Annotated in this window: 50 protein-coding genes and 1 tRNA gene (1 of these 51 running past the window's edge); 31 read left to right on the forward strand and 20 right to left on the reverse strand. The window is 47.7% G+C overall.

What is annotated here, in order from left to right; translation table 11 throughout:
- Positions 1-401 precede the first annotated feature (401 nt).
- Both ELAC_RS10360 and ELAC_RS10365 read left to right on the forward strand, forming a co-directional pair.
- A complete protein-coding gene (locus ELAC_RS10360) occupies positions 402-659 on the forward strand; it encodes a hypothetical protein (protein ID WP_098039220.1) in 258 nt (85 codons plus the stop codon).
- A gap of 304 nt (positions 660-963) precedes the next feature.
- On the forward strand, positions 964-1,224 hold the full coding sequence (locus ELAC_RS10365; protein WP_098039221.1) for a hypothetical protein: 261 nt from the start codon (positions 964-966) through the stop codon (positions 1,222-1,224).
- Positions 1,225-1,618: 394 nt separating this feature from the next.
- On the opposite strand, the gene ELAC_RS10370 is transcribed toward ELAC_RS10365, so the two are convergent.
- Complete coding sequence (locus tag ELAC_RS10370) at positions 1,619-2,047, reverse strand: RrF2 family transcriptional regulator (RefSeq protein ID WP_098039222.1); 429 nt, start codon at positions 2,045-2,047, stop codon at positions 1,619-1,621.
- A gap of 109 nt (positions 2,048-2,156) precedes the next feature.
- Between ELAC_RS10370 and ric the strand changes: the two genes are divergently transcribed.
- Entirely contained in the window at positions 2,157-2,837 is a 681-nt protein-coding gene (gene ric / locus ELAC_RS10375) for an iron-sulfur cluster repair di-iron protein (protein ID WP_098039223.1), read from the forward strand.
- A gap of 28 nt (positions 2,838-2,865) precedes the next feature.
- The gene (hmpA, locus tag ELAC_RS10380) at positions 2,866-4,110 is read left to right on the forward strand and encodes an NO-inducible flavohemoprotein (RefSeq protein WP_098039224.1); all 1,245 of its coding nucleotides are present in this window, start codon (positions 2,866-2,868) and stop codon (positions 4,108-4,110) included.
- A gap of 2 nt (positions 4,111-4,112) precedes the next feature.
- On the opposite strand, the gene ELAC_RS10385 is transcribed toward hmpA, so the two are convergent.
- From ELAC_RS10385 to ELAC_RS10395, 3 genes are read right to left on the reverse strand one after another with little or no spacing between them, the layout of a single operon-like run.
- The gene (locus tag ELAC_RS10385; RefSeq protein ID WP_098039225.1) at positions 4,113-4,523 is read right to left on the reverse strand and encodes an HIT domain-containing protein; all 411 of its coding nucleotides are present in this window, start codon (positions 4,521-4,523) and stop codon (positions 4,113-4,115) included.
- A complete protein-coding gene (locus ELAC_RS10390) occupies positions 4,523-5,419 on the reverse strand; it encodes a TIGR01459 family HAD-type hydrolase (protein WP_098039226.1) in 897 nt (298 codons plus the stop codon). The genes ELAC_RS10385 and ELAC_RS10390 overlap by 1 nt, the downstream gene beginning before the upstream one ends.
- Positions 5,420-5,470: 51 nt before the next feature.
- A complete protein-coding gene (locus ELAC_RS10395; RefSeq protein ID WP_098039227.1) occupies positions 5,471-6,721 on the reverse strand; it encodes an amino acid permease in 1,251 nt (416 codons plus the stop codon).
- Positions 6,722-7,030: 309 nt separating this feature from the next.
- Between ELAC_RS10395 and ELAC_RS10400 the strand changes: the two genes are divergently transcribed.
- A complete protein-coding gene (locus ELAC_RS10400) occupies positions 7,031-8,527 on the forward strand; it encodes a nicotinate phosphoribosyltransferase (RefSeq protein WP_098039228.1) in 1,497 nt (498 codons plus the stop codon).
- 88 nt (positions 8,528-8,615) lie between these two features.
- Positions 8,616-9,242: a bifunctional nicotinamidase/pyrazinamidase gene (gene pncA, locus ELAC_RS10405; RefSeq protein ID WP_098039229.1), complete on the forward strand. Its 627-nt coding sequence runs from the start codon at positions 8,616-8,618 to the stop codon at positions 9,240-9,242.
- Positions 9,243-9,245: 3 nt separating this feature from the next.
- Here the strand turns inward: pncA and ELAC_RS10410 are convergent.
- Positions 9,246-9,320: transfer RNA gene (locus ELAC_RS10410), tRNA-Pro, on the reverse strand.
- Positions 9,321-9,678: 358 nt separating this feature from the next.
- Here ELAC_RS10410 and ELAC_RS10415 point away from each other — a divergent pair.
- Positions 9,679-11,049 carry an F-box protein gene (locus ELAC_RS10415; RefSeq protein ID WP_098039230.1) on the forward strand — a complete coding sequence of 457 codons (1,371 nt, stop codon included), beginning with the start codon at positions 9,679-9,681 and terminating at the stop codon, positions 11,047-11,049.
- 22 nt (positions 11,050-11,071) lie between these two features.
- Here ELAC_RS10415 and ELAC_RS10420 read toward each other — a convergent pair whose 3' ends face one another.
- Positions 11,072-12,538: a protein kinase family protein gene (locus tag ELAC_RS10420; protein ID WP_143406501.1), complete on the reverse strand. Its 1,467-nt coding sequence runs from the start codon at positions 12,536-12,538 to the stop codon at positions 11,072-11,074.
- Between the two features lie 197 nt (positions 12,539-12,735).
- Here ELAC_RS10420 and ELAC_RS10425 point away from each other — a divergent pair, with 197 nt between their 5' ends.
- From ELAC_RS10425 to ELAC_RS10435, 3 genes are all read left to right on the forward strand, one after another.
- The gene (locus ELAC_RS10425; protein ID WP_098039232.1) at positions 12,736-13,044 is read left to right on the forward strand and encodes a DUF167 domain-containing protein; all 309 of its coding nucleotides are present in this window, start codon (positions 12,736-12,738) and stop codon (positions 13,042-13,044) included.
- A gap of 71 nt (positions 13,045-13,115) precedes the next feature.
- A complete protein-coding gene (locus tag ELAC_RS10430) occupies positions 13,116-14,570 on the forward strand; it encodes a S10 family peptidase (protein ID WP_204250557.1) in 1,455 nt (484 codons plus the stop codon).
- 172 nt (positions 14,571-14,742) lie between these two features.
- Positions 14,743-15,159 carry a hypothetical protein gene (locus ELAC_RS10435; protein ID WP_098039234.1) on the forward strand — a complete coding sequence of 139 codons (417 nt, stop codon included), beginning with the start codon at positions 14,743-14,745 and terminating at the stop codon, positions 15,157-15,159.
- Positions 15,160-15,268: 109 nt separating this feature from the next.
- Here the strand turns inward: ELAC_RS10435 and ELAC_RS10440 are convergent, their stop codons facing one another.
- The 5 genes from ELAC_RS10440 to ELAC_RS10460 all read right to left on the reverse strand — a co-directional run bounded on the left by ELAC_RS10440 (position 15,269) and on the right by ELAC_RS10460 (position 20,534).
- Complete coding sequence (locus tag ELAC_RS10440; protein WP_098039235.1) at positions 15,269-15,622, reverse strand: hypothetical protein; 354 nt, start codon at positions 15,620-15,622, stop codon at positions 15,269-15,271.
- A 234-nt stretch (positions 15,623-15,856) separates the two neighbouring features.
- On the reverse strand, positions 15,857-16,663 hold the full coding sequence (locus tag ELAC_RS10445) for a hypothetical protein (RefSeq protein ID WP_098039236.1): 807 nt from the start codon (positions 16,661-16,663) through the stop codon (positions 15,857-15,859).
- Between the two features lie 80 nt (positions 16,664-16,743).
- The gene (locus tag ELAC_RS10450) at positions 16,744-17,133 is read right to left on the reverse strand and encodes a hypothetical protein (RefSeq protein ID WP_098039237.1); all 390 of its coding nucleotides are present in this window, start codon (positions 17,131-17,133) and stop codon (positions 16,744-16,746) included.
- A 215-nt stretch (positions 17,134-17,348) separates the two neighbouring features.
- On the reverse strand, positions 17,349-19,157 hold the full coding sequence (aspS, locus tag ELAC_RS10455; protein WP_098039238.1) for an aspartate--tRNA(Asn) ligase: 1,809 nt from the start codon (positions 19,155-19,157) through the stop codon (positions 17,349-17,351).
- A gap of 102 nt (positions 19,158-19,259) precedes the next feature.
- On the reverse strand, positions 19,260-20,534 hold the full coding sequence (locus ELAC_RS10460) for an MFS transporter (protein ID WP_098039239.1): 1,275 nt from the start codon (positions 20,532-20,534) through the stop codon (positions 19,260-19,262).
- A 317-nt stretch (positions 20,535-20,851) separates the two neighbouring features.
- Here ELAC_RS10460 and ELAC_RS10465 point away from each other — a divergent pair, with 317 nt between their 5' ends.
- The gene (locus ELAC_RS10465; RefSeq protein ID WP_098039240.1) at positions 20,852-21,349 is read left to right on the forward strand and encodes a hypothetical protein; all 498 of its coding nucleotides are present in this window, start codon (positions 20,852-20,854) and stop codon (positions 21,347-21,349) included.
- A 217-nt stretch (positions 21,350-21,566) separates the two neighbouring features.
- Here the strand turns inward: ELAC_RS10465 and ELAC_RS10470 are convergent, their stop codons facing one another.
- Positions 21,567-22,007 (reverse strand): 23S rRNA (pseudouridine(1915)-N(3))-methyltransferase RlmH, encoded by a 441-nt coding sequence (locus ELAC_RS10470; protein ID WP_143406502.1) that lies wholly within the window; start codon positions 22,005-22,007, stop codon positions 21,567-21,569.
- The gene (gene smpB / locus ELAC_RS10475; RefSeq protein ID WP_098039432.1) at positions 21,995-22,459 is read right to left on the reverse strand and encodes an SsrA-binding protein SmpB; all 465 of its coding nucleotides are present in this window, start codon (positions 22,457-22,459) and stop codon (positions 21,995-21,997) included. The genes ELAC_RS10470 and smpB overlap by 13 nt, the downstream gene beginning before the upstream one ends.
- A gap of 159 nt (positions 22,460-22,618) precedes the next feature.
- Here smpB and hemL point away from each other — a divergent pair, with 159 nt between their 5' ends.
- The 5 genes from hemL to aroB are packed head-to-tail and all read left to right on the forward strand — an operon-like array spanning position 22,619 to position 28,023.
- On the forward strand, positions 22,619-23,932 hold the full coding sequence (hemL, locus tag ELAC_RS10480) for a glutamate-1-semialdehyde 2,1-aminomutase (protein WP_098039242.1): 1,314 nt from the start codon (positions 22,619-22,621) through the stop codon (positions 23,930-23,932).
- Positions 23,929-25,203, forward strand: coding sequence for a 3-phosphoshikimate 1-carboxyvinyltransferase (gene aroA, locus ELAC_RS10485; RefSeq protein ID WP_098039243.1), 1,275 nt, complete (start codon positions 23,929-23,931; stop codon positions 25,201-25,203). Before hemL ends, aroA begins: the two co-directional genes overlap by 4 nt.
- 14 nt (positions 25,204-25,217) lie before the next feature.
- The gene (locus tag ELAC_RS10490; protein ID WP_158227872.1) at positions 25,218-25,733 is read left to right on the forward strand and encodes a shikimate kinase; all 516 of its coding nucleotides are present in this window, start codon (positions 25,218-25,220) and stop codon (positions 25,731-25,733) included.
- A gap of 50 nt (positions 25,734-25,783) precedes the next feature.
- A complete protein-coding gene (gene aroC / locus ELAC_RS10495) occupies positions 25,784-26,887 on the forward strand; it encodes a chorismate synthase (protein WP_098039245.1) in 1,104 nt (367 codons plus the stop codon).
- Between the two features lie 2 nt (positions 26,888-26,889).
- Entirely contained in the window at positions 26,890-28,023 is a 1,134-nt protein-coding gene (gene aroB, locus ELAC_RS10500; RefSeq protein WP_158227873.1) for a 3-dehydroquinate synthase, read from the forward strand.
- 43 nt (positions 28,024-28,066) lie between these two features.
- Here aroB and ELAC_RS10505 read toward each other — a convergent pair whose 3' ends face one another.
- A complete protein-coding gene (locus ELAC_RS10505; protein WP_098039247.1) occupies positions 28,067-28,285 on the reverse strand; it encodes a GNAT family N-acetyltransferase in 219 nt (72 codons plus the stop codon).
- A 941-nt stretch (positions 28,286-29,226) separates the two neighbouring features.
- Between ELAC_RS10505 and ELAC_RS10510 the strand changes: the two genes are divergently transcribed.
- From ELAC_RS10510 to ELAC_RS10535, 6 genes are all read left to right on the forward strand, one after another.
- Positions 29,227-30,243: an HAD family hydrolase gene (locus tag ELAC_RS10510; protein ID WP_098039248.1), complete on the forward strand. Its 1,017-nt coding sequence runs from the start codon at positions 29,227-29,229 to the stop codon at positions 30,241-30,243.
- A gap of 87 nt (positions 30,244-30,330) precedes the next feature.
- Positions 30,331-32,526: an NfeD family protein gene (locus ELAC_RS10515; protein ID WP_098039249.1), complete on the forward strand. Its 2,196-nt coding sequence runs from the start codon at positions 30,331-30,333 to the stop codon at positions 32,524-32,526.
- A 2-nt stretch (positions 32,527-32,528) separates the two neighbouring features.
- Positions 32,529-32,993, forward strand: coding sequence for an NfeD family protein (locus ELAC_RS10520; RefSeq protein WP_098039250.1), 465 nt, complete (start codon positions 32,529-32,531; stop codon positions 32,991-32,993).
- A gap of 60 nt (positions 32,994-33,053) precedes the next feature.
- Positions 33,054-34,058 (forward strand): flotillin-like protein FloA, encoded by a 1,005-nt coding sequence (gene floA / locus ELAC_RS10525; RefSeq protein WP_098039251.1) that lies wholly within the window; start codon positions 33,054-33,056, stop codon positions 34,056-34,058.
- 3 nt (positions 34,059-34,061) lie between these two features.
- Positions 34,062-34,619 (forward strand): hypothetical protein, encoded by a 558-nt coding sequence (locus ELAC_RS10530; protein WP_098039252.1) that lies wholly within the window; start codon positions 34,062-34,064, stop codon positions 34,617-34,619.
- Positions 34,600-35,289 (forward strand): YggS family pyridoxal phosphate-dependent enzyme, encoded by a 690-nt coding sequence (locus ELAC_RS10535; protein ID WP_098039253.1) that lies wholly within the window; start codon positions 34,600-34,602, stop codon positions 35,287-35,289. The genes ELAC_RS10530 and ELAC_RS10535 overlap by 20 nt, the downstream gene beginning before the upstream one ends.
- Before the next feature lie 13 nt (positions 35,290-35,302).
- Here ELAC_RS10535 and ELAC_RS10540 read toward each other — a convergent pair whose 3' ends face one another.
- Both ELAC_RS10540 and ELAC_RS10545 read right to left on the reverse strand, forming a co-directional pair.
- Complete coding sequence (locus ELAC_RS10540; protein ID WP_098039254.1) at positions 35,303-36,511, reverse strand: hypothetical protein; 1,209 nt, start codon at positions 36,509-36,511, stop codon at positions 35,303-35,305.
- A gap of 108 nt (positions 36,512-36,619) precedes the next feature.
- Positions 36,620-38,992 (reverse strand): type II toxin-antitoxin system HicA family toxin, encoded by a 2,373-nt coding sequence (locus ELAC_RS10545; protein ID WP_098039255.1) that lies wholly within the window; start codon positions 38,990-38,992, stop codon positions 36,620-36,622.
- A 417-nt stretch (positions 38,993-39,409) separates the two neighbouring features.
- Here ELAC_RS10545 and ELAC_RS10550 point away from each other — a divergent pair, with 417 nt between their 5' ends.
- From ELAC_RS10550 to ELAC_RS10580, 7 genes are all read left to right on the forward strand, one after another.
- Complete coding sequence (locus tag ELAC_RS10550; protein ID WP_098039256.1) at positions 39,410-40,639, forward strand: dicarboxylate/amino acid:cation symporter; 1,230 nt, start codon at positions 39,410-39,412, stop codon at positions 40,637-40,639.
- A 239-nt stretch (positions 40,640-40,878) separates the two neighbouring features.
- On the forward strand, positions 40,879-41,922 hold the full coding sequence (pdhA, locus tag ELAC_RS10555; RefSeq protein ID WP_239414517.1) for a pyruvate dehydrogenase (acetyl-transferring) E1 component subunit alpha: 1,044 nt from the start codon (positions 40,879-40,881) through the stop codon (positions 41,920-41,922).
- A gap of 16 nt (positions 41,923-41,938) precedes the next feature.
- Positions 41,939-42,916 carry a pyruvate dehydrogenase complex E1 component subunit beta gene (locus ELAC_RS10560; protein WP_098039257.1) on the forward strand — a complete coding sequence of 326 codons (978 nt, stop codon included), beginning with the start codon at positions 41,939-41,941 and terminating at the stop codon, positions 42,914-42,916.
- 14 nt (positions 42,917-42,930) lie between these two features.
- The gene (locus ELAC_RS10565) at positions 42,931-44,223 is read left to right on the forward strand and encodes a pyruvate dehydrogenase complex dihydrolipoamide acetyltransferase (protein WP_098039258.1); all 1,293 of its coding nucleotides are present in this window, start codon (positions 42,931-42,933) and stop codon (positions 44,221-44,223) included.
- 247 nt (positions 44,224-44,470) lie between these two features.
- The gene (locus tag ELAC_RS10570) at positions 44,471-45,541 is read left to right on the forward strand and encodes a CPn0927/CPn0928 family alpha/beta hydrolase fold protein (protein WP_098039259.1); all 1,071 of its coding nucleotides are present in this window, start codon (positions 44,471-44,473) and stop codon (positions 45,539-45,541) included.
- A gap of 141 nt (positions 45,542-45,682) precedes the next feature.
- Positions 45,683-47,554, forward strand: a complete 1,872-nt coding sequence (locus ELAC_RS10575) for a hypothetical protein (RefSeq protein WP_098039260.1) — start codon at positions 45,683-45,685, stop codon at positions 47,552-47,554.
- A 251-nt stretch (positions 47,555-47,805) separates the two neighbouring features.
- A complete protein-coding gene (locus ELAC_RS10580; protein ID WP_098039261.1) occupies positions 47,806-48,645 on the forward strand; it encodes a hypothetical protein in 840 nt (279 codons plus the stop codon).
- 69 nt (positions 48,646-48,714) lie between these two features.
- On the opposite strand, the gene lpxD is transcribed toward ELAC_RS10580, so the two are convergent.
- The 4 genes from lpxD to recR form a co-directional block, all read right to left on the reverse strand.
- A complete protein-coding gene (gene lpxD, locus ELAC_RS10585) occupies positions 48,715-49,749 on the reverse strand; it encodes a UDP-3-O-(3-hydroxymyristoyl)glucosamine N-acyltransferase (RefSeq protein ID WP_098039262.1) in 1,035 nt (344 codons plus the stop codon).
- A 16-nt stretch (positions 49,750-49,765) separates the two neighbouring features.
- On the reverse strand, positions 49,766-50,338 hold the full coding sequence (locus tag ELAC_RS10590) for an OmpH/Skp family outer membrane protein (RefSeq protein WP_098039263.1): 573 nt from the start codon (positions 50,336-50,338) through the stop codon (positions 49,766-49,768).
- Between the two features lie 35 nt (positions 50,339-50,373).
- Entirely contained in the window at positions 50,374-52,719 is a 2,346-nt protein-coding gene (gene bamA / locus ELAC_RS10595) for an outer membrane protein assembly factor BamA (RefSeq protein WP_098039264.1), read from the reverse strand.
- 818 nt (positions 52,720-53,537) lie between these two features.
- Entirely contained in the window at positions 53,538-54,134 is a 597-nt protein-coding gene (gene recR, locus ELAC_RS10600) for a recombination mediator RecR (protein WP_098039265.1), read from the reverse strand.
- A 505-nt stretch (positions 54,135-54,639) separates the two neighbouring features.
- Here recR and ELAC_RS10605 point away from each other — a divergent pair.
- Both ELAC_RS10605 and ELAC_RS10610 read left to right on the forward strand, forming a co-directional pair.
- Entirely contained in the window at positions 54,640-56,511 is a 1,872-nt protein-coding gene (locus ELAC_RS10605) for a PP2C family serine/threonine-protein phosphatase (RefSeq protein WP_098039266.1), read from the forward strand.
- Between the two features lie 138 nt (positions 56,512-56,649).
- A protein-coding gene (locus tag ELAC_RS10610) for a PP2C family serine/threonine-protein phosphatase (protein ID WP_098039267.1) crosses the window boundary here: on the forward strand, positions 56,650-57,671 show its 5' portion. 691 nt of this gene lie beyond the right edge of the window; 1,022 of the gene's 1,713 nt are visible here — the first part of the coding sequence; its start codon is at positions 56,650-56,652; the stop codon falls past the right edge of the window.

Genomic DNA, 57,671 nt, shown 5'->3' on the forward strand with positions numbered 1-57,671 from the left:
GCTTTATAGGGGCAACTGCACTATGCTTTTAGAGCAGATATGCACTTTGGTTTTGTTCCTCCGGATTTTATTTTAAAAGCAGAGTGTATTCAACAATCTAACGAATTAGATGATATCAAAAGAACATGGAAAAAAATGAGTGTTGATCTGTCGAATCTTAATTGTTATCAAATATCTACCAATTCCACTAATAGCCTTATTAGTATTTTCGCTTTGGGCTTTAGAATAATAACTGAGGATAAGACGGTGGCTGAGTGAGGAATAAAATTATTGAAAAAATCGACTAGCGTATTGGGGTTTGAAAGATGGCTGTGGAATACGTCTTTACGATAGCAATTGACTAACATCGATTTTATTAAAAATTTAGGCAACAAAGTCACTTTTAGAGGTTTTTTGGAGCTGTGACAGATTCGCAATTCAGAGTAGATATAGTAGGATATTTAGAATACAAGGATTTATCAGCGGATATATATTTTAAGGATCAATTCGTTGCTGAAATAGAACAAGAAGATGGATTCGAGAATCTCAGAATCAGACTCTATCCTCCAAAAGATAGAGAATGTTGGGAGTTTAGTTTTGATGAATTTCAAAATGTCATTCAGAAGACTAAACATCGTTTATGGGAATTACGTAGACAACCTGAAGAGCCAGAAAGTTGAATAACTCCTAGATTATGGTGAGAGCTATTAAATGCTCTTCCCTGAGCAGGGTAAGGAACAGATCGTGATGGTCTTACGAATGCAGGAAGAGCTCTCCATAAACATAGTAAGTGTATTAATGGCGTTTTCCCAAAAAATAACGGTAAAAAACCCGAGTAAAATATGCAGGGTCACTATCATTCAGACGATATCTTGATATATCTAGAATCCATATGTCTTAAGAAATATTCCGCGCGAGATGAGGTACTATTCTTTAGACGGCAAGGGAGTATGGTATAGGTCAAAAAGAGGATTTAAAGGCTTCATGAATCGAAAATCTAAGTTTAGTGTAGAAATTTCTAGCGATCTAGTTTACGAAGAAATGGTGGCTAATATCCTTTTTGAAGAAGAGGAAGTGGCTACTGTATCACAAGAAAAAGGATTAGAGAATCTTGAAATTGAGATTTTTCCTTCGTTCGACGGAAAGTCCTGGGAATTCTCGTTTGAGGAATATATTAAAGCGTTGAATTTTGCAAAAAACTGTTTGTTGAAAATGCAAAAGCTACCGAAAGAATCAGACGATTGATTTCTAGATTGCGTGGAGAACTTATCGGATTATGATTCCATGGGAAGTGGGGCTGGCTGTAAAGAAGTGGCCGATCCCACTGGTCCTGAATAAGAATTGATGGGACAATAACACTAGGATTTTTCTCTAAAGAAGGACTCAAAATTTATGTCTTTCACCGCAAAATCAACAAGATTTTCTAGGGTATTCTGAATAGAACCTCTCACCGTAGGAAAGCGAGTTTTCTGCTTTTTTAAGCGGAACTTTCTGTGAGCTGCGTAACTTGGCGAGGGGATTACCGAAGATATCGGTTTATACAGAAAGTGTCTCGAAATTTGAAATTTCACGTTGCCAAAACCAATTTTCTAGACGCTTTCGGAATATATGTTTATACGCATGGGAAGGGATTCGGAAGTTAGGTTTTTTTGTGAGGGCACAAAACAGGCTGATCGCGATTTTGCAAAAGATCGCTAAGATGGCAGTTTTCGAAAATCTTCTGGAAGTCAGCGTATGCGGTGTCCAGTTTTTTATGAAGCGGGCATAAGGTCTCGTGTCCCGCGATACCAAGCGGACATTTTTTGATTCGGGTAAATGGGTCGACCGCATTGATGATATCGAATAAAGAGATTTGGCTCGCTGGCAGATTCATAGCATATCCCCCACCTATCCCTTTTTGCGCTCGCACTAAGCCTGCCCTGTTTAACGACTGCAAGATTTTGGCCAAATAGGCTTCAGGCACCTTAGTGCCTTTGGCGATTTCCTCACCTCTGAGAAAAGAATCTGTTTTTTGCTGAGCTAAGATCACCATGATCCGCAAAGCGTATTCTGAAGTTTGTGAGAGCATAATCTTCTTTCGTTGTTGCTCTTATTTATAGAGGAAAGCTAGATTATATTCCAGTGGACAAATTTATCCAGATATCCTTAAATCGTCTTTTACCGTTAAATGGAGTGTTATGGAATTCTTGAATGAGAACGCAACTGTCGGAAGTTTGGTTGCGAATAAGCCTGAGTACGCAAGTCTCTTTGAGAAGCTGGGGATCGATTATTGCTGCAGGGGAAACAAAACCTTGAAGGAAGCGTGCGAGGACAAAAAGCTGAGTATTTTCGAAGTGATGCAGAAGCTCAAACAGATGCCGGCGACGAAAAAGACGATAAATTGGAATGAGATGTCTTCGCAGGAGATTATTGAGCACATTGTAGCCACGCACCACATCTATACGAGGCACGAGCTGGCACGCCTGAGTCAATTGATCAAAAAATTAAATATCAAGCATGGCGAGCGGTATCCCTACATCGCCGAATTAAGAAATATCTTTGAAGAGCTAAAAGATTCCCTTCTAAGCCATATGGATGAAGAGGAACAGGTCGTATTTCCCCTTATTGCCAACTTTGCCAGGGGAGAATCTGCGCAAGGGGAAGCTAAAGTTGATCTTACCTCCCTGGATAAAGATCACCTGGAAACAGGGGATGCCTTCGAGAAGATAAAGAAGTTGACAAATGGCTACATGCCCCCTGAAGGAGCGTGCATGACGCACATTGTCGTGCTCGACAGTCTCGAGCGCTTAGAGCAAAATCTGCACGAGCACATTCATAAAGAAGCCCAAATTTTGTTCCCGCGCGTCAAAATCAGATAGGTTCATATTACAGAAAAGGAGCTTCTTCATGCTACACAAGCAAACTATAGACTTAGTAAAATCCACAGCCCCCATTCTCAAGGAGCGGGGAGAGGCTCTTACCCGGCATTTTTATAAACGAATGTTTTTGCATAATCCGGAAGTGATTCCTCTTTTCAATTCAGCGCATCAGAGGTCGGGAACGCAGCAAAAAGCACTGGCAGATGCCATCTGCGCCTATGCTGCCAACATCGATAACCTTGAAGTACTTGGCGGAGCGGTTGAGCTGATCGCACAAAAACACAGTTCCCTGCAAATTAAGCCGGAGCATTATCCGATTGTTGGGGAAAATCTGCTTTCTTCTATTCGAGAAGTTCTCGGCGAAATGGCTTCTGATGAGGTCATCAGGGCCTGGTCGGAGGCTTATGGATTTTTGGCAAAAATCTTGATCGAGAGAGAGGGGCAGATTTACAAAGAGCATGTGGCTCAGGATGGGGGATGGAGCGGATTTAAAACTTTTTATGTGACGAAAAAGGAAGTGGAAAGCCGTGTGATCACTTCATTCTATTTGTCTCCGGAGGACAGAAGTCGATTGCCGCTCTTCAAGCCTGGTCAATATATCACCGTGCGGGTTGAAACGCCAAACGGCAGTACTACCATGAGGAATTACAGTCTGTCCGATACACCCAACCGGGATTGGTTCCGCATCAGCGTAAAACGTGAGGCGCCGCAGCACCCTCAGTCAACTGGTGGGTATGTTTCCAATTATTTGCATGACTCGGTCACAGTAGGTTCCAGGTTGGAGGTGGGGCCTCCCTGCGGAGAGTTTTTTATCGATCTCGCTAAAAATGAGATCAAACCCCTGGTGCTGCTTGCGGCGGGAGTTGGAATTACGCCCATTTTGAGCATTTTGCTGTCGGCTCTGAATGCTCTTCCCGGCCATCCAATCACATTGATTCATGCCAACGTCAATGAAGAGACCCATGCCTTTAAAACATTGATCGACGGGCTTGCTTGTCGACACCCGCATTTGAAAGTCCATTATTGCTACAGCGAACCCATTGCAGACAGTAGCTTAAGAGATTCCTCGGTAAGCACAGGGTTTATTAATTCCCGGTTGATGGAGTCGATTATAGAAGAGCGAGATGCAGAGTACTACTTTTGCGGCCCTAAACCGTTCATGCTGGGCCTTTATGCCGATCTTCTAGCATGGGATATTCCTTCAGCGCAGTTGCATTTTGAGTTTTTCGGCCCCCGGCAGGAGCTTGAAGCGGCTCAAACTTTAGCTGTCTGACATTATAGGGGAGGTTGGATTCTTTGCAGGATCCTCTCCCGCATCGTTTGCCGGTCGAAGGGCAAGAACCATTCTGTGGAGGAGTTTTCAAAGACAGTGTCGGGCCAGCTGGGATCTTCTTTAAACCTAGCAATCACGTGAATATGCAGCTGGGGTGTTTTAATGCCAATTTGACAAACATTCATCTGGTCGGGTGTAAATTCGTTGAACAGCGTGCGTTCCGCCAGTTCGATTTCCTTCATCAGCTGCACTCTATCTTCAAAGGAAAGATCGAGTAGGCGCCTTGCACCTTCCCGTTTCGGGACTAAGATTAGCCAGGGATAGGGCTTTTCTGTTTCGAGAAGCACAACCGAGAGGGGAAGCTCTAACAGACGCTCTTTTGAAGCGAAGTTTGGGTGCAAAGTAAAACTCATCAAAGCTCCTTAATCAGATAATGGGGCCTATCGTATGGCCCAAGCTGCGCAATGCTTGCCTCAAGGCCTAAGCGCGCTACAGTTTCATGAAAGATTCCAGTGCCGGTCACAAGGGCGGTTGCCATCATTGCTTCTTTCCCTCCTCGGATGTCAGTCCAGGGGGTATCTCCCACCATGAGAATCGATCGAGGATCTGAAACGCCAATCCGGTTGAATGCTTCCATAGCAGCTCTATAAACTTCTCGATGAGGTTTGCCGAAGAAATAGACTTTGGCGCCCAGCTCGATCGCTATTTTCGCAATTGACCCTTGTCTAGCAACGGGACGCGGCGGATTGCCCTCATGGGCAAAAAGATCCGGGTTGGCGCAAAGGAAGGGAAGATTCAGGGCACAGGCTCTTTCGACCTCATTGTGGAACAGTTCCGGGTTTTCCTGATCTTCACCCTGTATGTGAGGCACCGAGATGTAGATGAAATCGGCATTTTGGGGATCTGTTGTTTCAGTATAGGGGCTGCTCTTGAACAGGGCTTCGTGGTAGCGGACATGGGGATGGGGTTTGCCAAAGAGAATATAGCGTAGCTTCGGCGTGGGGAAGGGTAGGCTTCTTTCCATCAGGGCCTTTTGGCAAACTGTCCCTGATGTGATGTAGAAATGGTAGTGGCTCCCTTGTCTTATACCCTGCTTTTCCAGTTTCTCCATCACGGAATGGGAAAGCTGAGTTGTATTGGAGAGGATGCCAATTTTTTTACCGCTGTTCATCAGCGTTTCCAGTTTTTTAGCCGACCCCGGGTAGGGACCCGAAGCTTGGCCGCCATAAAAAACACCATAGGCATCCAGAAGGAGGGCCGGATAGCTCGGTTCTAAGGAGAGAACATCTGGAAACGTGGGTATATTCATAGGCCTTTTAAGTAATGATTGCGGACTAACTATTTCAGGTTTTGCAAGGGTTTATGACATTAAGTGCCTGATCTCGATGAACATGATCAGCAGCGTAAAGACGATGAAGGCCGAAAGTGTGGTGCGTTCAAAGGGAAATCGGTAGATGGGGGGGAGTCCCATTTTGAATCTTCCGACATAAACCATTAAGACAGGCATGATGCCGTTTAAAATAGCCTCTCCAATTCCTCCGGCCACGCCGATGGCCTCAACGAATATTCCTGGATAGGTTGAAGCGAAAATTGTCGGAGGGATGAAGACGGCCATCGTCAGGAAGACGCGCGTCAGACCGCTTCTTTTTACTTTCAGCCCGTCTCCTAAGAAATCGACCATCGACAGGGCGACTCCAAGCAGCGAGGTGACAATGGCAAAAAATGCGAAAGCCTTTCCCAGCGCCTTTAGAAGAACGCTGTCAGTGGCAAGTCCCAGAAGCTCCCAGCTTCGGACCTGGAGTCCCTGGATTTGGCTGATGTGCTCCACCGGGACCGCTCCGATGATGAGCAGCTGCCACAGCGTATAGACAATAAAAGGAATTGTCGTCCCTACGATCACCGCGATCCGCAGTTTTTTTGTGTCTCGTTTGAGATAGGTGGAAAGGGTGGGAAGGATGTTGTGGTAGCCGTAGGCCGAAAATAGCGTCGGCGCTGCCATATACCAAAGGCTCCAATCCGCTCTCAGGGCCAGGGGCGCTTCCACGCTTCCGATGCCGGCAACGACGATCAAAAAATAACTCAGGACAAGGCCCAGAACTAAAAGGCCGTTGACCTTGCCCACGATCTGCGTGCCGACTAAGACAAGAGCGCCGAAGATAACGGAAAAGAAAATCAGCTGCAGTGTGCTTTCGAGAGGAGAAATATAGGAGCTCATGAAACTGCCGAAGAGAGCAGATCCCTCATCGATATAAGAGACCATCAGACAGAGGTATAGGAATAAGAAGAGAACAGCGCCAATCCACTGCCCGGTTCGGCCCAAAAAATGTCTGGAGAGGGAAATGACGTTGGCGCCATCCGGCATCCAGAGCGTTGCCTCAAGAAACAAAAGGCCTGTTGCCATCATGAAAATCCAAGAGATAAAGCCGATGAGGAGCGCCGGGAGAAAGCCTGAATAGGCTGTCACAAATGGCAGCGCGAGCATTCCGGCTCCGATGCATGTCCCGGTTATCAAAAAGATAGCGTTTATCAAGGAGGGTTCCGGTTCTTTTTCTTCAAAAAGGGCATCCTGAATTTCTTCTACCATTCCAGGATCATTTTCGATCTCCGCCATGACGCTCTAACTACTGTTTTTAGTTTTTTGTTTAAGGAAATCTCTTGTGGAGACTAGAATCTTCATTTTCGTGAAGAGAATTCATTTTACCGAAGCGAATCGTTAAATGAGAGCGAAAATTCTATCGCTTCGACAGCAGCTGTTTATACCGACACTTTCGGTATACCTCAGAGTTTGCTGAGTTTTAAGTTTTGGAATTATAGATTGCCAATCGCTTAAGTGATGAATTACTATCAAGGCGTTGATCAATAGGCATAATGCTTTTTTCTTAAATAGTGTATTGAGACCAGTAAAAAATAGGGCTGATATATGGCAGACGCTCACCTGAGAAAATTTTACAGTCAATCCCTCGCCCTGCTGACGGACTTTTACCAGGTGACCATGTCCTATGCGTATTGGAAAGCCGGACTTGATAAGAAGGAATCTGTTTTTCATCTTTTTTTTCGCACCCTTCCTTTCAATGGAGGGTATGCAGTGGCGGCAGGTCTGGAGAGTGTAGTCGAATTTCTTGATAACTTTCGTTTTGATGAAAGCGACATCGCCTATCTCTCTCAGCTTAAAGACACGGACGGCAACCCCCTTTTCGAGGAGGCTTTTTTCGACTTCCTGGCAGGGATGCGCTTTTCCTGTGATGTCGATGCCGTTCCGGAAGGAACAACCGTGTTTCCCTATGAGCCCCTAATCCGTGTCAAAGGTCCTTTGATCCAGTGTCAGTTGCTTGAGAGTCCCTTGCTTAATCTCTTCAATTTTCCTTCTCTGATTGCAACCAAGGCAGCAAGAATATGCATGGCCGCCAAGGGAGATTCCGTGCTCGAGTTTGGTCTCAGGAGGGCTCAAGGTATCGATGGGGCGCTCACTGCCAGTCGTGCAGCCTATATCGGCGGTTGCGATTCTACATCCAATGTCTTAGCGGCAAAACTCTTCGGAATTCCCGTTAAAGGCACTCACTCTCATAGCTGGGTTATGGTTTTTGACGATGAGTTGGAGTCATTCACGACCTTTGCCAAGCACATGCCGACATCGTGCGTTTTCTTAGTGGATACATACAACACTCTGAAAGGCGTGGAAAAAGCTATCGAAGCAGCAAAGTTGCTCCGAAGCGAAGGACACGAGATGATCGGTATCCGTTTGGACTCGGGTGATTTGGCAGACCTCAGTATCAAAGCAAGGAACATGCTGGATGCGAGCGGCTTTCCTGATGCCAGAATTTTTGCCAGCAATGAGCTTGATGAGACTATCATCAGCGAGCTAAAGCGGCAGGGCGCTAAAATTACAGTTTGGGGAGTGGGAACCAACCTTGTTACCGGCAAGGACCAGCCCGCGCTCGATGGCGTCTATAAGCTTTCTGCCATTCGTGATCCGGGTGAGCATTGGAAGTATAAGCTGAAACTCTCTGAGCAGATGAAGAAAGTATCCAATCCGGGCATCCTTCAGGTGAGGCGATTCAAGGCAAAGGGAATCAATATCGCTGATGCCATTTATGATATCAACTCGCCCCTCGACGATGAAGTGTCTATTGTAGACCCCTTTGACTCCACCAAAGAGGCGCGTATAAAAAATAGCGAAGAATTTGAAGACCTGCTTATCCCAATCTACAGAGAGGGAAGACGCGTTTATACCTTGCCCAGCTTGCACGATATCAGAAAGAGGACGCAAGAGCAGCTTTCCTCCTTTCCTGTAGGTGTCAAGCGATTTTTAAATCCCCATCAATATATGGTTGGGATGGAAAAATCCCTCTACGACCTGAAAATCCGTCTGGTTCGCAACATTCGTAGTGAAAAAGCTCACGATTACATCGTCCCATAAAGGAATCTCGACGCGCTGAAATAGCACATTTTCTTGCGAGCAGTCTTAAAAATACACCACACTTGTCATAACTCGGAGCGAAAAACAGATGAAAGGCTTACTCATTGTTGATATTCAGTACGATTTTTTACCTGGGGGAGCTCTGGGAGTGAAAGAGGGGGATCAAGTTGTCCCGGTAATCAACCAACTGACCCAGCTGCCGTTCGATGTGGTTGTTGCCAGCCAGGACTGGCACCCCATAGGACATGGCAGCTTTGCCTCCACTCATCAAAAAACTCCGGGTGAGGTTGTTTCGCTCAAGGGGCTGCCCCAGATTCTTTGGCCCGATCACTGTGTGCAGGGGTCAAAAGGAGCCGAGATCGTCTCATCACTCGATGTCACCAAGTTGGCGGCCGTCATTCCTAAAGGAACCGATCCAGATATAGACAGCTATAGTGCCTTTTTTGATAACGGTCACAAAAAGGCCACCGGCCTCGATCCGTTTTTAAAAGAAAAGGGTGTCAAAGAGTTGTATATCGCAGGTCTTGCGACGGACTATTGTGTCAAATTCTCCACACTGGATGCATTGGCACTGGGATATGATGTTTTTGTTGTTATAGACGCCTGCAGAGCGGTCAATTTAAATCCTTTAGACGAACAAGAAGCGATTAGCGAGATGCAATCCAGAGGTGCTCGGATAGTGACTTTGAAAGAAGTGAAGGAAAGGCTGATGTGAATTTCGGGGTGGAGGGATTCGAACCCGCGACCTCTTCGTCCCGAACGAAGCGCGCTAGCCAAGCTGCGCTACACCCCGAAAAAGAGCCATATCCTAGCACAGGGTAGTTTTTTAGAAACAGTAAAATGTCATCTCTTCCTTGGTAGAAAAAAGTACCTTCTTTGGTGGTTTTTAAAAAAATATTCTTTTTAAAACTACAATTCAATTTATTGTTTTGTTAGTTTATTCTTCGTGTTAAATTATGTTCATGATATTTTATTTTCGGGTTTAATAAGAGAGAATAACGCCCCGGTATGTTGTTATTCCTTGGAACTCCCTGCACATTCGAATCAGCTATCTTTGGCCTTTTCGAGAGTTATGTAGGAACGGGTCAAAGGTGGAAAATAGGCCTCTCAACTATTCATGCCTGATCATCACACAAGTTAGAGAATTTCTTATGGTAAGTAACAGCGTTCTGAACTCTTTGGATACATCGACATCCAACGGTCTGTTTAGCTCTTCGCTCCCACCGGAAATGCGGGATATAATCTTGGGCGAGCTCGATTATCGGAGTCTTTGTCGCCTTGGCCAAACGTGTGTTATTGGCTCTGAAGTGGTCAAGGCAAATAAGCTGTGGAGCAGGCTCTACCAAGAGCGTTGGCAGGACAGCTCCTGGGCAAACCCTCTCAATTGGAGTCGATCCTTCAGAGACCGTTTTGTTGCCGAAGACAATTGGAGGAGTGGAAAATTTGAAGTGCAGGTCTCACGCAACCCTACCGAGAGATGTCAGGGAGCTCTCTTTTCCGCTCTGTCGAACAAGAACTTCCTTTTTGTCAAAAGCAGCACCAAGACTTTCATGATCCCTAAAAACCGGTTCAAGGAAAGTTCGTACTTTCAATACGAAGGAAATACAATTTGCACAAAAAGCGAAACTCCATACAAAAAAAGAAGATTAAATTCAGGATTGGAGCCGAAAATCGAGTGTGTGGGCCTATCTGAACAATTATCTGTTATAGGTTGGAAGAATTCGAATCTCGAGTTTAGATGGAGGGATTCCGATTTAAGTAGTTACCGCAGTCTATCTTCATCTCCTAATGTGCTTGGTGTTAGTGGTTACGATGTGATAGCTGGATGCCAAAACGGCTTGTTGGCATTCGCGTCAAAGGGAGAGGTAATACGGGAGTTTCGCGTAAATCAGTGTGGCATTGCCCAAGCGGGATTTATAAGTGCGGTGGATGGAGGAGCTCGAGGTGTTTTTTTTCAAAACGTATTCGGTGAACTTTATTATTCCGATTTGGCGACAGGATTTGAATCAGTAGACTCTATTGGCTTGGGGGTAGAGAAGTGTGTGTCTGCGGCTGACCCATCAAAGCTTTGGCTGAGTTCGGTGCAGCGGGGAGTTTACCTCGCAGATGTTGAAAGAGTCGCATCGCCCATCCTATTTACGCAGGAAGCGACTTCCATTCGTTGTCTGCACGCAAAGGAAAACTGCCTGGCTGTTGGTACTGTTGGAGGCAAGGCATCGCTTTACGATATTCGCAATACCGGTGTTCCTCTTGCCGTCAATCAGCACAACTCGATGCTGACACATGTGAAGACGGATGGAAACAAAATTTTTAGCGGATCGTTTTCGGGTGAACTGATGACGGGATTTGCCGACACCACAGCGCGCTCGTATACTATTGCCAAGCCCCATGATTACGCTGTGACCTCTATTGAGGTCGATCCCTTCATGCTTTTTGCGACATTTGCAGACGGAAGCATCATCAAGGTCGATGCGTCCTTCTCATTGAAGCGAGTTTCTCCTTGGGAGAACTGTTTGTTCTAGTCGATCTTAGTGCCCGCTTAGCTTATTTGATCCCTGCGTACCCTTTAAGAGCCTGCAGAACCGAGTTTTGTCCATTCGCCCAACACTCGATATACTCTTCAACCAGTTTACTCGGGGTAACCATCCTGAAGTGATCGATTGTTTTGTCTTCGCAAAAATCGATGATCACGATATTGCCTTGATTGTCTACTTTCACATTGCCAGGTCTAAAATCGGGAAACAGAACTCTGTTTTTTTCCACCATCTGTCGTAAACATGCTCCCACTTTTTTCAGTTGACCAGGGTCGTGGATATTCACATCTTTTTCGATGTATTCGATTTTCCAATATCCGTCTTCAATGGGCTTGTTATAGAGTTTGGCAACCCGTACCCCAGGCATGTTCTGCACAACGGATTCCATCGTTTTGTAAGAGAGATATCCATTGTAGAGTATGCTTGCGGTGTAGGGAACGATTTTAGTTTCACTTCCTGTCACATTGTAGAGCTTGCACTTTGGATTGGTTTGATCCAATTCGGGTTTGGGGAAGCGATAGACTATGCCGTTGTTTTTCTCTTTATAAGCTAAGTGGAAAGAACCTGCGCCGATTCTCGAATATTCTATTCGGGATTCCTGTAAGAAGGCAGCAGGATTTTTCTGAATTCTGCAAAGGTTAAGACCATCAAAGGCCTCGGCTTTGTAGCCTGAAGAGAACTGCTCGGATTCTTTATCCAGCAGTTTGAGATATTCGGACGGTTTGACAGGAGGGAGAAACAGCGTTTGTTCAATTTCTTCTTCCGAACAGCTCATCGACAGGGGCGCACCATAGTTGAAAGGGGTACCTTTCGGTGTGCTGATTGTGGGAGAGGGGGTGGGGATGCTCTGGAATTTGTTGTCTGTAGTTCGTTTAGAGAAAAGGATAGCAAGCTCTTCTTGGGCCCGTTGCAGGTGGGCATCGAGAGTCACTACTTTTGCGGATCCGGTTTCTACCTTTCGCCGGCTTTGTATTGAGAACACCTGCCGGGGAGAATAATTGGTCGGTGGTGAATTTTCTTCTTCTCGATTTGGAGTGTAATGATTGGTTGCACCTTGCTCGAGCCGCAACTTTTTCACGGGTTGCGAAATAGTTGATTTCCTTTCTTGAGCTTGTGACAGGGTTCTTTTTTTATTTTCTATGTCGCCGGGAGCCTGCACTAAAGGTTGTGCAGCAATTTCAACTCTCTTTTGCTCCTTCTCGTCTCTTGCTCTGGATTTCTCTGTCACCGCCCCATACTTTCGGCCTTGGTAGGTAGACTCTTTCCCAAATGACCTGGTTTCCTGCCAATTGTTTTGCCTTTTAACATCGCGGGAGGAATCTGTGTGACGCCGGCTTTCATTCTTTGAATCACTGTCTCGTCTGTATTCATTGCGATCATCTGAGTCGTAATCATTGCCGCTTCTGGGTTGAGGCGATGTATCGCTATGGTGATAGTAAAATGAAGAGGGGTTGTAGTTGTGACTAGGGTAACACATTAAATGATCCTTATTAATATACAGTTCAAAAAACAAGGTGTTTTTCAATTAATTTTGAACAATTATATATAAACTGTAAATTATATTCAAATTAATTGTTTTCATTTATTGATTAACTCTTGTTTTTGACTGTTTAATTACAATTAGGTATCGTCTGAGATATTTCGCTAGTGATACCGACAACCAGGAGGGATCTCATGACGATTCCGCCCAGCATAACTCTTACCCCGAAGGGATATGTTTTCTTTGTAAAAGTGATACCGAAAGCCAAAAAGGCAGGCCTTGACGGGTGGGAAGAGGGTAGGCTAAAGGTAAAATTGCACTCCCCTCCTGAGCGGGGAGCGGCTAACAAAGAGCTCATCGAAATGCTGGCTAAGACGTTAGGGATCAAGAGAGGCCAAATTGAGATTCTCTCAGGCGAAACAAGCCGTATTAAGAGAGTGGCGGTGGACGCTGCCGTTAATCCGCAGCAGCTGCTTAATCTTCAGCTTAAAGCCGGTGATTGACAAAGGACAAATGGATGGAAATGACAAAAAAATCTACTTTGCATGGCCCAAAGAGTTGCCTTCTCACATTGATGACTACATTATTTCTTACTCTATCCTTTTCCCTTGTCTCGCTTGAAGAACCCCAGCAGCCGGCCGACTTGTTTATCTCTTCCCCAAAAAGTATGGAGACGACAGAAGGCAAGTTGAAGTATGTCATGGAGGCGGGGAAGGAAAGGCTCTTCGATCATGAAGGCAAGGAGAAGGTCGAGATCTTTTTTGTCGCTTACTTCAAACAGGAAGCTGAGGACGATCGCCCCCTCACCTTCTGTTTTAACGGCGGACCCGGTTCTTCAGCCATCTGGCTTCATATGGGAGCCTTCGGACCGAAGCGAGTCGAGGTTAAGATGGAAGGTGGATTGACCCCTCCTTTCGAAACGGAGGATAATCCCTACACTCTTCTAGACTATACGGATCTAGTTTTTGTCGATCCTGTCTCTACGGGGTTCAGCAAGGCTGTGAAAGGCGAAGACCCCAAGCAGTACTACGGTGTTGATGAAGACATCAAGCTGATGAGTGAATTTGTCAGGCTCTATGTGACTAAGAAGGGTCGATGGAATACCCCGAAATATCTGGCCGGGGAGAGCTACGGAACGGCCCGCGTGATAGGAATGGCAGACTATCTTTTCGAAAAGCACCGTATGTCGTTTAACGGGCTGATTCTGATCTCGACCGCTACAAACCTCTCGTGGCTCCGGGGTGCGCAGCCAGGCCATGATCTGCCGTATGTGTTCTTTCTCCCTTCCTATACAGCTGCAGCGCATTATCATAAAAGGCTGCCGGCAAAGTCCCGCGAAACTGTGGAAGAGGCAATTGCCAGATCCAGAAGCTATGCTGAGGGTCCTTACCTTCTCGCCCTTATGCAAGGCGATCAGCTGCCGGACAACGAGAAAAAGCAGGTTGCCGATCAGCTTTCCTTGTTGACTGGTATTTCCAGCGACTGGATCTTCTCTTCCAATATCCGGATAGATCCACTTAGCTTCTGCGAGCAACTTCTCAGAGCTGAAGGGAAGGTTATCGGGCGGTTCGACTCGCGATTTTCGTCAGGAGCTTTGGAACCTCATGCGGAAACTATGGATTACGATCCCAGCCAAGACAGCATTTTCATTCCTTATGTAGCGGCTTTGAATCAATATCTTCGGCAGGAGATTGGATGGGATAGGGGGGATGAGTACCGCTATCTTGTCAATACATCTCCCTGGAACTATTGTCGGGCAGGTAATGTTCAGATGAATATGGGAAGTTCTCTAAGAGAAATTTTGATCCGCATTCCCGATTTTAAAGTCTATTCCGCTCTGGGTATCTACGATATGGCGACACCTCTCCTATCCCAGGAGTATATCTTTCAACATTTAAATTTGAGCGAGACGCAGAAAAAAAACATCAAGCAAAGCCATTTCCCTGCTGGGCATATGATGTACACCGACGTTTCATCCCTATCCAGGATGAAACAGGAGTTGAAACCCTTTTTTTCGAGGCGGAAGTAGGACTGCACTTTTAAGGCTCATTTCCCTGTCTATGATATTTTTGAATAGAAAAAAACTTACGACCCTCTGATAATTGCAAACCATAAAGCAAAAGGGAATGCGCAAGGTCTTGATCGATGCGGTTCTCAGATGCGGGTTTTGTAGGCTAAGCGCCATTTAAAAAGGAGATAATATGTTTGACACGATTTGCAAAACGATTAGCGAATCATTTTACCGTGGCCAGGTTTCTGAAGCTGATAAAAATTACGTCGCGAAAATTGCCAATTATGGAAAAATCGCTGCAGTTGCCGTCGCGATTGTCGCTGTTGCCTTAGCTATCTTTGGAATTATTGCCGGGGGAACTACCGGATTCTTGTCTGCACTGTTTATGGGCACTCTCGCTGTTGTTGCCAAAGACGCCTGGACAACTTTTGGAACGATCCAGTTTGTTGTCGACGGGGGGAATGTAGCTGAGCTCGCCATCGACCATTTCGAAGGCAGAAGCAACTATGATTTGACAAAGAGCCTGACCCAAGGCACATGGTTGATCCAGCCTTTAGCTCTTCTCTTCGCTTCCAAAACTCCGTTACCAAGACATATGGAAGGATAAGTTTGGCTTACTAAGACTCTATTGCATGGGCGGGCTGTGTCCCGCCTTCTTATGCACTAAAATTTGTAAGAATCGTGCTTGGTGAGCGAGCATCCCTACAATTTCAACCTTACTTCAATTGCCCTTCTAAAGAACCCTTTCCGACCACTTCAAAGCCTTTACCCGTCAGATAACTTTCAGCGCAGTCTTGTACCTTTTTGCTTAGGTCGCTTGTGGACAACATAGTCAAAAGGGCTTTTGGCCGACGTCCAGCACCATCTCGGAAAAGAGAGGGCTTTTGGAGGTTAACGGTGATTTTTGTGATCGTCGGTAGAAGGAGTGAGTAGGATCCGGACAAATCGATATTAAACCGGTCAAAAGTGTCAATTTGGCAATCAAGCCGAGTTAAGAAGTTCTTGATCTCCGGGTCTTCCCAAAAATCTTTGGGCGCCTGGTGGTTGGGTGTTTGATTGAGAGGATCCATAAAGAATAAATCTTGTCGTTGTTGGCTTCTGCTCAATAGGTATAGCTGAAAAAGGAATAATTTAAAAAACAATAGAGGCAGTCCACACGCTCGATGCATTTATACTTGAGTTTGAGGAAACGCACACCATTGTTCGGGATTCCAAGAAGTTGGCTGGCGGGCGTTGTTGCGCCGGCTCGATAATAGAAATGCCCCTCAGTAATGAGGGGCAAGATTGAAATACGAATCCCGAATCTATATGCTTTCTGCTTCGAGATCTTTTTGAGTTTTGGCCAAGACAAATTGTCTTAGCGTCTCTTTTTTGAGGTGCTCTATATCATCATCCTTCAAGAAGGCAACCACCTGGACTAGAGGGTCTAGGATATCTTCGCTCCTTATAGGATTCTTTAAGGCCCCTTCAACTTTTGCCCTTAACACGTTCATGTCGATATTTTGAACGATGGCATGGGCAAGCGTCTGCTCCTCGACGTTACCATAAGCCAAACCAAGCAGGATCTTAGCTGAGTTGCTAAGGGTCTTGGCGTAGCGCAAAGAGATGTCTTGCTTGTCGTTATAGGCATTGCTTGAAGAGTTAGTAGCAAATCCCGTTGCGTAGTATGCCATGGGGTTGATCACAACACCGCATAGGACGGTCACCGATACGGCGATCGCCGCCTTTTCCATATTGCTTAAGGAGTCTAAGCCCGATGTAAGACCAGCAAGCGATGCGAAAGTCAGCAGCAGCGAGATGGATAGGCCGCCCCATAAGGCCACGATAACTCGGGTGGCTTTTGTGTCGCTCTCTTTAAAGAGGGCCAGTTCCTTTTCGTTAAAGGCGCTTTTACCCTCTTCCGCAAGCGTGGTGAGATAGATTAGACGGATCACTTCGTCCCTTCTTGTGGCCGCATCGGGTAGGCGATTTCCCTTGATTTCCTGAAGCTCGTGCACCGTGAGCGGGGTACCGGAGATTTTGATTTTCGAGTCCGCATACCAGGGTGCATTCTGGAGATGATCGACATGGATGATGACAGGGGATTCCCTTGTCGAAGTTGTGCTTTGCATTTATTACCTCGTTGATTAAAAAAATAATTGTCAATTATGGATTGAAGAGTCTTTCTACGAATCCAAGTAGCAGACAGGTTTTAACCGAGGTATGTGGGAGGATGGTGTTTTGAGGAGAGGTTTTCTAAATTAAGGTAGTCATGAGAAAAAGCTTCATCGAGGAAAAGAGGACTCTCCTGGCTGCTGAAGTAGAACGCTGGAGCAGGAAGGAAAGTGTCTAAATCGGCTGCGATGAAGTACCCTTGCTTGATGAGGGCGTTCAGCGTCTCTTCAGTGACCGATTGTATGGGCGCTTTGACAGGTTTTTGGTGTGCGAGTGTCAGGGAATTGGAAAGAGTGTTTTTGCTGACTCCATCGAGAGAGGGAAGTGCAAAAGGAGTTAGAAAAAGAGAGAGAATAACAAAAAATACCGGCAGAAAGTAGCCGCAGCGTACTAACCAACAGGTGTTATTTTCTTCTTTGTTCTTCATTAAAACGGCTTCCGTGCGTTAATTAACAAAAAGATTATAACGGGTTGATGGATAAATGTCAATTTGAAGGGGAATGCCTTTATATCGAAAGTGTCTCAAAATTTGGTTTTTGGCAAAGAGAAAACCAAATTTTGAGACACTTTCGGTATAAGTTAAACGAAAAGAAACGCCTGCCTCATTCGGGGTGAATGAGGCAGTCTCAATGGACGTCAAGGTTACGCTTTTGAAAAGCGCCCTACTTTTGGAGCAACTACTGCAAGCAGGTCTTTGGAGTTCATCACAATCGATTCTGTTAGGAACCCGCAGTTGAACGCTGCTTTTTCCTGATCACCAATGGTCTCGTCATAGAAAGTGTCCAGGTTCATCAGGACGCCGAAGGGAGGAATTCCACCGATCTCTAAGCCAAACCTCTCCCGGATTACCTCGGGGCTTTCAAATTCGCATTTTTCTCCAATCAAGTCCGCCACGGCTTTCATGTCCAACTTTAAGTGGGAAGGAATATTGACCTGGTAGTTCTTTTTAGAGGACTTTCCTCTCAAAATAATCGATTTGACCCCCTCTTCCATTTTTGTGGAGCGAACCCGAGCGGATTCCTCCGAGGTGGGTGTCGCCTCGTGGGTCATGTGTTGGTAGGTCAGAGAGCCTGATTTCAATAACCTTAATATCTCGTTACGGATATTCTCATCGCCATAAAAGATTTTCGCTTTTAGACGAGTGGAAGCTATCCTTTTGGGGTCGGAGGGGAAAAGAGAGGCTTCCCGGATGTTTTTGAGGTGAAGGAAGGTCATCGTAAGCCTCTCCAAGCCCATGCCAAAGCCTCCGTGGGGTGGCATGCCGTATTTGAAGATGCTTAGATAGTCCTCGAAGTTTTTAGGATCCATTCCCTTGGCAAGGATTCCTTCTACCATGGAATCAAAGGTGTGGCGTCTTTCACCACCGGAGGTGATTTCCGTTCCGGCGCACAGAAGATCGAACGTGTTGGAAAGCTCGGGGTTTTCATCATTCGGGTAGGCGTAGAATGGACGTTTCGATGTTTTCCAGTCGATCACAAAGACAAGATCCGTTCCTTTCTCTTCAAGCGCCCATTTGCAAAGCTCGCGCTCGGCAGCGGGGCTTAAATCAGGTTCTTCCCGCTCGTCGATGCCGGTACGTTTATAAAACAGCTCCTGAGCCTCTTTGAAAGTTAACCTGGGAAAGGGGATTGACGGGTCGGCTTTGATGAACTTGCCCCCCAGAGTCTCGATCTCTGTCTTGCAAGTGGTGTTCAGCCAGTTCACCATGAATTTGATGCACCCTTCCTGAACATCCAAAATTTCATGCCAATCTTCGAAAAATCCCATTTCGAATTCAAACTGCTTTCCTTCCGCGAGATGGCGCGGTGTATTGGAGTTTTCGGCTCGGAAGAAAGGCATGATGGCGAAAACGCGTTCGTTGACTCCCACCATGATCTGTTTGTACAGCTGGCTGCTTTGAGCGAGAGTTGCCGTGTAGCCGAAGTAATCGACATTGAAGAATTCAGCTCCTCCTTCTGAGGAGGCGCCGATGATGTTTGGTGCAAAGTATTCGACAGCGCCTATCGTATCGTGCATGAAGAGGCGGTAGGCATGCGCCAGCTCGGCCTGTATTTTAAAAACAGCCTGCAGCTCCCTGTTACGGAGTGCAATCGGTCTGTTGTCTAAAATGAAATCCAAATCCGACTGAATTTCGGGTTTGTAGTAGTCGATGGGGGGCACTTCTTTGATCGGTACCATGACCCGGATTTTCGGGTTGACTACCTCCGCCCCAAGCTGGGTCGCCTCGTTTTTCTTCACATCGCCTGTGATTTCAAGAACTGTTCCTGGCTGGAGTTGACTGATTTTTTTATATTCTTCTTTATCCTCGATCACGATTTGAGCAAGTCCGGTGCGGTCTCGTAAAAGAAGAAAGTTGATTTTGCCCATCGAGCGGATGTTATTCAGCCATCCTTTAAGAAGAACGGGTTTTTCTACATGAACGGGCAGCTCTTTAACTAAGATTCTTTTCATGACAAGTCTCGCTTATACAGATGGGTTTAACTTGGATACCGAAGATTCGGGCAAAAGCAGTTTAACACGGACGCGGATATTGCAAACTTAAAAAATATGCGATCAGGTGGTTTCAGTGGAGAAGGATGGGGGTTTGATGAACACTTCGAACATTTTGGAGAAAGCAATGAGGCAGAAAAACGCCAGGATCACCCAGTAGCCTGATGCGAAAGCCAGGGACTGAGTCTTGGAGTAGAGCCAAAGAGACAAACTGGCTGGGGGGGCCCCCAAAAGCTGCGATCCTAGGGAATAGCCGAATGAAATGATGATGCCCCTGTTAGTTTTAGGGACAAGATGCTGGCTCCATGAGTGGAAATTGGCGGAGAAAAAGACGCCGATCACTACAAAGAGAACGCGGATGAAGACGATCAGCATATAGGACGCCCCTTCAAGCAGCATAAAAAGGGGGACGCCTAAGAAGGTAGCTGCCAGCACTGAAGCCATCATCATTTTTTCTTTGGAGAATTTAGAGGCGAGTAGCCCGCTTAAGGGGAGTAAAACAAGATCCAGAATTAGAAGCGCGCTGTTCATCTTCATTATGGAAGTGTACGAGATGGGGGAGACAATAGGGATGAATCCATTGATCATCACGAGCGCCACGGTGTAAGTGGAGTAGGAGAAGCCGGAGGCAAGAGCGATCATGATCAGTTCTTTGCGATGGCTTACCAGCGCGTGCATCGATTCTTTAAAACAAGGAGCTTTTGCCTCCTTTTTCGGTATCTCGTCCTCGGCAGGTATGCTGAAGCGTAAAATTAGACCTGCCAGCGCTGTGATCGAACCAAGCAAGTAGAGTGCCCGCCAATGCTGTCCCTCTTCGGCGAGACAGCTGATGCATGTCACGGCAAATGAAGCCAAAATGATTCCTCCGATCGTCGCGGAACTCCATAGGCTGCTCAATAAGTTGTGTCTTTCCAGCGGGGTCCTCTCCAAGAGGAGTATGGCGCCCCCGATGTTCTCGCCGCTGGCAAAAAAAGACTGCAGAATACGCAAGATGATGAGGAGTGCCGGCGCCATGGCTCCCGCTTCCTGATAAGTGGGGATCAGGGCAAAGGCAACTGTCGTAAGACTCATTCCGAAAAGAGAAAAGAGAAGAGATTGTCTTCTTCCAATTTTATCACAGAGGTGCCCAAAGAACAGTGCACCGAGGGGCTTTGAGAGAAATCCGAGCGGGATAAGAGCGTAGGTCATCATCAGGCTGACAAGCGGATCTTGTGAGGGAAAAAATAGAGGAGCTAAGATAGGGGAGAGGAGACCGAAGAGTGCTGAATCGTAGTGCTCCAGAATGTTACCAGCAAGGAGCGAGATGATCTGTCCATTACTGATTTTCCTCTGTTGCATAAGTCCGTCTGTTTTTGGGCAATTTTAGGGATGCTCGGGTTATAGTCCAAGATAAATGTTTTTCACGGTTGATACTTAACGACAAGTTTTGTAATGTCTACATACCTCCAGCATTCTGGAGCGGGGTTTTTTAAGCTTGCCGCCCGAATTTTATAAGTTGAATGATCAAGCAATTATATCGAAAGATCCAAAGTAAAAAATACCAAACTTTGAGATCCTTTGGGTACAATTGCCGGTTATTTTAAACGCATTTTAATTCGCCGCGTCTTCAGCTTGCAGAGGTCCGGCACAAATAGAACAAAGGAAGATCGAAGATCATGTTCAAAGCGAGACACAAAACTTTCCACCGCCTGGCAGGTCTGATCTGGCTGGCTGTTGGCTTTTCTTTACTGACGGTGGGAATCCGTTATCTCATCGACTCTGCCAAAGGATTTGCGGCAAGTTCGTGGCTGCTCGGGTTTTTAGGTCCTGTCGCTGGCGGCAGAGAGCAGGCGGCCTGCATCCTGATCGCCATAGCTCTTTTCGTCGGATATCTGAAAGTTCGCTATGTTCTTCAGAAAGCTGTGCACAGGCTTTCTTCGAAAATTCTCACCCTGCCGGAGCCGGCGCATGCAAAACTTGTTTTTGGATTCCGCTATTTTGCACTGGTGCTTGCGATGATGGGGATTGGGCTTTTGATGAAAGCGCTGGATCTTCCGGCCGATATCCGAGGGTTTATCGATGTGGCTGTCGGCTCAGCGCTGATTAGTGGTTCGATGCACTTTTTTCGCATTGCCAGGACAATTCCGAAGGTGCCTGCAGCGAAGAGCGTCTAGTGCTGTCGTCAAATTAGTCAATCCACTCGATTGAAATTCTTTTGCTAGGGGAGAAGGGGCGGTTCACGAGGTATATTGAATTTAATATGCCTCCCCGTAGCCCCTTTTCCCTGAAGGAAAATCACCACGCATTGAAGCCGTTCATGAATTGACGAAGCAACCGATTTGTTCGTTTGATAAGTTTTAACCTGCTGGCGCACTAACGTTTTGCAAGACTCTACTTGTGATAGGGTGAGCCGCGCAGAATTTCAAAGGAGCGATAGATCTGCTCTAAAAGCAGCAGGCGAGCCATCTGGTGGGTGAAGGTCATTGGCGAGAGGCTGATCAGTGACTTTCCCGCCTTTAGTTCCTGAGAGAAGCCCTCAGGGCCGCCGATGGCGAAAAAGGCGTCGTTGCCGCGAATTTCAATCTCTTTTTCAAGCATCAATGCAAAAGCTTTGCTGTCAAGCTGCTTGCCCCTTGGGTCAAGCAGGATGGGACGTTTGTCTTCGTTGATGGCCTTCGCAAGGCGTTCTTCATCTTTATAGAGAACGATTTCCACGGGATGCCGCGGAGCTAGCCTTTGCAAGTAATCTTTGCAACCGAGATCGAGCCAGGGTTCTTTGCTTTTGTGGACGGTCGCTATGATGATTTTGGCCATCTCTCTTAGCGGCCCCACTTCTTGGCTTCTTCCATCCGGCGCTTTTCATCTCTGGTTTTGATGGCTTCCCTCTTGTCGTGCATCTTCTTTCCCCGGCCAACGCCTAGCCGCACCTTAACTTTTCCCTTTTTGAAGTAGAGGGCCAGAGGAATGATGGCCACTCCCTTTTCCTGCTGCAGGGAAAGGAGTTTTTCGATCTCCATTTTGTGCATGAGAAGCTTACGCTCCCTTCGCTCTTCGTGGTTGTAGATGTTGCCATGGGAATAGGGAGCGATGTAGGAACCAATCAGCCAGATGGATCCGCGTAACACTTTGACAAAAGCTTCCTGCAGGGAGGCTCCTGTTTGCCGAAGAGATTTGATTTCCGTTCCGGTAAGTACAATGCCCGCTTCGTGCGTTTCTAAAATTTCATAGTTATAAAACGCCTTGCGGTTGGTTGTAATTTCTGAGGAGTTGTCGTGTCCTGTCATGGCATTTCTATAGCATTTGGATTCAAAAGAAGAGGGAGATCTCTTAGAGATCCACAAGCTATTATATCCGATAGAGGAGTTATCCCCAAACATTTCTCCTTGTGTTCAGCTCAAATAGTCACTAACATCCGAAGCTAAAAATACAATTACGGTGAAGGAATGAAAGAAAGGAAGCGAAGCCAGGAGATTTTCAAAGCACTACAGACTGTGATTCCGGGAGGTGTCAACTCTCCGGTCCGCTCCTTCAAAGATCTTCTTGAGACACCGGTCGTGGCGAGAGAAGGAAGAGGCGCTCTTTTGATTGACGCGGATGGAAACGAGTGGATCGACTATGTGCAGTCCTGGGGAGCTTTGATTCATGGGCATGCCCATCCCCGGATTGTGAGAAAAGCTGAAGAGCAGCTGAAGAGGGGCTCGACATTCGGCATGACAACGGAGATCGAGGAGAAGCTGGCAAGGAAAATCATCGAGAGAGTACCTTCCGTCGAAAAGATCCGCTTCGTTTCATCGGGCACCGAAGCGACGATGAGTGCTTTGCGTCTGGCAAGGGGTTTTACGAAAAGAGATCTGATCGTCAAGTTTTCAGGTAACTACCACGGCCATGCCGACATGCTTTTGGTCCGGGCCGGTTCCGGTCTTCTCGGCATGAATGCGACATCCTCTTCCGAGGGCGTTCCTTCAGAAACGGTAAGCAATACCGTTTGCCTTCCTTTCAATGATTTAAACGCCCTGAAATTACTGTTCAGGCAAAGAGGACAGGAGATTGCAGCTGTTATCATCGAACCGGTTGCCGGTAATATGGGTGTCGTCCCGGCGACAGAGGCTTTCATGACCTCCCTGAGGGAAGAAACATCAAAAGCGGGGGCCCTTCTAATCTTTGATGAGGTGATGACAGGCTTCAGGCTAGGCTTGAGGGGAGCGCAGTCGATTTACGACACGATTCCGGATATTACCTGCTTTGCTAAAATCATCGGCGGCGGATTTCCCGCGGCAGCCTTCGGGGGTAGGAGAGAAATCATGGATATCCTCGCCCCCCTTGGCGCTGTCTATCAGGCTGGAACCTTGTCAGGTAACCCGGTAGCTATGGCATCCGGGCTTGAAGCTATTTTGATGACGGAGGAAAAGGGTTTCTACGAAGATCTCGAAAGAAAAGCCCGGATCCTTGCCGATCCAGTCGCTCGCTTTATCGAGGAAGAGGGAATTGATGCTTCGATGCAAAGGGTAGGGTCGATGGTAACTCTGTTTTTCGGACGAAGAAGTGTTGGCAGCATGGAAGAGGCCCTGCAGACAGATCAATCTCTTTTTAAACGATTTTTCCTGCACATGCTGGAGAGAGGAATACTCATTCCGCCCTCGCCGTTTGAAGCCTGGTTCATTTCGGCAGCGCACGAGGAGAGTCATTTGATAGCGACCAAAGAGGCAATCATGGAGTTTGTTTCCTCTTTGAAGAACCTTAAGGCGGCGTTGGCTTGAGCATCAAAGTCAGAAAAAGCAAACCCGCAGGGTCGCTCCTGGTTCCTCCTTCGAAATCGCAGACGATGCGAGCCCTTCTGTTTGGAGCGGCAGGAAATGGGATCAGCCGGGTAGACGCTTTTCTTAAGAGCGCTGACACAGAGCGTATGATATATGCCCTAAAAATGTTTGGGGCGGATTTTTCCTTAAGTGGCGAGAGCCTGGAGATCAAGGGAACCGGGGGAGAGTGGCGGGGAGCCGATGATGTCATCGATGTTGGCAATTCCGGAATCATGCTGAGGTTTTTGGCAGCCATTGCGGTCAACGCGCCGGGTTATACGGTGCTAACCGGCGACGCCTCGATTAGAAAAATGAGGAACATGCAAGAGCTTCTGTCGGGGATAACGCAGCTGGGTGGAGAAGCCGTTTCAACGAGAGCGAACGGCCTAGCTCCCGTCGTTATCAGAGGGCCTTTGACGAATAGGAGGGCCAAGATCCGTGGTGTCGACTCCCAGCCAGTCTCTTCCCTCATGATTGCAGCGGCTCTGCAGAGGGGGATTTTCAGAATCGATGTCGATGAAATGGGAGAGGTGCCGTGGGTGGAGCTGACAGCCGCCTGGCTTAAAAAGGCCGGGGCAAAGGTCTCTTTACAGGGCAGCTCAATTACTGTAGAAATGCACAGTTCTTTTAATTCGTTTGACTATCGGATCGGTGGTGACATCAGCTCTGCGGCATTTCCTGCAGCGGCGGCTCTTATCAGTGGTACCGAAGTTGAGCTAAAAGGTCTTCAAAAAGACGATGGCCAAGGAGATATCCGATTCTTTCAGATCATAGAAACGATGGGCGCTAAGGTGGTTTGGAGCCCCTGTGGAACAACTCTTAAGGTTTGCCCCGGAGATCTTTGTGGCATTGAAATTGATATCAACGATTGCATCGACGCAATCGCAGCGCTGTCGGTCATTGCCTGTTACAGCAAGGGTAAGACGGTCATCCGCAATGCAGAAGCCGCCCGGTTTAAAGAGTGTGATCGCATTGGGGTGCTTGCAAGCGAACTCAAAAAGATGGGAGCTCGCATCCAGACAATTGACGATGGTCTTGTGATCGAAGGAGGCCCTCTGCAGGGAGCGGTCGTAAACTCCCACCACGATCATCGGATGGCGATGGCCTTTATCGCTGCCGGTCTTGGAGCAGACGGGGAGACTTATGTTCAAGAGACATCCTGCATAGAAAAAACGTACGCCAACTTTCCGGAGGAGATGCGTCGGATGGGCGCAGATCTCAAGTGCGTGTGATGATGGTGTTTATCATGGGACTGCCCCGCGCAGGCAAAACCACATTTGGCAAAGAGCTCGCCAGCCGGCTCCCTTTTTCATTTATCGACCTTGATGCGGAAATTTTAAGAAGGGTCAATTCGTCAGCAGAGACTTGTTTGACGATTAAAGAGCTGTATCTGAAAGTAGGGGAGAGGGCTTTTCGACAAATGGAAGAGGAGACTCTTTCCTGTCTTGACTTTTCGGAAGAAGCCGTTGTGTCGCTGGGCGGCGGAGCGTTGATTTCAAAAATAAATCGGGAGTTGGTAAAGCGATGCGGCAGATGCATTTACTTGAAGATTCCGGAGACTGCATGGGTAGCGAGACTGCAAGAGAATCCTTTGGTGTTTGTAAAAGAAGGCTGCAGTGAGGCTGTTTCTGCGCTTTGCAAAGACAGAAGATGCGTATTTGAAGAATTGGCAGACTTCACCATCGACTGGGGATCAGTTTCTTTTGATGAGGCTGTGATCCAAGCGGTATGCTGGCTTCAATCCTTAACAGTCTCCAAGTGACTGCCCCAAAAAACAAATTTTGAGACACTTTCGGTATAGAGGAGTTCAAAGTGGCAAGTAACACTTTTGGCGAAGTTTTTAAGATTACATCTTTTGGAGAGTCACATGGACCGGCAATCGGTCTTGTGATCGATGGTTGCCCTTCGGGCATTGACGTCTCGGAACAGGATTTTCAATCGGCGCTGGAGATGCGTGGTGGAGGAAGCAGCCCTTTTGTCACTGCTCGCAAGGAGGCGGATACTCCCCGGATTTTATCGGGAGTTTTTGGCGGTAAAACGACAGGTGCACCCATTGCCCTTGTTTTTGACAATGGCGATACAAAATCGGAACATTACGAACCGATCAAGGATACATTGAGGCCGGGTCACGCAAATTTCACTTACATGGAGAAGTATGGCGTTTTCGACTGGCGGGGAGGTGGACGCTCCTCGGCTAGGGAAACAGTGTGCAGGGTAGCTGCCGGAGTTATTGCTGACAAGATCCTGAAAGCCCAGGGAATTGACATTTTGTCTTACCTGAAAAAGGCGGAAGGAAAAGGAATGGAAGAGAGTCCATGCATTACCGAAGAAGGGCTCGAACCGTGGAAAAAAAGACGGGCGGAGAGTGCGGTTTTTTGTCCTGAACCGCTTGGAGACGCTTTGATTAAACAGGCTGTCAAGCAAGCTGTCGAAGAGGGAGACTCTATCGGAGGTGTTGTGGAGACAATCGTTTATCCCCTTCCACCGGGGCTCGGAGAGCCTGTTTATCAAAAAGTGGAGGCGCGGCTTGCCTTCGCAATGCTCTCGATTCCTGCCAGCAAAGGATTTGAGATTGGCGCCGGATTCATGGCAGCTTCCATGCGCGGTTCCAGGCACAATGATAGCTTCATTTTGAAGAACGACAGAATCGAGACGGAGACCAACAATGCAGGAGGCACTCTGGGTGGAATCACGACAGGTATGCCGCTCGTCTTCAGAGTGGCCTTCAAGCCTACTTCCAGCATCAAAAAGGAGATGAAGACAGTGACATTGGATGCCAGGGAAACCGTCATGAAATACCCTGAAGGATCGAGACATGATCCGTGCGTTGCCATTAGGGCGGTCGCGGTGGTGGAGGCAATGACAAAAATTGTACTTGCCGACCTGTTGCTCATGAGCCGCTCCTCGAGGATATGACCATGCTATCTTCAGAAGTGGTTTTCACAGAGGAGAGAAACGCGTCAAAGGAAGCTGCCCGTTTCGCACGTTCTCTCCAAAAAAAAGTAGCCATCATTTCCGATGCGTGTGTGGCAGGTCTTTACGCTCCTGATTTAATGGAAGCGCTGATTCAAGATGGCGTTGAAGCCAATCTGTTTACCTTTCCGGCGGGAGAGGAGCATAAATCGCGCTTGACGAAAGAGCGTTTGGAAGACGCGATGTTTTCAGCCGGCCTGACAAGAGATACTCTTCTTTTCGCTCTTGGTGGAGGTGTCACTTTGGATTTAGCGGGTTTTGTTGCCGCTACCTACTGCCGCGGCATCCCCCTTGTGATGATTCCGACCACCCTTCTTGCTATGGTGGATGCAGCCCATGGAGGTAAGAACGGTGTTAATGCCTCGTCTGGAAAAAACCTGATCGGCTCATTTCATCTTCCTCAAAAAATTTTGGTAGATCCCTTTTATTTGCACTCAGAGCCACTATTTCAGATTGCATCCGGCCTTGCTGAAATGTTGAAGGTGGCTCTACTGTTTCACCCCGATTTATTTTTTCGTCTTCAATCCATCGCGCTCGGCTTTTCCGATGCGGCCCTCCCTGCCATCGCGTCGAACATTCCAGCCGCGATCGCCCTCAAGGAGTATGTTGTTAAGCAAGATCTGCATGACAACGGAATGAGGCACTTGCTCAACTTCGGGCATACGATCGGCCATGCGCTTGAGTCCGCGCTCGACTATCGCATTCCGCATGGACTCGCGGTACTGCTGGGGATGCAGCTTGAGAGCCGTATATCCACCAGAATGGGAATTTTACCCCCTGAAGACCTTAAGGTCATCGAAGAAGCTGTATCTCCTCTCCTGAAAGTATACCGACACAATTTGGAAGGTTTGAGTTTCGAAAAGATTCAACGCCCTCTCTACCTTGATAAGAAGAACAAGGGAGAAGGAGTCAAAATGGTGTTGTTAAAAACAATTGGCGCAGCACTAGAGGACAAAGGCTGCTTTTCGCATCCCGTGGAGCTTTCGCTTGTTCGAGAAGAGACGGATGCTTTTTTTTTGGCAATCGATGCTTCAGAAAGAAATGGCCGGGTCTTCAGCGCCTTGGAGCCCGTCTTATAACAAAATCTTTCAGCAAAGTTTCAAGACAGGCTCTTATCCGATCCTACTCTACAATATACTCCAGATTGGCCCAAGACTCCATTGTGCCGGCAACGGGAGTAAATCCCCAATGCTGATAAGCACTGATTGCTTTTTTGTTTGAGACGCGCGTCGACAGTGCGATTTTCCTGCAGTCCGGAATCTGTCTTAAGACGTTCATCATCAGATTTCTGCCGATTCCTCGGTTTTTCTGCTTCAGGATGGATCGCGGATAAGGGAACACGGACAACTTTTTGATTATCTGTCTTGCTCATCATGCAATAGAGGGCGCCCAGCGGGCTTGAACCCTCCTTGGCAATGAGCAGGTGATGTGTGAAACTGGCGCTCATTTCTCTGTTATCCAAGAAGCCCTTCTGAAAATCGTGATTAGAAAAACGGTCCAGAATTTGCGTGATTTCCCTTTCCACCTGAGACCATTGAACTTTGCCTGCTCCTTCCCTCATCAAGGGAGTAATTGAGTGCAAGAACTTGTCTTGGGCCAAATAGTGGGGGAACTGTTTAGAAAACTTAAGCTCGACGGGTGTGTATACCGAAACAACTTGAAGAATTGGAGATTTGGCTAGGAGGGCCTTAAGAATTTTTGTCCGGAGCGAGCGACCATTGCCGAGAGGCAAGGCGCGAGTGAGAACGAAAATTCTTAAGTAAATCCGACGAAGCCAAAGGCCAATTCTTCAAGTTGTTTCGGTATAGGCCCTTGTGAGGCCTGTGCTGATCGTATGCATTCTTTGGACAAAGAGCTCTGAAACGGGGTCGTGGTTTCAGATTCGATCGTGATCTTTCGGTTCAATTTGTCTTGGATTGTAAACAGTTGCATTGGCAGTTCCTGATTTCGGTATATATATAAGCTTTGAAATAGAAGATTCTGCAAATCAATCCAATATTCTGGAGCTATACTCTTTTAAAGCAGCAGTTTAGAGCTGTTTATGATTTGGTGCAAATTTCTAGAGTTTAAATAGGTATGGTTTGATTTTTCTTTTGGGCGCTGAAAGCTTGAAAATCTCTGTCTTTGCCTTTAAAAAACAGGTTGATTGTTATCGCGTTGTTGTCCACAAAAGCAGATGAAGATTATGGCGCTGCAGCGAAGGGGTGATGCGGTGGATGAGATTTTAAGAAAGCTCTCCCGGCTTAGCGCCTGCTGATCTGTTTGCAAACTGGAGTTCTTTTATGGTGCACTTCAAAGCCCGCTCACTCATTTTCGTTTTGCTGCTGTCGTTTCAGGCTGCTGCCGCCTTCGCTGATCCGCTTCCTTCATGGAGCAATGGGCCGATCAAAGAGGCCATATTACAGTTTGTCCGGGGAGTGACAGATAAGTCTGGAAAGGACTATGTACCAGAGTCTGAGCGCATCGCTGTTTTCGACCAGGATGGCACCCTATGGGTTGAGCAGCCTCTCTACCCCCAGCAGTATTTTGCTTTGGAGCGGATCAAAGAGATGAGCGGCAAAGATCCGGTGCAGAAAAAAAAGCAGGCAGATGATTTGGAAGTGAAGAACGACGTGAAGGAGTCTGAGATTGAAGCCATTGTGTCCAAGATACATGCCGGGATGACAATCGAGGACTTTCAAGACGCGGTTAAAGGTTGGCTGCAAACGGCCCGTCATCCCCGCTACAAGAGAGCTTTTACGGATCTTGTATATGAGCCTATGCTGGAGGTGATTAGGTTGTTTAAGGCCAATGGCTTTAAAGTTTACATCGTTTCAGGCGGCGGGCAGGAGTTCATGAGGTCATATGCCGAGAAAGTTTACGGCATACCACCGGAACAAGTGATCGGAACCGCAGGCAGGGTAAAATACGAGTACGAAGGGGGAGTCCCTGTGCTGCGCAGGAAACCCGCGATTCTTTTTGTCGATGATAAAGAGGGAAAGCCTGAAGCGATTAACCTGATGGTCGGCAGAAGACCTATCGCTGCTTTTGGCAATTCCGATGGAGACAAACAGATGCTTGAATGGACAGGAAATAATCCCGGACCCCATCTTGAGGTGCTTATCTCCCACGACGACGAACACAGAGAATATTCTTATGGAGCCGACTCAAAGATCGGCACTTTTTCTGAGGGGCTTAAAACAGAGGCGGGGCTCAAAGGCTGGAAGGTGGTCAGCATGAAGAAGGATTGGAGGAGGATTTTCCGCTGGGAGGGAAGCTCCCGTCCGACCGGCGAAGGTGATCGTCCAAGGCAAGGATGAGCTATTGATCTGAAGTGGCGGAAAAAAAAGAATTGTGTATGATGATCGAGTATCCTCAAGTGTCTCTACGATAGGCGGACAAGTCACGTGCTCAAGCTTGATCATCTAAATCCTGTCTCCTATTATCAATTCTTTCTCACCATCCTGGTGTCTCTTTTAGCATTGATCAATCCAATTGCCGCTGAAGAGCAGGCATTGTATTTCAACATAGAAGGTTCTTTGACGGAAGCTACCGTGGATCGCTTTATCAAAGAGCTGCACACTTCGGATCCTCAAAAATCGAACCTGATTATCCGCATCAACTCCTCCGGGGGGTCCCTCAAGGATACCCTGAAATTAGCGAGAGAGATTTATACAGCTCGCAGAAATAACGGACTGAGGGTGATCATTTTTATTGATGGGACAAGCGTCGGCCCGTCTGCCATACTTCCTTTTCTTTCTGACGAATTCTACATCGCATCGTTCGCTACCTGGGGAGACATTCCTCTTGGTAATGAACAGTCTGTGCCATCAAATATTCTCAGAAGTCAAGTTCAAAGCCTCATCCCAGCCGGTGATAAGAGCTCCATACTGCGAACTCTTGCCGGAGCGATGGTAGAGCCGGAGAGCGGACAAAAGGAAAGAAAGGTTATCGGTCAGGGCGAGATTTTAGCGCTCGGAATCGCCAAAGAAATCAGCACCGCAAACGAACTGTTGACACGATACTCCTTAGATAAGAAAGACACGGAGGCTCCTCAGGGTTATTCCGTCTCTACAAACTTAGATGCCAAGCTCGTGAAAGCGATTCGTATCGATCCGGAAAAAAAAGGGCGTATCGGCTATCTGGAGATCATCGATCATTCCTCGATGATCAGCGAATCGACTTGGCTTTACGTCAAGAGCGCCCTTGCTTTTTTCAAAAAGAATAAACCTGACTTTCTTATCTTGAAGCTCGATACCCCGGGCGGCGAGGTTTTTGCTGCCCAGAAGATAGCAAGTGCCCTTCAGGAGTTTGACACACAAGAAGGCATTCCTGTCGTGGCGTATATCGATAACTGGGCCATTTCAGCCGGGGCATTGATCGCCTATTCCTGCCGTTTTATCTACACGACAAAGGACGGGAGTATGGGCGCGGCGGAACCTGTGACGATAGGGGAAGGCGGAAAGATGGAGTCCGCATCAGAGAAAGTTAATTCGGCGCTGAGATCGGAATTTGCCAACAGAGCCCGTTTCTTCGACCGCAATCCGGATATCGCGGAAGCGATGGTTGACAAAGATATCATCTTGGTCGAGCGCGATGGAAGGGTACTCAAGCTTGCAAACGAAGAGGAGATCAAGAAGGGTGGACTTAATCCTGACACAGTGATTTCTCCTAAAGGCAAGCTGCTCACCTTAAACGCTGAACAAATGGTCGAATACGCCGTTGCCGACCGGATGCTGCTTCCTGAAAAAACAGGCACGATTACCGAAGAGGAAAAAGCATCCGGCAAGTGGCCCTTTGAAAAGATGCTGCTGTCGCATGCTCCATTTTTTAACCAGTTGAAAGGGGCAGAGGTCGATGCTTATCGCATGGACATCAAAACCCGCTTCTTTGTTCTTCTGGCCTCGCCTGTCGTCTCTTCCCTGTTGATGCTTGGACTGATCATCGGTTTTTATATGGAGATGTCCACTCCGGGGTTTGGAATACCGGGCACGCTTGCCCTGACTTGCCTTTTCCTGATGATCCTCTCCAATTTGTCTCTTGAGATAGCCAGCTGGCTGGAGGTGATCTTTGTTGTCGGAGGTATCCTCATGATCGCACTGGAAGTGGCAACTCTCCATTCGGGAGGTCTTTTGGGAATGATCGGTGCTTTGTTTGCTCTGATCGGTCTTGTTGGGATCATGGTTCCCGGTCTCGAAAGTGTCGATTACGAATTTGACACAGGCACTTTAAACGCTGCAGGTGAAGCTGTGGTCTTCAGGCTGATGTGGCTGATGGGCACGATGGTTGTGGCTGTTGTCATGATGGCCCTGCTCGGCAGATACCTTACTCCAAAGCTGGCTGCGATGACGCGCCTTGTCTTGACGGGCAGTGAACAGGAGGCGGCAAAGGGGTATGTTGCCGGACTTTCTTCAGATGAGCTGCCGCTTGTGGGCGAAAGTGGAGTTGCCTCCACGACGCTTAGACCGTCGGGAAAGGTGGAAGTAAATGGCAAGTTATTCGACGCTTTGTCGGAGGGCTCTTATATTGAGAAAGGAGAGGAGATTGTGGTCTCCCGATTGGACGGAAGTTCGGTCATTGTGATCAAGAGGGAGGAAGTCTGACAATGGGAGAGGCACTCCTACTTTTATTCCTAGGTCTGATCTCGGTAGCGATCGAGTTTTTCACTCCTGGAGGTTTTTTTGCCGTCATCGGAGCGACGCTCATCATCACCGCCTCCGTTTACGCCGCAGTGGGCACGGGATCGATGCTTACAGGTTTTTTGTTTTTTATCATCTCCGGAGCGCTCGTCTTGCTGCTTGTTTTTACAATGATGAGATGGCTTCGGCAAGGACGTTTCCGCCACTCCATCTACTCTTCGCAAAATCAGGAAGGATTTGTCGCATCGAGCTGGGATAAAAGCTTAGTCGGCAAAAAAGGGTTGGTGGCAACTGAGCTGAGGCCGGGAGGACATGTGCGTATCGAAGGAAAGCAATATCCTGCCATCTCCCAAAGCGGTCTCATGGAAAGGGGAGAAGCTGTCGAAGTGATTGGCGGGGAAGGTGACACCCTCCTCGTTAAAAAAGTTTAAACCGAAAAATATTAGAGAAACCAGTTTAGAGTTCGCATTCGCGTATCTCAGGAGAATCCTATGGAAGTCTATTTTCTATTCATCGCGTTGTCGATCATTGTGATCGTGCTTCTTAGTATTATGGGTAAATTCATCAGTTTGTGGTTCCAGGCGTTTGTTTCTGGCACACCTATCCAGCTTTTCAACATCATCGGTATGAGCCTGAGGAAAATCCCGCCCCGAGTGATCGTCAATGCGCGGATCAATGCCTACAAAGCCGGCCTTAAGCAGATTTCGGTAGAAGATCTGGAAACACACTTCCTGGCAGGAGGTCATGTCAAGGAAGTAGTCGACGCGATGATCGCGGCAGACAAAGCCAATATCGTGCTCGACTGGCGCCGTGCGACAGCAATCGATCTTGCCGGCAGGGATGTACGCGAAGCGATCAGGACATCTGTCAATCCCAGAGTCATCGACTGCCCCAGCCACGGCGGGTTCATCACCGGCGTTGCTAAAAACGGTATTCAGATTAACGTAAGAGCAAGGGTTACAGTCAGAACAAACATCGCGCAGCTTGTCGGTGGTGCGACAGAAGAGACAATCATCGCACGGGTTGGCGAAGGTATTGTCGGAGCGATCGGCGGTTCAGACACCCATCTTCAGGTAATGGAGGCTCCTCAACGGATATCAAAGCTTGTGCTCGAAAAGGGGCTAGACTCTTCGACAGCGTTCATGATTCTCTCAATCGATATCGTCGAGATGGTGCTTGGCGAGAACGTGGGAGCTAAACTGAGGGCCGACCAAGCTGAATCCGATATGCGGGTCGCAAGGGCGGAGGCGGAGAAAAGGCGTGCTATGGCTGTTGCCGTCAAACAAGAAAACGAAGCTAAGGTCAAAGACATGGAGGCGAAACTTGTCGAGGCCCAGGCGGCGGTGCCTCTCTCGATGGCAAAAGCTTTTGAAAAGGGGAATCTGGGCATCATGGACTACCAGCGGATCCAGAATGTCCAGGCGGACACAGAGATGAGGAAATCACTTTCGAAGCCTGAGAAGGACGAGGGAATCCACCCGGAAGGAGGCAGGTAATCCATGCCAGCCAAGGGAAATCAGCCCATCAATCTTTCCGACATAATCGGTCTCGTCGTTGCTTTTTTAGCTTTTGTCTATATGGCATTGCGCCCTTTCATCGAAAAACGATTTGGAAAAGGGCGGCAGCAGGAGTTTGAAGAGGTTCCTGAAGACCATGCCCAAACGGAAGATGATGAGTGGGATGAAGATGATTTCGAAAGTGAACCCGCTGTGGCAAGAAGCACTCAACCTTCAAGGGAAACTTCCTTTCCCTCTCCCCCTAAAAAAAGGGAAAAGGATCGATTTCGGTTCCAGAGTACGATCGAGAAGAGGCGTCAGGTCAGCGCTGTGGAACAGCGAAAACTGCAGAGCACCGTTGCCGACAGGCGCCTCAAGGAGCTCGAAGCGAGTTTTGAAGAGGAGTTGACAGAGGAGGAGATCTACAATGCAAAAGATGTGTATGAGCCCTCCCGCGCAGCTCTTTTGCTCAACGAGGCCAGTCTGAGAAGAGGGATTTTGCTCTCCGAGATTTTAGGGAAGCCAAAGGCGTTATATCACCATGACGGAAGAGTATATTGACTATTGGCAGCTCCTTGCCTCGATTGATTCTATCGCCGCGCGTGAGGGTCGAAATGACGAGGTAAGGTTGATTGCCGTCTCGAAAAATCAGCCGGTAGAGAAACTTCTTGGCCTGTATAAGCAAGGATGCCGCTTGTTCGGCGAAAGTAAGGTGCAGGAGTGGGTCTCCAAAAAAGAGGCTCTTCCCAAAGACATTGAGTGGCATTTTATTGGTACGCTGCAAAAAAACAAAGTCAGGAAGGTGGTGGGGGAGGTGTCTCTCATTCATTCCATCGATTCGCTTGAGCTGGCTAAGAAAGTGGCGGAGGTCAGTGTTGAAAAGGGGGTGACTTCGCACATTCTCTTGGAGGTGAACACCTCAATGGAGGGAACCAAGCACGGCTTTACGGAAGAGGAAGTGATGGAAACCTATCCGCAGATGCAACTTCTTGAAGGAATCTCGGTAGACGGGCTCATGACAATAGGGCCTAACACAGAGGATGAGGGGAAGATTCGAAGGGCATTTAAAAATCTACGAGAGATCAAAGAGAAGTTGGAGAAAGCCGGAAAGCGCCTTCCCCACCTATCCATGGGGATGTCTCACGACTTTCAAATCGCTCTGGAAGAAGGTGCCACCCTTATCCGTGTCGGGACACTTCTTTTTGGGGAAAGAACCCAAAAGGGTGGCTAATCAAGACAAATCCCTACTTTTTCTCGACTTTGATATGCGCTCCGTAAATTGAGAAGAATTCAAAGTGCCCTGACGTTTCATTTACGAGGTTTTTTGAAGAGAGTTGAGTAGCATGACTGTTATTTATTACATCACTGAGCATCTCTGTCAATAGCAAGGTACGATGCGGAATTTCCATCTTTTCAGCCAGTTCAGCTTCCTGGGGAACTTTCCTGTTCAAGGGCCGAATGAAGACGTGCAGTGGCTTGGCATGTTCGCTAGAAAGCGACAGCTCAAGGCACATTGTCGCGCTGTTTGTTGTTAAGCTCTCAAAGACATAATGACGTTCGCTTGGTATTGTGATTGCACAAGGGAAAATAAACTGAATCAGAGGGGTTTTTAAGTGATCTGACTGATACGTGGTGATGATGTATTTGATCTTGTTAAGGTGCTGCAACATTGCGAGCGGCGGGTCGTGTCGCATGGCGTCTTCCCATGTTTCGTGAGAGGGAGTGTACTCATTTGTGCACTCTTTTAGATACTTCTCTCTTTTCTCGACGTAGCGTTTTGGGAACGAGGTATTGCCTTTGCTCGCCATTTCGTTTATATAGCGCATGAGCAGAGTGTTCGCCTTGCTTTCAGTGCTCTTCGCTTTTTTGCGGCCGCTGACACGGAAGAATTGCTGAGTTGAGCTGTCTTCGTCGGTCAGTTCTTTCAGCGAAATTGCCTTGCCGGTGATGGCACCGGTAGACCAAGAGTCACTATCTCCGACAATCTCAGTAGCTAAATTGAGATCCGATTCATGTTTCTTCTCTACTTTTTTACACCCGAGCGGCGTCGCAGTTTTTGCCGGACTGTTCGTTTCTGATTTTTTCAAATCATCCCAGGAAAAGGGTTTCTTGTCCTTTGGAGTCGTCACCGCTTCCTTTGGAGCCGTCGCCGCTGACTTGCATTTTCGAATTGGGCTTGGCTTATTGTGAGATTCGCTGAGCGTCGGGTACTCTTTCTCGTTCAGGTTTCTCTGACTGGAGGTGCTAGCAGCCCTCGCATTGCCCCGCATCGGCTGACTCGGTGGGACACTTGCATGGGAACCAAATAGGATGGTTTCTTTAGCTGGCTGAGCATCCTCGTTCTTCGGCCCTTTTTGGATATTCCAGGGATTGGACGAGATGCCAGCCGGGTTTTTGCTTTCATTCTGGCTGGGCTTTTGCAAGGGGCCATCAGCTGTTCTAGGGACGTACATATTTACCTTTGGTTGTTATTATTGTCTAATATTAAGGCGATTATTAATTAACGGGTGGCTTCGATCTGCTATCCTTTCGGTATAACAATCCTCCGTCTTAGCACAGGATTATTTTTTTTCTATTAAGCGCTTCTCTTTTTCTTCTTCCTGCTTGAGAATTCCATGCATCGTCCCTCTTTTTAGCTCGCGATTATTGACAGGGACAATCAGGGATTCACCTCTCAACTTCAGCTTGAGGTGCGAGCCATTGATCGAAATGACTTTCCATCCCTTGTCTGTCAGGAACTTCATGAGATCTTTCAGTTTTACAGACGTTGGCAGGTTATCCTCTGTTTGCGAGGAGGTGCTGGTCGTTTTAGGCGCCGAGGATGGCGCAGCTTCTGGCTTTAAATTCGGTTTGGCGGCTCTTGGAGGAGAAGTTTGATTTGCCTCTTCCCCCAGATTGCGTTCCAGTGATGCGATGTCAGAAGAGCCGGTTTCTTTGCTTGCTGTCTCCATGTCAGAGGCGACAGGTTGCGCGGTCTCTTTTGGCATTTTCAGCGGGACGTCAAAAATCCAGGGGATTTCATGACTATCTAGGCTCAGTTCAAGATGCCTATCGAGCTTTTTACACTGCCGCTTTTGCGGCTCCTTCCATTCCGTGGCCTTCAGGTATGACTCAACAAGCTCAAAAGAGGGGGCAAGAAGCAGAGAGACGTCGCACTTCAGCTGTTGCAGCAAGTCGTTTAAGAATGAAGCTTCTTTAGGAGAGATCGCCTCTTGAAGCACAAGTTTATTGTATTCGGAAGCCAAAGTCTTATTGAAGAGGAGCGATTTAGAGTGAAAATTTCGGAGAGCGCCAGCGAATGGCTCAAGAGCCATTCGAATTTTATACAGTCCTTGCCAATTCATAAGATTTTCCGTGTCGAAAAATTTCTCAAGCTCTTCCAACACCTCCTTTGTCAAACTCTCTCTGAGTTGCCCATGGATAGACAGTACAGCATCGAGTTGGTGTTCAATGAGGGTGACCAGGGAAGTTTGGCCGATGTGGGCGTGGAGCTTTTCATTACAGATTTGAATGACGAGCTCTAAGAGCCTACGATCATTCTCCTCTCGAGCAGAGGTAACGTGATGCCAACAGCACGCCATTTTAGCGAGCACTTGCCCTTCTATGATCAGGGAGTAGCTATTTGAGATCTGGGTCGTGGCGCAGTTGTATATGGAAGCGTAGTTGTCGATCATCACGTTCCAGCACAAAAATCCATTCAGCAGCATGGCGGAGAATTCGGTTTGATTCTTCTCCCTAATGATCGTTGCCTGGTTTTGCTCCATAAACTGACGATGCGTCAATTGCCCAGATAGGGCATTCATGTAGAATAAGCCCACCTGATCTTGCAATTTCAGCAGTTCGAGAATAGCTTCTTCCGTCTCTTTTAGCTGCCTATAGGTGTTGTGCGCATCTTTGAGAGAGAGAGTTGCAAGGTTAGCGGCATCGTTTACCAGAATTCTATAGAGATTTTGATTAACGGTGAGGACGCTTGTAAACCCTCGCCTGCGCGCCTCTTCCACCACGCTTGCGATGCATTGGGCATAGGCCTTAAGTTCATTCTGAAAAGCTTCCTTAGGCTTTTTGGAACACACCATGAACTCTTTAAGTGCCGTAGGAGAAGAAAGGCAGAGGGTCTGGATCGATCCCGAGGGCATCATGGTTAATTCACGCAGAATAGAGAGGGTTGCCTGCATCTCATCGAAAAGCGTGCGGATGGGAGCTAAGAGATTGGTGGCCAGACGCTCTTTTTGTCTGATTGCGCTTAGGCGCTGGAGAAGGATATGCTTTGTCCTAGCCTCCGAGAATGCTTGATCGATCTCTTCCACCTGACAGATTAGATTGCTAAGGAGCGGTGGAATCTCTCTGAAGATAGACCTTTCTAGCATCAGTTGTTTCACGTTCTCGTTATCAGAGACAATTTGCAGGTGCAAATCGACCAGCAGTTCATAGAGATTAAAGTGAAAGGTGGGCACAACAATTTTTAGGGATCTGGAAAGGCTTTCAATCTTTAAATTTTCGTCCATCTGCTTTTGCAATTGTTCCATGCAGGTGAATAGATGGAAGACGACGCCTTCAAATAGACCAAGTTCTGTGGCGAGGAGGGAGTTGTTCCAGATGTATTGCAGTTTTTCGATAGCTTTTGCGCTAACACCGAGCGACTCTAGGCTTAAAGCAGGATTGTGGCTGGCTGCCGTTTTGGTTGTTTGACCTTTACGTGAGGCAACTGCTGAAACGGTAGATGCGTCCAATCCGTTGGACTGAGAAGAGGCGGTCGGAAGGGCGCTCCTGTTCACATTTCTGCGATGGCTTTTTTTGCTGCGGGCACTTTTGATGGCTGTTTCGACAAATGGTGTTTCCGGCTCCGGTTCAGCAGCTTGTCTGGGCAGGGGAGGGGTAGGTTCGAGGTGGAGGGAGTGGCTTAGTTTCTCGCGATCTCTGGAGCAGGGTTGCATGATTTCCTATATTCCGCTTGTTTTTTCATAAAGAAGGGTAATATTGTTGTTACATGTTTAGTTAATTGCAATGTAAATATATTTTATCTAGCTTGATCATGTTAATAGTTTGTATTTGGATGTGTGATAGATGTGTTGTTTAGTTTGTGCCGAAAGTGCTTCGGAATTTGGCATGAAGGCTTTGAGAAAGAGTCGGGATTGAAAATTTACACGTCACCTCATAGTTCCAATGTGGGGGCACTGACTTCTATCCGGATACATTTTCACTCCCATAACCTTCAATTGTGCGACAGGGTGAGTATATGCCGAATTTCGTAGATGTTTCGGCATGAAATTGAACGACATATCGGCTTTTATCATTGACTTTTTTGTTGTTTATCCGGTAAAATAATTATTTATTTTTTATTCGGAACCGTTATGTGCCAGGAACGTCACCAGTTCAATCAAAACATCCTCCTCGCGATAGGTCTCGTTGCCGGGCTTGCGGTCGGGTTTTCCGGGAACGCGCCGCTGATCGCTGTAGCGGACAATGTCTCTTATGTTTTTATTAGTCTGTTGAAACTGATCAGCTTACCGATTATTTTTCTGTCGATTGTTTCTACAGCAACGGGCATGAGTAATATCCGAGAGCTTAAGCTGATGGGGCGGTTGGTTGGACAGTATACGGTCACAACGACAGTGATCGCGGCTTTGGTCGCGTTAGGTGCATTTCTCATCGTTAATCCAGTCCATGCAGATGCTGCGGCCGGAGAAGTGGTGAACCTTGGGAATGCCAGCTATCTGACTTATCTGCTGAATGTGATTCCCTCCAATGCGGTCCAGCCTTTCTTAGAGAACAATGTAATCGGAGTGCTGCTTTTGGCCATTCTGCTTAGCCTTGCGACAATCAGCTTGCCTGAGGAAAATAGGACTGTTCTGCACACGTTTTTCAAAAGCCTTTTCATGGCCGTGATGAAGATCACCTCGTGGATCGTGAAGCTGATGCCCCTTGCCATCTTTGCTTTCATCGCTCTTTTTATCAGGGATATGCAACAGGGTCTCGAAGTTAAAAGCGTTGCCAAATACCTGCTGGTCGTTTTGGCGGCTAACTTCATCCAGGCAGGGATTGTGCTTCCGATGTTGCTCAAAGCTAAAGGTCTTTCACCGGTCAAGACATTTAAGGCGATGGCGCCGGCGCTTTCACTCGCCTTTTTCAGCAAATCCTCCAGCGCCGCTCTGCCGCTGGCTATCAGTTGCGCGCAGAACAACCTGAAACTTTCGCCGCGCGTAGCAGGCTTCTCGCTCCCGCTTTGCACAACCATCAATATGAATGCCTGCGCGGCTTTCATCTTGTCTACGGTTCTTTTTGTGTGCATGAGCAGCGGCATGCAGTTTTCGTGGGCCGAGCTGTTCGGGTGGGTTTTTGTTTCGACGATCGCCGCGATAGGGAATGCGGGAGTGCCGATGGGCTGCTTCTTCCTCTCGTCGGCTATTTTAGCTTCTATGAACGTCCCCTTGAATCTGTTGGGGGTGATTCTGCCTTTTTACTCTCTGATCGATATGCTGGAGAGCGCTATCAATGTCTGGTCGGACTCTTGTGTCACAGCAGTTGTTGACCACGACTTGCAGCGAAGAGAGGCCAATGAAGCAGTAGGTGCGCTGTCATAGGCGCTCACCGTCAATGAGTCATGCCTTAACTAAATTCAGTAGCAAAGCTTGTTGCTGTGGGTTGGCGGCAATTTCATAGTGCAGGCTCTTGGAAAGAGTGGTAAATCGGGGTAGATCGAAGACACCGGCTTTCTTTTTATCACTATTCGGTTTAATATGATCTGGATGGGGGTTTCTCGCTCATCTTTATTTTTGAAAATAAGTAAGTTAAGATCCTTGTCCAAGGAATCAAATCTTTCATGAAGGACTTTATGGCCAGGCAAACAGCGGGTAAAGCTTCAAAGCAAGAAGGTTCATCCTACGATAAAGAAGGATTGATCCGGGAGCTGGGTAAAGAGCGTCTTCTCAAGAATTTAAGACGCATGCTCCGGATCAGAAACTTCGAGGTTAGGGCCGAATCCGCTTATCAGCAAGGTTTTGTCGGAGGTTTTTTTCACTCCTACATCGGCCAGGAGGCCGTCCAGACAGCGGCAATCGATGTGATGGGTGAGAAAAACTGGTGGATCACTTCATACCGTTGTCACGCGCTTGCGCTCCTTTTGGGAGTGCACCCCAACGAGATCATGGCCGAGCTCTATGGCCGATCGACGGGTAACGCTCAGGGCCGCGGCGGATCCATGCATCTTTACTCAGACCGACTTCTTGGCGGCTTCGGCATTGTCGGCGGCCAAGTTCCGGTGGCGACAGGGGCTGCTTTCACTATTAAATACAAGAATATCAAGGATGAAGTCGCGGTTTGCTTTCTTGGCGACGGCGCTGTGGCTCAAGGTGCATTTCACGAGTCACTGAACCTGGCCGCTCTATGGGACCTTCCCTGCATATATGTGATTGAAAACAATCAGTGGGGCATGGGCACAAAAGTTGATCGTGCTCTCAGTGTCAAGAGACTTGCCGAGGAGAAAGCACCTGGCTACGGTATGAACGGGTATACCTTTGACGGGATGGATTTTTTCACCTGTTATGATGGATTCCGCAAGGTGCATCAAGAGGTGCTCAAGACATCTAAGCCTGTGCTTGTGGAAGTGCTCACAGAACGCTTTAAAGGGCATTCTGTCTCCGATCCCGGACTCTACAGATCCAAGGATGAACTCAAAGCATGTATGGCTAAAGATCCGATAGCCCATTTCAAAGCAGATCTCGAGAGGGCCGGATATCTGGATGACGCTCTTTACAAAGCGATCGACCATGAAGAGAAGGAAATTGTCCTCCAGGCAATGCAGTTTGCCGAAGAGAGTCCATGGCCTTCGCCCAGTGTTTTAGAAGAAGGCGTCTTCAAAGAGTAAGCAAGAGCGAAAGAGTATGGCAAGAGAAATAGAAATAAGAGAAGCCCTCAGAGAGGCTATTGACGAGGAGATGACCCGGGATGACAGGGTCGTCGTCATGGGCGAGGAAGTGGGCGAATACAATGGGGCCTACAAGGTCACTAAGGGACTTTTAGACAAGTGGGGTCCCAGACGTATTCTGGATACGCCCATCGCTGAACTGGGCTTTGCAGGTCTCGCCATCGGAGCGGCAATGACAGGACTGCGGCCGATTGTAGAGTTCATGAGCTTCAATTTCTCCTTTGTAGCTGCCGACCAGATCATCTCCAACGCTGCTAAAATATACTACATGTCGGGCGGCAGATTTTCTGTCCCCGTGGTTTTTCGCGGGCCCAATGGAGCTGCAGCTCAGGTTTCATGTCAGCACTCTCACTGCGTTGAAGCCATTTACGGCAATTTTCCAGGTTTAAAGATCATCGCGCCCAGCACTGCGAGAGACGCAAAAGGGCTTCTGAAGTCATCAATACGCGATGGAAACCCGATCCTCTTTTTGGAGTCCGAGCTTGATTATGGTCTGAAAGGTGAAGTCCCCGACGGGGAGTGTTTGGTTCCGATCGGCGAGGCGAAAGTGGAGATTCCGGGCGAAGATGTCACGTTGATATGCCACGGCCACATGATGCAGGTCGCCAGAGCGGCCGCGAAAGAATTGATTAAATCGGGCGTCAAAGCGGAGCTTATAGATTTGAGAACGATCAGACCGCTTGATATCAACACGATCATCCGCTCTATCCGCAAGACGAGCAAGGCTGTGATCATCGAAGAGGGACACTATTTTGGCGGAATCGCTGCCGAAGTAGCCTTTCAGATCATGGAAAATGCCTTTGACTATCTTGACGCTCCCATTGAAAGAGTGTGCCAGAGAGAGACTCCGATGCCCTATTCAAAAGTACTCGAAAAAGAGACGTTGCCTACAGTTGAACGCATTCTCGCCAAAGTGAAGAAACTAGAAAAGTAAGGACTTAAGCAGCCATGCCCTTCATAGTAAAGCTACCCAAACTCTCACCGACAATGGAAGAGGGGACTATCGCCAAATGGCACAAAGCGATCGGAGATCTGGTCAAAGAGGGAGATTTACTGATCGAAGTGGCGACAGACAAGGCCACCGTCGAATATAATGCGTTAGACGAGGGGTATCTGCGCAAAATCCTGATCCAGAATGGTGGAGAAGCTAAAGTCAATCAGCCGATCGCCATTTTTACAGTCGATCCCAAAGAGAGTATTGAAAACGTCCTAGTCGAGGAGCCGAAAAAGGAGCTGTCTAAGCCGGCTGTCGGTGCTGAAAAGCAGGATGTGGCTGAAGAGGTGCTGAGGCCCGCTGAAGTTAAAACAGGGATGGCAATGCCGCGTTTTGAGCCGGAGAAAGCTCTTGAACAGTATGAGTTTCCATTCAGTACAGAAGAGGTTGACCGTCTCAGGGCATCCCCCCTTGCCAGGAAACTTGCCAAAGACAAGGGATTGGACATATCCTCCGTAAAAGGGACAGGGCCTGGGGGCCGTGTCGTCAAGAAGGATCTCGATAAGGCACTCCCGGCAGGAGATTTCTCTTTCGGACCGAAGAGGCAGGCAACGCTTAAACCGGGTTCTTATGAGGAGATAGCTCTCACTCCGATGCGTAAGACGATCGCCCGTAGGCTGCAGGAGTCCAAAACCTTCATTCCTCATATCTATGTTCAGCAAGAGGTAGACGTGGATGCTTTGACAGCTTTCCGCGACCAGCTGAGGAATCTTAATCTGAAAGTGTCGTTTAATGACTGCGTTGTCAGAGCGGCGGCGCTGGCGCTTAAAAAGCACCCCGAAGTCAACAGTGGTTTTAATTCGGTGAGCAACTCGATCATCCGCTTCAAAACAATCGATATCGCTATTGCCGTCAGTATGGAGAGCGGTCTGATCACTCCCATTGTCAGGCTGGCCGATCAGAAAAACATCGGTCAGATCTCCAAAGAGATCAGCGAATTGGCTAAGCGCGCCCGCGCCGGCAAGCTGGAAGAGCATGAATACAAGGGGGGATCTTTCACCGTCTCCAACCTGGGGATGTATGGCGTCAGTTCGTTTGCAGCGATCATCAACCCGCCGCAAGGGGCTATCTTGGCCGTCAGCGGCATCAAAGAAAGGCCTGTAATTAAGCAGGGTGCCATTGTTGCTGGTAAGACAATGATGTTGACTATTTCAACCGATCACCGCGTCATCGACGGTGTTCCTGCCGCCGAGTTTTTAAACACTATGAAACTCTACCTCGAGAATCCGGCAAGCTTAATCCTCTGAAAAATGAGAGAGATCTAGTCCATTTTATAGCGGAAGCGCCGCGGTTCATTTGCAGCGGCGCAAGCAAACGGGTGGTGCTGACTGCGTACCCCATCGGTTCAGACCGAAAGTTATTACCAATTTAGTAATTGGCAAATAGCCCCTTAAGTCTCAAAGCTTCCTAGTCGCCTCGTTTAGCAAAAACTGTAGATAGTATAGATTGAACAGAGTAATATCGAGTCTGTAATTTATTAATCAGTGAGTTTTTATGGCAATCCAACCGGCTATCTCCAGCCTATTAACGGGTCAGAAAGCGTTTTATCATCAGCCGGATTATGGGATGAGGACTTTCGGGGAGTTGTCGTGCCTGGAAGCTTTGCCACCCTGCTACTGCGTCTCAATTGAAAGCCGAATTTCTCGCATAGCCAAGGTTGTGCTGGCTATCGTCTTCTTTCCTCTGGGGATTTGGTATCTCCTTCACCGGGTAGCCGGTCTCTTCCTCGTTCCCGCCTCCTTTGACCCTGAGATCACCAAAATCTCCATCGCGGCAAGAGAAGCGCTAAATCTTGAAGGTCCCTGGAAATATAAGCGTTTTACGGTGGCAGTCGATGACTGCCTAGTAGATGCCTGTGTGATCGGCCGGGAAGAAACCCTTGGCAACGGACGCTTCGTGCTAAAAAGTTTTGGTAATGGTGAGACCTATCGACTCTCGGATTACGCTTTTGAGCAATTTTTACAAGAAATCAATGGCAATGCCATTGTCTTCAATGTCCCCGGTGTGGGGGGGAGCGTTGGTGGTCCTAGCCGGGATACGATGGCCAAGGCCTATCGTGCCATGCTGCAATTCATGGAGGATCAAGAGGAAGGGCTTGGCGCGCGCGAGATCATTGGCTACGGTTACTCGATTGGAGGAGCGGTCCAAGCAACGGGCCTCGATGAACACACCCTGAGAAATGACCTGAAGTATCTTTTTATCAAAGACAAAACCTTCGCTACTTTAGGAGGAATCGCCACCGACATCGCGGGAGGATTCATAGGTTTTGTAGTGAAGGCTCTTGGCTGGAATATTTCGGTTGTGGATTCTTCAATCCGTCTAAAAGCCAAAGAGATCATCATCCAGACGACATCGGGGTATCAAGAAAGGGTACTGACCTCTGCCGCCGAGATTATAAACGACGGCATCATCACCGCTTCAGCCAGTCTTGCTAAGGCAATTCTTGAGAGCAAGGAGCCGATGTATGAAAAAGTCGTCATCGCCACTCCCACCGATCATGGTACTCCACTTTTAAGCACAAACATACTCTCGACTGAAGTCAACCGCATGCTGGGTGAAGTTTAAGAAAGTCCTCTCAGGGCTCTGTCTCTCTGGCAGAGCTTTTTTTAAGTCAATTTTTGTTTTTGAATCATATTTTTATAATATCTTAATAAATATTTTCTATAATTATCACTTAATTAATAGAAGTATTAAATAGGTGATGTTTTGAGTATCCCGGCCATCCACAGACAAACTTCAATACCGGTTGTCAACAGACAAACACCCCAACCCTTGTTATTTAAGTCCCAGCCCTTTGGCAGTGTTTCAGAGTTTCTTAGGGAGCGAGAGGAAAACACGAATCTGATTGTCCGGATTTACAGGGCGGTTGTCAGGGCATTTAAAGGTCTCTTCGTCAGTGGGGACCGCAGCCGAAAAATCAATCAAATCATTCGCGAGAAAATTTCCCTTGGTAAAAGTGCCAGGGAAAGACATGTGCTTCACGTTGCATTTAAGCACGTTTTTCAAAAAGAGAGTTATTTGAACAGTCTTGGCGTCAGGAAAAATAGGGTGCTGTCTCGTGATGACCAGCTCGACTTGGCAGGTTTAAGCCCTAAGAAGTATGCCGAAAGGGAACTCGAAAGTATCCGGGATTATCTGAGGACACACTTAGACTCCGAGTTGTCCGGCCCTGAACTTGAAAAGCATCAGGCGCTACTCAAGGAAGCTCTGGAAGGTTTTTTTTCAAAATTGATCAAACATGAGAGAAGCTTTTCCCAAAAAAAGATGCTGGGCGACGAACTGTCCTTAAAAGAGCGGGAGGGAATCGATCTCCTGATCAAAGTTTCGACGAACGAGGGCCAGTTGAAGCTATCTGCCAAAGAAAAACGAAAGCTCAAAGTGTTTTTAAAAGACGCGCAAGGGAATATGACCCTCAATCGTCGTATCAGCAATATTATGGAAATCATTGAGAAGGACAAGCTCGATGATAAGAAGTTAATGGCCCTCGTCTCGATCCATACCTATACTTATAAGACAGGGCAAATAAAACCATTTCTCAAGTCTGCCGAAAAGCTCACGGAGATTGTCAGCGCAATCAAAAAAGATCCCAAAGTTGAGATTCCCAATGCCTACAAATTGCAATTGGATGAGTTTGGACTTTTAAACAGCATGCTGAAACTTAAGACGCTGCTTAACTTCTTAGAGAAGGCGGAACTGATTGAGGAAGGGTCGAAGCTGACAGTGTTGAATGCAGCGCTCAAAAAAGCCGGAACGGCGATGAACTACCTGAATGGAAAATATGAGAAGCAGGCAGGCTATCAGTCAGGCGATCTGCTGATGTATCGCGGCAAGGATTTTTCGCGGTTTCTGAATAAAGATCTGGATAAAATGGTCGACTGGCAGCTGTCGTGGCTTGGTTCCGACTACTTCCACTCGGCTCTTCTCAACGTCCCCAAGAAGAAGATGCATATCTCCCACGTTATGGACAAAGCCTATGAATACAATGATGCCAAACTAGCTCAGGGCACCTACACCGATGCCTTCAGATTCAAATTTGATGCCCTCGTCGATGAGGCGGTTAAACCTGTCTTGGATGAGATGGCGAAAAAGAAGAATAAGAAGCAAGGCTGGAATGATCTGGTTGGAGCTAAATTTCGCGACATCATCGAAAAGATGCATCAGGACCGGACGGAATTTGAAAAAATTAAAAATTCCAAATGGCGTCGTCTGAAGAGCGGTATTTTCCCACATGTCAGAAGAAATTGGCTGTTTAGCCCAGTGTCAAAGCCCCATGAAAGACCCTTCTTTGAGGGTAAATCCGAGATGATCTGCTCAGAGTTTGCTGCCAAGGTCCTTCTCACGGCACTTGTGCAGCTGAAGAACGAGCTGACAGAAGAGATAGCAGCCGAACTCTCGGTTAAAGAGAACGTTACAGTCGAGGAGGCTAAAGAGAGGATTGCCCCTGGACTCATCACTCTCCCGATTCCTGAGACAGAAATCTTGTCCCGACTCCACACCGCGCGGCTGCTCGAATTTTTGATGCCGCACTTAACTCGAGTGGAAAGGGCACCTATCATCGAACAGGTTCTGGTCAGCTAAACTTTCGCTCCAGAATCCCGAAAGTGTCTCAAAACTTAGTATTTGGCAAAGAGAAAGCCTCGGGATTGAGGCACTTTCGGTATAGGTTAAAACTTGTCAATGCGAGCGCTATGCCGCTTGTCCGTATTCAAACGATAGGGGCAGGCGGCCTTTTTTTTGTAGTTTAATGAATCTTAACAGCCTATTTATAAAGATTTAGTGATTCCCTTTTATAATTGGGGTAGTTTTGAAAATTCATCATGAGGAAAAAAATGACTAACGTCCTTCCAAGCATTCTTTTTCAGGTCTACCCCACCCCAAACACACCCCAGAAGACGGTCGACGTGGAAGTCAACCAGTACCTGGCGAAATCCGCTCAGCTTGCTAAGCAAATCTTAGCTCCTTCCGAGTGCGGTTACACGCAGGAAAACAGAAATATCGGCAGGGTCCAGGTCAATAATTACAACTTCGGCAGCCCAAGCTGCATGCCGATGATGATTCCATTGCATACCGCTCCGGTTTATCATGTTCATACCGCACCCCATTATCATGTGCACCACAATCCACAACATGCGCGGCAGGAGAAAGAGGGTCCAAGCGATGGTTTGCGATGGATTGTTGGATTAGCGGCGGCAGTTATGGGAGGGTTTGCCATCTATAAGGTGGGGCAGATCATCAATCACATTCGCGCAGCCGGGGAAGAGTTGGATGAGAACAGACAGTTTCAGGGCAGAATTAGAGATTGGAACTATAGCCTGATTGCTCAAGGGCAAGGCGACAGCGCAGCTCTCCGTGCGCTGAAGACCATTTCCGAGAAGCGTCAATCCATCTTCTCCCGTATCAAAGAAAACGCCGTACTGAATCTCATCATCGCCATCAGCACCGTAGCAACAGCGATTTTTGCGATTGCCGGTGCAGTCGTCGGATCCTGGGCGCTTTTGGGGCTCGGGCTGGCATCGGGCCTTGCAGTGGCCGGGTCATTCCTCTTTAAGATAGGCTACGCCTCATCCGATAAGAACGATGTTAAAGACGCGCAAGTGCTGAAAGAGCAGATCGATCTTCTTAAAGGCCCAAGCTACTACCAAAACATTCTCGTAGAGGCCAATTCATAATTTTTAAGACATTGCCAAGGGCAGGCAATTGTGTTGAATCGGGGCGATGCTGTTGGCATCGCTTTTTTTTTAAGAGTCGGCCCGATCTGAAAGTTTTTTGAGCTGTTCTGCGTATTTGCCTAAGTTTCTGAAGTGAACAGAGAGCCTGTTGTATTCGACAATCGGCATTGCCGGAATGCCTCCGTAGAAGCCGGCTTTCATAATGGATTTGGAGACCCCTGATTTAGCGGCTACGACAACGCCGTCGCCGAGCTCAATATGGCCCACGACCCCTGTCTGTCCAGCTAAAATCACACGTTTACCGGTCTTGGACGAACCGGCAATTCCTGCCTGGCCAACGATCAGGTTGTCTTCGCCAATCTCCACTCCGTGGGCGATCATGACTAGGTTGTCAATTTTGGAACCGCGACGGACGATGGTTGATTGAAAACGCGCTCTGTCAATTGTTGTATTGGAACCAATTTCAACATCGTCTTCCAAGACGACGTTACCCAGCTGGCATAGCTTTTCGTGCTTGCCGCTTTTGTCGGTGACGAAGCCGAATCCGCAAGAGCCGATGACGGCGCCGGGCTGGATGATGCAGCGATTCCCGATTCGGCAGCTTTCGCGGATAGTGACTCTTGGGTGGATTGTGCAGTCTTGCCCGATTGAGGTTCCCGGCCCAACATAGGCGTGCGAACCGATCACGCTATTGTCTCCAATCGTTGTCTTTTGATCGATCACGGCATAAGGTGCGATGGTGACGTTTTTGCCTAAGGTTGCGGTGGGATGGACAATGGCTGTCTCGTGGATGCCGCAAAAGGCCGAGGGTACAGTCTTGGCCCCCAATATAAGGTCTACAACTTTTTGGAAGGCGCGTGAAGGGTCTTTGGTGATAAGCAGGTTTTTTCCTTCAATGGCGCGCATCTCCTCATTGACAAAGATAACCCCCGCACGGCTCTCTTTAAGATCCGCAAGGTAGCGGGGGTTGGAAAGGAAGGATGCGTCATGCTCAGACGCTGAAGAGAGATCGGAGACTCCCTCGATGACGTGGTCTTTCGAACCTATGAGAGTCGAACCTGTCAGCTCAGCCAGTTCTCTGATCGTATAGCTCGTCTTGGGCATGGGCGCATCCTTTGATTTATTTCTTTGATTCCGCGTCAAACATAACGTCCAGCTCCTGGACGATCAGAGTGCTGACGTCGAGTTTTTTTGAGTAGAAGAAGCAGGCTTCTTCATTGAGGACTGCATCAAGACCATTTTTTTCGGCAACTGCTTTTGCAGCTTTGTTAACTTCATCGGTTAATTTTTGGATGATTTTGAAGTTGGCCTGGCTGAGTGTCTGGTACAGTTGCTGCTGCTGCTGCATCAGCTCCTGGCTCATCGCACGGTACTTGTGTTTAAGATCGGCTTCCGCTTCTTTCGACAAGCTGTCTACGTAGTCGGGGTCTTGCAATTTGGAAGCCAGCTCGGAGAGCTCTTTTTCCCTTTGCTGCATCGTCTGCTCGGCTTGCTTTTTCAAAGACTCGAAGCTGGCCTGCTCTTGCTTGCCGGCTTTTGAGTTCTCAACACAGCTCTTGAAGTTGACGAAACCGACTTTTTTAATGGAGTAGCTGTCTTGATCGGCAGCCATTGCGGGGGTGGCCGCGAGGGCAATTAAGGCAAAAAGCGTAACATAAGCAGTTCTTATTTTAGTTGAAACAAACCTATTCATAGAAATCTCCTCGATTCTAAGATCATTGTTAAAATTTAGAATTTTCCGCCAATGCTGATGAAGAAGCGCTTCACGTCAGACCGGTCTTCAGGGTTGAAGGGGAAGCCATATCCAACTGTCAGAGGAGGCGTGCTTTCAAACAGCTGCACCCTGATACCGCCGCCGGCAGAAGTCCATGGAGTTCCGAAATTCCACTTCACATCGGAAAGATAACCGGAATCAACAAAGATGAAGGCATCCAGGCGCTTCCACAGCCTTCTCGACACTTCGCAGGAGAAAAGTTGCATCGAGATACCGCCTTTTGGCTCGTCGCTGCAATACTTTTTACCGAGACGATAGGGTCTGTAGCCGCGGATTTCGCTGTCGCCCCCCAGATAGAAGCGTTCGTCAAGAGGTATGTCTGGGAAGTTGGTGCTCCATAGGGGTTGAATGAAGCGGAAGTCCCATCGGAGTTTGACGATTGTCTTTTCGTCGAAAGGATAGTAGAAGGTGTTTAAGTAGGCCAAGCTTAAAAATGTAAAGTCTCCCCCGACACCTGCAAATTCCCCGAATACCCTCGACTTATAACCAGTTGTTGGTCTGGCCACGCTGTCGGTGGAGTCATAGATCCAGCTCGATCCTACTGCCGAAATGATGCCTGTATGCGCGTCTTCGATCAGTTTTTTTGAGCAGTGGCTTCGTAATTCAAGATCTGATCTGCGGATGCGGTAGTGAATACCGGTTTTAACGAAGGCGTTAACATCATAAGTACCATGCATGGTATAGCCGGACGCGACGATTGTGTAGTCGTCTGAGATATAACGTGAGTAAGACTTTTCAAAATCGCAGCCGACGCTCCACTTTGTGTCCCAGAAGTGGGGCTTTGTCCACGATATCAGATATTTGGAGCTTTTTCCACCCAGTAGGATGGTGGCATGGGCGTATTCGCCGCCGCCCCGATAGCGCGACGTTCCGCATTGCTCCCCGGCCAAAAAGCCCTTGGAGTTGAAGTTCCTCTCGGTGATGTTAAATCCTCCGAAGACGTTCTCGGCGGTCGAGAAGCCAAAGAAAGCACCGAAATTGCCTGTTGAGGTTTCTTCTACTTCGATGTGGACGTCTCTGTAATTATCTCCAAGACAGGAGGCACCCTCTTCCGAGCGGACGGCATAGACGTTGACGTTTTTGAAGTAACCGATGTTTTTGAGGCGCATCTCGGTTTTCCTCAGCTTGTCGGAATTGAAGACATCGCCGGGAACAAGCAATGTTTCATGCAGGATGACTTCTGTTTCCGTAATCTGATTGCCGAAGATCTTGATCATGCCGACTCGGTATTGCTCACCTTCGTCGATGCTGATATGGATGTCGTAGGCGGCAGCGTCCGGCTCGAGCGTCGGCTCAAAGGAGACGACCGTATCAATATATCCCCTCTTACCATAGAGAGCGGATACGTTGTCGACCGCGATGCGCACCCGTTCGGGAGCGTAAGCCATGCCTTCTCTGACGCAGAGCACACTCAGCACCTCTTCATCTGTAAAGAGGCAGTTGCCTTCGAAGGAAATTTTTCCGAAGTAATAGGGGCAACCTCTGTCTGCCGTGATGATCACTACAATACGGTTGCAGTCTTTAGCTTCTCGCACATCGATGTTGACTTGCGCGTCAGCATAGCCTTTGTTTTGCAGGTAATTCAAGATCATGAACTGGTCTTGCTGCATTGCCTCTTCGTGGTAGGTACCCTCTCCATTGAATAAGCTGAGCAAGAAAGTGTATTTTTTTGTGATCATCATCTCCGTCAGCTCATCCTCTTCACATTCGGTGAAGCCGCGGAAACAGATTTTTTCGATCATTCCGGCCCTGCCTTCATTGACGTGGATGATAATTTCCACCTCGTTGGTGCAAGGATCCACACATGTCTCATAGCTTAGAAGGGCCTCGAAGAAACCTTGTTTGATGTAGTAAGCTTTGAGTTTGTGAAAGGACTTGTTGAATGTCTGTCTGTCAAAAATCGATCCGGACGGGACATCCAGCTCTTTGAGTAGATCGGAGCTCGATACTTTGTAGTTGCCGTCGAACCGGATACAGCTGATTTTGGGTTTGGGTTGAAGATGAAGTGAGATTCTCAGTTTGCCGTTGACCGACTCCAGCCTCGGGTCGATGCGGTCAAAATCTTTAGACAGGTTTTTCAGGTCCTGGTCAAATTCGATCTGCGAGAAAAAAGTTCCCTCTTTCGTGCGCATCTTTGATCTTGCCATCGGCTCGAAGGTGGAACCATTTTCGCTCTCGATTTCAAACCGGATGGATTCGACAGGCTGATTTTCAAAGATCACGTTATCCGACTTTGCGGAGGAGGGAGAAAGAGAGGCTATGGCTGTGAAGAGGAACAGTATAATCGAGCGAAGCTGCATAGGTAACCTAATTGATGCCGTGTTGTGAACGTTTGATCTTAAGTTGATGGTCTTTGAGACTGTTAACGGATTATACCGAAAGTTACTCAAAATTCGCGGTTTTGCTTTGAGAAAGCTTTGGTGTCGAAAGATTGTAAGTCATCTCATATTTCTAATATTAGGTGACTTGCAATCTTACAAACTTGGGGAGCTTTCTCTTTGCCAAAAGCCAAATTTTGAGACATTTTCGGTATAAGTTCTGCCTTCGTGGGTGACTTAAACCTCCCCTCGTTTTCACTGATGTTAAGACCTGCTTGCGTGAAAAGTCCGCAAGGCTCTTCATGATAGGTAAAATAGTCCTATTATTGCAAGAAAGAGCCACTGATATGATTCCTTCAGTATTTTTTTTTGATTCAATGAATTTGTGTTTGGCTAAATCATAACGAAAGCGTCTCAAAATTTGGCTTTTGGCAAAGAGGAAGCTCCCTGAGCTTCAAAGGTTGCAAGTCACCTAATATTAGAAATATGGGATGACTTACAATCTTTGGGGCCTTTGAGGCTTTTTCAAAGCCCCCTTTGTCTAATTTTGAAGTGCTTTTGGCATGGATAAAACTTACTGAAATGGCTGGTTACAGACGATTTCTCCCTAGCTACGAGTCGATTTCAATGAAGTTGTTTCATCGGAAATTGAACATCACTTTTGATGGAGAGAGATTCTGTTGTATGTCGAAAGAGTCTTAAAATCTTAAATTTGGGGACAGTTTCTATAGGATTGAGAGAGGAGACAACCCTAGACATTACCAATAACCTGCAATCGTAGTTTTTTTGCGGGCAGTCTCTTATACCTGGCTCCGCCCCATCAGCGCTTTAGATAAGGTGGCCTGGTCAATGAGATCTAATGAGCTGCCCATGGGGATCCCTGTGGCGAGGCGCAAAACTTTGACACCGGTCGACTCAAGCTCTCTTTTAAGATAGAGCGCTGTCGCGTCGCCCTCCAGTGTTGAGTCGAAGGCCAAGACAACTTCTTGGAATTGTAGTGTTTCAATCCGTTCTAAAAGCCGTTCGATCCCCAAGGTGTCGGGACCCTGGCCTCTTAGAGGAGAGAGGAGGTGGTTGAGGACGTGGTATGCGCCTTTGAAAAGACCGGTGGAGTCTATCGCCAAGACGCTCTTAAATGAGGAGACTACGCAGACTTTTTTTTCCTTGAGCCTTTGCTCTTGGCAGAATTGACAGTCAGTTTCCTCTATCAGGCAGCCGCATGCAGGGCAAAAGCGCACTGCGTTTTTAAGTTCACCGAGAAGACGGGAGATTTTTTTTAGATCATCAGCCGACCATGCCAGCATCTCAAAGGCAAAACGTTCAGCGGTTCTACTGCCGACACCCGGTAGTTTCTTTAACGATTCGATCAGTAATTTGAGATGGTGTGGGTATTTCATGAGCTGCCGGGATGCCTTCCGTGGTTTTCCTGAGATTAAGGAGTGATTTTGCCTCGATTGGTTTTTTTTGAGAATTTATTTTGCTGCAAGGGGTGCTTCTCTATAATTATTTGATGAATTATATGTATACCGAAAGTGCTTCAAAATCTTAAAGTTTGAGAGTTTTCGTTTTATACCGAAAGTGTTTCAAAATTTGAGGTTTGGCTTTGAGAAAGCCTCGGGATTGAAAGATTGCAAGTCACCTCATATTTCTAATATTAGGTGACTTGCAATCTTTCAATCGCGAAAGCGTTCTCTTTGCCAAAAACCAAATTTTGAGACACTTTCGGTATAGAGACTGTTAACGAGTCCGTTAACAGGTTCTTAGAGTCTGTCCTGAAATTGAAATCGTATGGTTTGTTTGCCGAATAGGGTTATTAGCATACTGATTTGAGTCTTAGGACAGCCACCTAGAGATATATATCGCAAAGCGGACGTCGTGGGTCTTTTTTTAAAGTAGGTTTTTATGAGCGGAATTATTTTAACTTCCAGGAACGAGTGGGCTCTTTACGAAAAGGAGCTGATCTCAAAAGAAGAGCTGGGAGTGGAAACTAGAGAAGGGCGCTCTTACCGAAAATGGTCATGCCAACGGGCGGTTACCGGCTTGGTGCGGGTAGTCAAGCTCATTGAGGCTATTGCTTGGACCCTGTTTACACTCTGTCTTGCTCTTGTTTCTGCTGGAGTGAGGGAACTTTGGGGTCAAGCTCTTTCAGGAAGAGAGACCATCGTGCTCTTAAGCCCTTTGCCTAAGGAAGTGCCATACCCGACAGTTCCCCTGGAGGCAAAGCATACCCCGGCCCCGTCTCTCCGCAAAGAAGATCCGGTCGAGCTCCCTCCCTCCGCTCCGGTTTTCGATTCAGAAACATCCTCAGAATATGGACTGGACGAGGAATCTTCTCAGTCGAGTTCCGAATCTCAACCGGATGAATTTCCGCCTCTCAAAGAAGATGTGATGGCGGATGTTGCAACTCATTTGTCATCTACTTCTTCCGACGATTTATCAAAGAGTGATTCCAGTGACGAAATTGACAGCTCATCGGGTTCTTCAAGTGGATCGGAATCCGATGGAATTGATTTCGATGAGGACGATTTCGACGCAGTCGGAGAGAAAAATGATATTGATTTTGGTCTGGGAGAGTATGGGATAGGAAATCTTTTGGCGGCACTCGACTCGCTAACTGAAGAGGTGGATTTCAGGGCGCATCCACTCTATCCAAGGCTTTTGGATAAGCGAAAAGAGGTTTACGCTCTTCTGCAAGATACACCCAAGGAGTCAGCCGAGGCTCTACTTTCTGATTTTATAGAGAACTGTTTGGTTGTCCATGGAAATCACCCCGCCTGGGAGTCTCTCAAAGCGGCATATGAAAAATCACGAGTCCAGAAACGAATGTCTTGGGAAGTGCCGGAGTTGTTTTATCGGGCTTCCGCGCTACTGAAAGACTATAAGCTCGCTGTCGATATTGAAAAAGTGCGCAATAAAATTCTCTCTTTTATCCCTCCGGACACGTGCGGTATTTCAAATTACCCAAAAAAACCTGGCAGGGTTTTAGTTGAAGACCATCTGGTGGGCGACTACGCCGTCAGCGTGCGGTCTGCCCAAGGAATCCGGGATACGATGGAAGATGAGGACCTGGCGACTTTGTTTACTCTGGAAAGGCCTGAAGGGGTCGTTAACGTGCCTTGTTTTGCTGTTTTTGATGGCCATGGCGGCAGCGATTGCTCCAAATTCCTTCGAGATAATTTTGCAGGCTATATGGCGCGGGAACTCAGCAGCCAGGCCGAGCTTAACGACCTTACCATTACCAATGCCATCAAGATGGCGTTTGCCAAAGCTAACACCGCTTTCTTACGCCAAGATGAAAAAAACATGAGCGGATCGACAGCGGTTGTGGCGCTGGTTATCAATAACGCGCTATGGGTTGCTAACAGCGGCGACGCCCGCGCAGTCTTAGATGATGCAGGCACTGCAAGGCAGCTCAGCAACGATGCCAAGCCGACCAAGCCTGAGTTCCTTAAAGGGATTCGAAGCCGTGGCGGCTGGGTTCTTGGAACCCGCGTTAATGGAATCTTGGCGACCGCGAGAGCTTTTGGCGATCGGGTTGTCATCGGAGTTACGGCACGGCCTCAGATCCGTAAGTTTGATCTCACCGTGGCACAAGAGAACAGGCGTCGCCTGATCCTTGCTTGTGATGGTCTCTTCGATGTCGTCGGTTCGGACGAGGCGGTAGAGCACATCAAAGGTTTGCACTCGCCAAGCGTAGCTGCCCGCGATCTCTTTGACTTGGCGTTTGAGAGGGGGACTACTGATAACGTCACGGTCATGGTCGTTCAGTTATAGCAGTTGCCGCATCAACCGTTTGAAAAGGTGATTTATACCGAAAGAGTCTTGAAATTTTATAAAGCAGCTGTTTTTCGATGCTTTTTTGTCGGTTATTTTTTATTGTATAGAGTGTTTAATTAACATTCTGTCGATTTCATGAAAGAAATATTTCTAAATAATGAAGTAAGTCTAGTTGATATTAAGCCACGCGCGGGAGAGGCCAGTGAATATAAGCCGGCCATTGAAGCAAGAAATGGGCGGAAATATGTCAAATGGTCGTATGAAAAAGAGGTGGCGGGTCTAGCGCGCGCACTGCGCATCATTCAGGCGATTGCCCTGACTGTGTTCACACTTTTTTTGGGGCTTTTATCAAATGATATCCGACTTCTCTGGTCGGAAGGCGTTAGCGGAAGGGAGGTTGTGCTTGTTTTTAACCCTCTTGCCAGAAAAACGGAGCGGGACGAGATCGATCTGGCTCTGCCGAAAAGAGCGGCGGAGCAGGGCGCTTCTCTTCCAGCAGCGGTCTCTGACGATTTCAGGGCCGGTGCCTTTGCTATGGAGACCCATGAACGTACAATGGCGGGTGAGGAGGATGAACTCCCCGATATGGTTTGTCTCGAGGGAGACGAAGAGTTGAATCATATGGGAGAGAGAGGGGGAGACCCTCTCTTTTTCAGTTTTGAGGAGCGCTCGGCAACCATTTCTCCTTTAGAAGTTCTTAAAGCCCAAAGGAAAGAGATTCACCAGGAGCTGAGGAAACCCATACCTTCTCCGTTGAATGAAAGTATTACTTCGTTTCTGGGCAATTGCCTGGTTCTCTACGGTGATAAACCTCACTGGGCGGAATTTAAAAAATCTTGGCTTTCCTATCAGCTCCTCACCGAGCACGATTCCGACAGGGTTTCAAAAACATGGCATCTAGTTAACTATTTCTATGAGGCCAGTTCATTACTTAAAGATTTCAAAGTGACAACGGATGTCGATAGGGTACGCACTAAGATTTTAGCCCCGGTTGAGCTGGATATGAACGCGCTAGCTGGATATGTTCGTACTCCGGTTCCAACCTCTCCAGGTCCCATTGATAAATGCTCCCTCTTTCTAGATTCCTTCAAAACCGCTATCTACTCAGCAAAAGGGGAGCGGTATACCATGGAGAATCAGTACTTGGCTAAGCTGCT

The organism is Estrella lausannensis (assembly GCF_900000175.1).
In the GTDB taxonomy this organism is placed as follows: Bacteria; Chlamydiota; Chlamydiia; order Chlamydiales; family Criblamydiaceae; genus Estrella; species Estrella lausannensis.

What these genes read in the sequence shown, in the direction of transcription:
- pncA (WP_098039229.1), top strand. Translation starts at nt 8,616, where the DNA reads ATGAAAGGCTTACTCATTGTTGATATTCAGTACGATTTTTTACCTGGG.
- ELAC_RS10425 (WP_098039232.1), top strand. Translation starts at nt 12,736, where the DNA reads ATGACGATTCCGCCCAGCATAACTCTTACCCCGAAGGGATATGTTTTC.
- ELAC_RS10490 (WP_158227872.1), top strand. Translation starts at nt 25,218, where the DNA reads ATGGGACTGCCCCGCGCAGGCAAAACCACATTTGGCAAAGAGCTCGCC.
- ric (WP_098039223.1), top strand. Translation starts at nt 2,157, where the DNA reads ATGGAATTCTTGAATGAGAACGCAACTGTCGGAAGTTTGGTTGCGAAT.
- ELAC_RS10430 (WP_204250557.1), top strand. Translation starts at nt 13,116, where the DNA reads ATGACTACATTATTTCTTACTCTATCCTTTTCCCTTGTCTCGCTTGAA.
- ELAC_RS10520 (WP_098039250.1), top strand. Translation starts at nt 32,529, where the DNA reads ATGGGAGAGGCACTCCTACTTTTATTCCTAGGTCTGATCTCGGTAGCG.
- ELAC_RS10440 (WP_098039235.1), bottom strand. Translation starts at nt 15,622, where the DNA reads ATGGATCCTCTCAATCAAACACCCAACCACCAGGCGCCCAAAGATTTT.
- ELAC_RS10400 (WP_098039228.1), top strand. Translation starts at nt 7,031, where the DNA reads ATGGCAGACGCTCACCTGAGAAAATTTTACAGTCAATCCCTCGCCCTG.
- ELAC_RS10365 (WP_098039221.1), top strand. Translation starts at nt 964, where the DNA reads ATGAATCGAAAATCTAAGTTTAGTGTAGAAATTTCTAGCGATCTAGTT.
- ELAC_RS10415 (WP_098039230.1), top strand. Translation starts at nt 9,679, where the DNA reads ATGGTAAGTAACAGCGTTCTGAACTCTTTGGATACATCGACATCCAAC.
- ELAC_RS10450 (WP_098039237.1), bottom strand. Translation starts at nt 17,133, where the DNA reads ATGAAGAACAAAGAAGAAAATAACACCTGTTGGTTAGTACGCTGCGGC.
- ELAC_RS10570 (WP_098039259.1), top strand. Translation starts at nt 44,471, where the DNA reads ATGGCAATCCAACCGGCTATCTCCAGCCTATTAACGGGTCAGAAAGCG.
- ELAC_RS10550 (WP_098039256.1), top strand. Translation starts at nt 39,410, where the DNA reads ATGTGCCAGGAACGTCACCAGTTCAATCAAAACATCCTCCTCGCGATA.
- hemL (WP_098039242.1), top strand. Translation starts at nt 22,619, where the DNA reads ATGAAAGAAAGGAAGCGAAGCCAGGAGATTTTCAAAGCACTACAGACT.
- ELAC_RS10460 (WP_098039239.1), bottom strand. Translation starts at nt 20,534, where the DNA reads ATGCAACAGAGGAAAATCAGTAATGGACAGATCATCTCGCTCCTTGCT.
- ELAC_RS10580 (WP_098039261.1), top strand. Translation starts at nt 47,806, where the DNA reads ATGACTAACGTCCTTCCAAGCATTCTTTTTCAGGTCTACCCCACCCCA.
- floA (WP_098039251.1), top strand. Translation starts at nt 33,054, where the DNA reads ATGGAAGTCTATTTTCTATTCATCGCGTTGTCGATCATTGTGATCGTG.
- aroB (WP_158227873.1), top strand. Translation starts at nt 26,890, where the DNA reads ATGCTATCTTCAGAAGTGGTTTTCACAGAGGAGAGAAACGCGTCAAAG.
- smpB (WP_098039432.1), bottom strand. Translation starts at nt 22,459, where the DNA reads ATGACAGGACACGACAACTCCTCAGAAATTACAACCAACCGCAAGGCG.
- ELAC_RS10535 (WP_098039253.1), top strand. Translation starts at nt 34,600, where the DNA reads ATGACGGAAGAGTATATTGACTATTGGCAGCTCCTTGCCTCGATTGAT.
- ELAC_RS10540 (WP_098039254.1), bottom strand. Translation starts at nt 36,511, where the DNA reads ATGTACGTCCCTAGAACAGCTGATGGCCCCTTGCAAAAGCCCAGCCAG.
- recR (WP_098039265.1), bottom strand. Translation starts at nt 54,134, where the DNA reads ATGAAATACCCACACCATCTCAAATTACTGATCGAATCGTTAAAGAAA.
- ELAC_RS10530 (WP_098039252.1), top strand. Translation starts at nt 34,062, where the DNA reads ATGCCAGCCAAGGGAAATCAGCCCATCAATCTTTCCGACATAATCGGT.
- ELAC_RS10565 (WP_098039258.1), top strand. Translation starts at nt 42,931, where the DNA reads ATGCCCTTCATAGTAAAGCTACCCAAACTCTCACCGACAATGGAAGAG.
- ELAC_RS10465 (WP_098039240.1), top strand. Translation starts at nt 20,852, where the DNA reads ATGTTCAAAGCGAGACACAAAACTTTCCACCGCCTGGCAGGTCTGATC.
- ELAC_RS10510 (WP_098039248.1), top strand. Translation starts at nt 29,227, where the DNA reads ATGGTGCACTTCAAAGCCCGCTCACTCATTTTCGTTTTGCTGCTGTCG.
- ELAC_RS10395 (WP_098039227.1), bottom strand. Translation starts at nt 6,721, where the DNA reads ATGGCGGAGATCGAAAATGATCCTGGAATGGTAGAAGAAATTCAGGAT.
- ELAC_RS10435 (WP_098039234.1), top strand. Translation starts at nt 14,743, where the DNA reads ATGTTTGACACGATTTGCAAAACGATTAGCGAATCATTTTACCGTGGC.
- ELAC_RS10370 (WP_098039222.1), bottom strand. Translation starts at nt 2,047, where the DNA reads ATGCTCTCACAAACTTCAGAATACGCTTTGCGGATCATGGTGATCTTA.
- ELAC_RS10590 (WP_098039263.1), bottom strand. Translation starts at nt 50,338, where the DNA reads ATGAATAGGTTTGTTTCAACTAAAATAAGAACTGCTTATGTTACGCTT.
- bamA (WP_098039264.1), bottom strand. Translation starts at nt 52,719, where the DNA reads ATGCAGCTTCGCTCGATTATACTGTTCCTCTTCACAGCCATAGCCTCT.
- aspS (WP_098039238.1), bottom strand. Translation starts at nt 19,157, where the DNA reads ATGAAAAGAATCTTAGTTAAAGAGCTGCCCGTTCATGTAGAAAAACCC.
- ELAC_RS10420 (WP_143406501.1), bottom strand. Translation starts at nt 12,538, where the DNA reads ATGTGTTACCCTAGTCACAACTACAACCCCTCTTCATTTTACTATCAC.
- ELAC_RS10385 (WP_098039225.1), bottom strand. Translation starts at nt 4,523, where the DNA reads ATGAGTTTTACTTTGCACCCAAACTTCGCTTCAAAAGAGCGTCTGTTA.
- ELAC_RS10560 (WP_098039257.1), top strand. Translation starts at nt 41,939, where the DNA reads ATGGCAAGAGAAATAGAAATAAGAGAAGCCCTCAGAGAGGCTATTGAC.
- ELAC_RS10605 (WP_098039266.1), top strand. Translation starts at nt 54,640, where the DNA reads ATGAGCGGAATTATTTTAACTTCCAGGAACGAGTGGGCTCTTTACGAA.
- lpxD (WP_098039262.1), bottom strand. Translation starts at nt 49,749, where the DNA reads ATGCCCAAGACGAGCTATACGATCAGAGAACTGGCTGAGCTGACAGGT.
- hmpA (WP_098039224.1), top strand. Translation starts at nt 2,866, where the DNA reads ATGCTACACAAGCAAACTATAGACTTAGTAAAATCCACAGCCCCCATT.
- pdhA (WP_239414517.1), top strand. Translation starts at nt 40,879, where the DNA reads ATGAAGGACTTTATGGCCAGGCAAACAGCGGGTAAAGCTTCAAAGCAA.
- ELAC_RS10545 (WP_098039255.1), bottom strand. Translation starts at nt 38,992, where the DNA reads ATGCAACCCTGCTCCAGAGATCGCGAGAAACTAAGCCACTCCCTCCAC.
- ELAC_RS10390 (WP_098039226.1), bottom strand. Translation starts at nt 5,419, where the DNA reads ATGAATATACCCACGTTTCCAGATGTTCTCTCCTTAGAACCGAGCTAT.
- ELAC_RS10445 (WP_098039236.1), bottom strand. Translation starts at nt 16,663, where the DNA reads ATGCAAAGCACAACTTCGACAAGGGAATCCCCTGTCATCATCCATGTC.